General features: G+C 55.8%; 58 protein-coding genes (2 of these 58 running past the window's edge). 31 read left to right on the top strand and 27 right to left on the bottom strand.

From position 1 onward, the window contains the following. Positions 1–400 carry the 3' portion of an intradiol ring-cleavage dioxygenase gene (locus IT893_RS11620; RefSeq protein WP_197145269.1) on the top strand. 215 nt of this gene lie to the left of the window's left edge, so only the last 400 of its 615 coding nucleotides appear in the window; its start codon lies off the left edge, out of view; the stop codon is at positions 398–400. A gap of 30 nt (positions 401–430) precedes the next feature. Here IT893_RS11620 and IT893_RS11625 read toward each other — a convergent pair whose 3' ends face one another. Further along, complete coding sequence (locus IT893_RS11625; protein WP_197145270.1) at positions 431–1096, bottom strand: hypothetical protein; 666 nt, start codon at positions 1094–1096, stop codon at positions 431–433. A 116-nt stretch (positions 1097–1212) separates the two neighbouring features. Between IT893_RS11625 and IT893_RS11630 the strand changes: the two genes are divergently transcribed. From IT893_RS11630 to IT893_RS11640, 3 genes are all read left to right on the top strand, one after another. After that, a complete protein-coding gene (locus tag IT893_RS11630) occupies positions 1213–1830 on the top strand; it encodes a TetR/AcrR family transcriptional regulator (RefSeq protein ID WP_197145271.1) in 618 nt (205 codons plus the stop codon). Between the two features lie 40 nt (positions 1831–1870). Further along, complete coding sequence (locus tag IT893_RS11635) at positions 1871–2347, top strand: DUF2269 family protein (protein ID WP_197145272.1); 477 nt, start codon at positions 1871–1873, stop codon at positions 2345–2347. A gap of 129 nt (positions 2348–2476) precedes the next feature. Then, entirely contained in the window at positions 2477–2905 is a 429-nt protein-coding gene (locus IT893_RS11640; protein ID WP_008891292.1) for a heme-binding protein, read from the top strand. 34 nt (positions 2906–2939) lie between these two features. Here the strand turns inward: IT893_RS11640 and IT893_RS11645 are convergent, their stop codons facing one another. Together IT893_RS11645 and IT893_RS11650 are read right to left on the bottom strand one after the other, a co-directional pair. After that, complete coding sequence (locus IT893_RS11645; protein ID WP_197145273.1) at positions 2940–3680, bottom strand: TlyA family RNA methyltransferase; 741 nt, start codon at positions 3678–3680, stop codon at positions 2940–2942. Positions 3681–3742: 62 nt separating this feature from the next. After that, positions 3743–4420 (bottom strand): GntR family transcriptional regulator, encoded by a 678-nt coding sequence (locus IT893_RS11650; RefSeq protein WP_008891290.1) that lies wholly within the window; start codon positions 4418–4420, stop codon positions 3743–3745. 318 nt (positions 4421–4738) lie between these two features. On the opposite strand from IT893_RS11650, the gene dctP reads away from it, so the two are divergent. The 7 genes from dctP (at position 4739) to IT893_RS11685 (ending at position 12593) form a co-directional block, all read left to right on the top strand. Then, positions 4739–5746, top strand: coding sequence for a TRAP transporter substrate-binding protein DctP (dctP, locus tag IT893_RS11655; protein ID WP_063087123.1), 1008 nt, complete (start codon positions 4739–4741; stop codon positions 5744–5746). A 106-nt stretch (positions 5747–5852) separates the two neighbouring features. Continuing rightward, entirely contained in the window at positions 5853–6542 is a 690-nt protein-coding gene (locus tag IT893_RS11660) for a TRAP transporter small permease (protein ID WP_008891288.1), read from the top strand. 12 nt (positions 6543–6554) lie between these two features. Further along, positions 6555–7871 (top strand): TRAP transporter large permease, encoded by a 1317-nt coding sequence (locus IT893_RS11665; protein ID WP_008891287.1) that lies wholly within the window; start codon positions 6555–6557, stop codon positions 7869–7871. Further along, positions 7871–9187, top strand: a complete 1317-nt coding sequence (locus IT893_RS11670) for a malonyl-CoA decarboxylase (protein ID WP_008891286.1) — start codon at positions 7871–7873, stop codon at positions 9185–9187. Before IT893_RS11665 ends, IT893_RS11670 begins: the two co-directional genes overlap by 1 nt. 12 nt (positions 9188–9199) lie before the next feature. Then, entirely contained in the window at positions 9200–10726 is a 1527-nt protein-coding gene (locus IT893_RS11675) for a malonyl-CoA synthase (RefSeq protein ID WP_197145274.1), read from the top strand. Between the two features lie 268 nt (positions 10727–10994). Further along, positions 10995–11702 carry a YkgJ family cysteine cluster protein gene (locus IT893_RS11680; protein WP_197145275.1) on the top strand — a complete coding sequence of 236 codons (708 nt, stop codon included), beginning with the start codon at positions 10995–10997 and terminating at the stop codon, positions 11700–11702. Positions 11703–11804: 102 nt separating this feature from the next. Beyond that, positions 11805–12593, top strand: coding sequence for an SDR family oxidoreductase (locus IT893_RS11685; protein WP_197145276.1), 789 nt, complete (start codon positions 11805–11807; stop codon positions 12591–12593). Between the two features lie 78 nt (positions 12594–12671). Here the strand turns inward: IT893_RS11685 and dxs are convergent, their stop codons facing one another. The 6 genes from dxs to IT893_RS11715 form a co-directional block, all read right to left on the bottom strand. After that, complete coding sequence (dxs, locus tag IT893_RS11690; RefSeq protein WP_120225082.1) at positions 12672–14591, bottom strand: 1-deoxy-D-xylulose-5-phosphate synthase; 1920 nt, start codon at positions 14589–14591, stop codon at positions 12672–12674. Between the two features lie 114 nt (positions 14592–14705). After that, positions 14706–15674 (bottom strand): prolyl oligopeptidase family serine peptidase, encoded by a 969-nt coding sequence (locus IT893_RS11695; protein WP_197145277.1) that lies wholly within the window; start codon positions 15672–15674, stop codon positions 14706–14708. 25 nt (positions 15675–15699) lie between these two features. Continuing rightward, complete coding sequence (locus IT893_RS11700; RefSeq protein WP_008891280.1) at positions 15700–16581, bottom strand: polyprenyl synthetase family protein; 882 nt, start codon at positions 16579–16581, stop codon at positions 15700–15702. A gap of 24 nt (positions 16582–16605) precedes the next feature. Then, on the bottom strand, positions 16606–16869 hold the full coding sequence (locus tag IT893_RS11705) for an exodeoxyribonuclease VII small subunit (RefSeq protein WP_008891279.1): 264 nt from the start codon (positions 16867–16869) through the stop codon (positions 16606–16608). 127 nt (positions 16870–16996) lie between these two features. After that, a complete protein-coding gene (locus tag IT893_RS11710; RefSeq protein ID WP_064790060.1) occupies positions 16997–17929 on the bottom strand; it encodes a histone deacetylase family protein in 933 nt (310 codons plus the stop codon). Positions 17930–18236: 307 nt separating this feature from the next. Beyond that, positions 18237–18485, bottom strand: coding sequence for a hypothetical protein (locus tag IT893_RS11715; RefSeq protein ID WP_197145278.1), 249 nt, complete (start codon positions 18483–18485; stop codon positions 18237–18239). Positions 18486–18618: 133 nt separating this feature from the next. Between IT893_RS11715 and IT893_RS11720 the strand changes: the two genes are divergently transcribed. Next, positions 18619–18936, top strand: coding sequence for a helix-turn-helix transcriptional regulator (locus IT893_RS11720; RefSeq protein WP_008891276.1), 318 nt, complete (start codon positions 18619–18621; stop codon positions 18934–18936). A 76-nt stretch (positions 18937–19012) separates the two neighbouring features. Here the strand turns inward: IT893_RS11720 and IT893_RS11725 are convergent, their stop codons facing one another. From IT893_RS11725 to IT893_RS11740, 4 genes are all read right to left on the bottom strand, one after another. Further along, the gene (locus IT893_RS11725; RefSeq protein WP_008891275.1) at positions 19013–19867 is read right to left on the bottom strand and encodes an EipB family protein; all 855 of its coding nucleotides are present in this window, start codon (positions 19865–19867) and stop codon (positions 19013–19015) included. Next, positions 19867–20799, bottom strand: coding sequence for an SPOR domain-containing protein (locus tag IT893_RS11730; protein WP_252723933.1), 933 nt, complete (start codon positions 20797–20799; stop codon positions 19867–19869). Before IT893_RS11730 ends, IT893_RS11725 begins: the two co-directional genes overlap by 1 nt. A 163-nt stretch (positions 20800–20962) precedes the next feature. After that, a complete protein-coding gene (aspS, locus tag IT893_RS11735) occupies positions 20963–22750 on the bottom strand; it encodes an aspartate--tRNA ligase (protein WP_064790209.1) in 1788 nt (595 codons plus the stop codon). 242 nt (positions 22751–22992) lie between these two features. Continuing rightward, on the bottom strand, positions 22993–23541 hold the full coding sequence (locus IT893_RS11740; RefSeq protein ID WP_197145279.1) for a histidine phosphatase family protein: 549 nt from the start codon (positions 23539–23541) through the stop codon (positions 22993–22995). 190 nt (positions 23542–23731) lie between these two features. Between IT893_RS11740 and IT893_RS11745 the strand changes: the two genes are divergently transcribed. The 4 genes from IT893_RS11745 (at position 23732) to IT893_RS11760 (ending at position 28788) form a co-directional block, all read left to right on the top strand. Then, positions 23732–25879, top strand: coding sequence for an RNA degradosome polyphosphate kinase (locus IT893_RS11745; RefSeq protein ID WP_008891271.1), 2148 nt, complete (start codon positions 23732–23734; stop codon positions 25877–25879). Positions 25880–25905: 26 nt separating this feature from the next. Continuing rightward, a complete protein-coding gene (gene ppx, locus IT893_RS11750) occupies positions 25906–27387 on the top strand; it encodes an exopolyphosphatase (RefSeq protein ID WP_197145280.1) in 1482 nt (493 codons plus the stop codon). A 97-nt stretch (positions 27388–27484) separates the two neighbouring features. Continuing rightward, a complete protein-coding gene (locus tag IT893_RS11755; RefSeq protein WP_197145281.1) occupies positions 27485–27826 on the top strand; it encodes a hypothetical protein in 342 nt (113 codons plus the stop codon). Beyond that, a complete protein-coding gene (locus tag IT893_RS11760) occupies positions 27826–28788 on the top strand; it encodes a DUF1835 domain-containing protein (protein WP_197145282.1) in 963 nt (320 codons plus the stop codon). The genes IT893_RS11755 and IT893_RS11760 overlap by 1 nt, the downstream gene beginning before the upstream one ends. Positions 28789–28814: 26 nt before the next feature. Here IT893_RS11760 and IT893_RS11765 read toward each other — a convergent pair whose 3' ends face one another. After that, positions 28815–29843, bottom strand: coding sequence for an NAD(P)-dependent oxidoreductase (locus IT893_RS11765; protein ID WP_197145283.1), 1029 nt, complete (start codon positions 29841–29843; stop codon positions 28815–28817). A gap of 295 nt (positions 29844–30138) precedes the next feature. On the opposite strand from IT893_RS11765, the gene IT893_RS11770 reads away from it, so the two are divergent. From IT893_RS11770 to IT893_RS11790, 5 genes are all read left to right on the top strand, one after another. Further along, entirely contained in the window at positions 30139–31032 is an 894-nt protein-coding gene (locus IT893_RS11770) for a glycosyltransferase family 2 protein (RefSeq protein WP_197145284.1), read from the top strand. A gap of 42 nt (positions 31033–31074) precedes the next feature. Next, the gene (rfbF, locus tag IT893_RS11775) at positions 31075–31845 is read left to right on the top strand and encodes a glucose-1-phosphate cytidylyltransferase (RefSeq protein ID WP_197145285.1); all 771 of its coding nucleotides are present in this window, start codon (positions 31075–31077) and stop codon (positions 31843–31845) included. 78 nt (positions 31846–31923) lie between these two features. Then, on the top strand, positions 31924–33156 hold the full coding sequence (locus IT893_RS11780; protein ID WP_197145286.1) for a class I SAM-dependent methyltransferase: 1233 nt from the start codon (positions 31924–31926) through the stop codon (positions 33154–33156). Then, on the top strand, positions 33153–33689 hold the full coding sequence (gene rfbC / locus IT893_RS11785) for a dTDP-4-dehydrorhamnose 3,5-epimerase (RefSeq protein ID WP_197145287.1): 537 nt from the start codon (positions 33153–33155) through the stop codon (positions 33687–33689). Before IT893_RS11780 ends, rfbC begins: the two co-directional genes overlap by 4 nt. Then, positions 33686–34591, top strand: a complete 906-nt coding sequence (locus IT893_RS11790; protein ID WP_197145288.1) for an NAD(P)-dependent oxidoreductase — start codon at positions 33686–33688, stop codon at positions 34589–34591. The genes rfbC and IT893_RS11790 overlap by 4 nt, the downstream gene beginning before the upstream one ends. A gap of 23 nt (positions 34592–34614) precedes the next feature. On the opposite strand, the gene IT893_RS11795 is transcribed toward IT893_RS11790, so the two are convergent. Next, positions 34615–35532, bottom strand: coding sequence for a LysR family transcriptional regulator (locus tag IT893_RS11795; protein WP_197145289.1), 918 nt, complete (start codon positions 35530–35532; stop codon positions 34615–34617). A gap of 101 nt (positions 35533–35633) precedes the next feature. Between IT893_RS11795 and IT893_RS11800 the strand changes: the two genes are divergently transcribed. Then, a complete protein-coding gene (locus IT893_RS11800) occupies positions 35634–36500 on the top strand; it encodes an SDR family oxidoreductase (RefSeq protein WP_197145290.1) in 867 nt (288 codons plus the stop codon). A 333-nt stretch (positions 36501–36833) separates the two neighbouring features. Here IT893_RS11800 and IT893_RS11805 read toward each other — a convergent pair whose 3' ends face one another. After that, positions 36834–37298, bottom strand: coding sequence for a DUF1348 family protein (locus IT893_RS11805; RefSeq protein ID WP_197145291.1), 465 nt, complete (start codon positions 37296–37298; stop codon positions 36834–36836). 106 nt (positions 37299–37404) lie between these two features. Then, entirely contained in the window at positions 37405–37953 is a 549-nt protein-coding gene (locus IT893_RS11810; protein WP_197145292.1) for a carboxymuconolactone decarboxylase family protein, read from the bottom strand. Between the two features lie 175 nt (positions 37954–38128). Between IT893_RS11810 and IT893_RS11815 the strand changes: the two genes are divergently transcribed. After that, positions 38129–38707 carry a TetR/AcrR family transcriptional regulator gene (locus IT893_RS11815; RefSeq protein ID WP_197145293.1) on the top strand — a complete coding sequence of 193 codons (579 nt, stop codon included), beginning with the start codon at positions 38129–38131 and terminating at the stop codon, positions 38705–38707. Positions 38708–38784: 77 nt separating this feature from the next. Here IT893_RS11815 and rnd read toward each other — a convergent pair whose 3' ends face one another. The 7 genes from rnd to IT893_RS11850 form a co-directional block, all read right to left on the bottom strand. Further along, positions 38785–39948, bottom strand: a complete 1164-nt coding sequence (gene rnd, locus IT893_RS11820) for a ribonuclease D (RefSeq protein WP_197145294.1) — start codon at positions 39946–39948, stop codon at positions 38785–38787. Positions 39949–40063: 115 nt separating this feature from the next. Next, positions 40064–41152, bottom strand: a complete 1089-nt coding sequence (locus tag IT893_RS11825) for a succinylglutamate desuccinylase/aspartoacylase family protein (protein WP_082923579.1) — start codon at positions 41150–41152, stop codon at positions 40064–40066. A 17-nt stretch (positions 41153–41169) separates the two neighbouring features. After that, positions 41170–42075 (bottom strand): 30S ribosomal protein S6--L-glutamate ligase, encoded by a 906-nt coding sequence (gene rimK / locus IT893_RS11830; RefSeq protein ID WP_064780554.1) that lies wholly within the window; start codon positions 42073–42075, stop codon positions 41170–41172. Positions 42076–42207: 132 nt separating this feature from the next. Further along, positions 42208–42708: a RimK/LysX family protein gene (locus IT893_RS11835; protein WP_197145295.1), complete on the bottom strand. Its 501-nt coding sequence runs from the start codon at positions 42706–42708 to the stop codon at positions 42208–42210. Positions 42709–42798: 90 nt separating this feature from the next. Then, positions 42799–43521, bottom strand: coding sequence for a DnaA ATPase domain-containing protein (locus IT893_RS11840; protein ID WP_120225096.1), 723 nt, complete (start codon positions 43519–43521; stop codon positions 42799–42801). Between the two features lie 35 nt (positions 43522–43556). Beyond that, positions 43557–44651: an AI-2E family transporter gene (locus IT893_RS11845; RefSeq protein ID WP_064780553.1), complete on the bottom strand. Its 1095-nt coding sequence runs from the start codon at positions 44649–44651 to the stop codon at positions 43557–43559. A gap of 40 nt (positions 44652–44691) precedes the next feature. Continuing rightward, positions 44692–45816 (bottom strand): DUF2066 domain-containing protein, encoded by a 1125-nt coding sequence (locus tag IT893_RS11850; RefSeq protein ID WP_252723934.1) that lies wholly within the window; start codon positions 45814–45816, stop codon positions 44692–44694. Between the two features lie 634 nt (positions 45817–46450). On the opposite strand from IT893_RS11850, the gene purM reads away from it, so the two are divergent. The 4 genes from purM (at position 46451) to IT893_RS11870 (ending at position 49035) form a co-directional block, all read left to right on the top strand. Then, entirely contained in the window at positions 46451–47524 is a 1074-nt protein-coding gene (gene purM / locus IT893_RS11855; protein WP_197145296.1) for a phosphoribosylformylglycinamidine cyclo-ligase, read from the top strand. After that, complete coding sequence (gene purN, locus IT893_RS11860; protein WP_197145297.1) at positions 47512–48186, top strand: phosphoribosylglycinamide formyltransferase; 675 nt, start codon at positions 47512–47514, stop codon at positions 48184–48186. Before purM ends, purN begins: the two co-directional genes overlap by 13 nt. Before the next feature lie 178 nt (positions 48187–48364). Next, positions 48365–48763 carry a hypothetical protein gene (locus tag IT893_RS11865; RefSeq protein WP_197145298.1) on the top strand — a complete coding sequence of 133 codons (399 nt, stop codon included), beginning with the start codon at positions 48365–48367 and terminating at the stop codon, positions 48761–48763. Positions 48764–48906: 143 nt separating this feature from the next. Then, on the top strand, positions 48907–49035 hold the full coding sequence (locus IT893_RS11870) for an aa3-type cytochrome c oxidase subunit IV (RefSeq protein ID WP_197145299.1): 129 nt from the start codon (positions 48907–48909) through the stop codon (positions 49033–49035). 54 nt (positions 49036–49089) lie between these two features. Here IT893_RS11870 and IT893_RS11875 read toward each other — a convergent pair whose 3' ends face one another. Further along, positions 49090–49644, bottom strand: a complete 555-nt coding sequence (locus IT893_RS11875; RefSeq protein WP_252723935.1) for an ATP-binding protein — start codon at positions 49642–49644, stop codon at positions 49090–49092. Between the two features lie 332 nt (positions 49645–49976). On the opposite strand from IT893_RS11875, the gene IT893_RS11880 reads away from it, so the two are divergent. After that, positions 49977–50114, top strand: a complete 138-nt coding sequence (locus tag IT893_RS11880) for an aa3-type cytochrome c oxidase subunit IV (RefSeq protein ID WP_114129841.1) — start codon at positions 49977–49979, stop codon at positions 50112–50114. Between the two features lie 91 nt (positions 50115–50205). Here the strand turns inward: IT893_RS11880 and ndk are convergent, their stop codons facing one another. Continuing rightward, entirely contained in the window at positions 50206–50628 is a 423-nt protein-coding gene (gene ndk, locus IT893_RS11885) for a nucleoside-diphosphate kinase (protein ID WP_008891250.1), read from the bottom strand. 427 nt (positions 50629–51055) lie between these two features. On the opposite strand from ndk, the gene IT893_RS11890 reads away from it, so the two are divergent. Continuing rightward, positions 51056–52963 (top strand): ABC-F family ATP-binding cassette domain-containing protein, encoded by a 1908-nt coding sequence (locus IT893_RS11890; RefSeq protein ID WP_197145300.1) that lies wholly within the window; start codon positions 51056–51058, stop codon positions 52961–52963. Positions 52964–53218: 255 nt separating this feature from the next. Beyond that, the gene (locus IT893_RS11895; protein WP_197145301.1) at positions 53219–54256 is read left to right on the top strand and encodes a helix-turn-helix domain-containing protein; all 1038 of its coding nucleotides are present in this window, start codon (positions 53219–53221) and stop codon (positions 54254–54256) included. A gap of 83 nt (positions 54257–54339) precedes the next feature. Here the strand turns inward: IT893_RS11895 and IT893_RS11900 are convergent, their stop codons facing one another. Beyond that, entirely contained in the window at positions 54340–56580 is a 2241-nt protein-coding gene (locus IT893_RS11900; RefSeq protein WP_197145302.1) for an autotransporter domain-containing protein, read from the bottom strand. 225 nt (positions 56581–56805) lie between these two features. Here IT893_RS11900 and IT893_RS11905 point away from each other — a divergent pair, with 225 nt between their 5' ends. Continuing rightward, positions 56806–57406, top strand: partial view of a calcium-binding protein gene (locus IT893_RS11905; protein WP_197145303.1) — the start only. The gene runs 701 nt beyond the window's last position; only the first 601 of its 1302 coding nucleotides appear in the window; it begins with the start codon at positions 56806–56808; its stop codon lies off the right edge, out of view.

The raw sequence follows: 57406 nt of genomic DNA on the forward strand, positions 1-57406 counted from the left end.
ACGCAACTTCCGAACGCTTGGCAACGGCACGCCGGTGACCCTGCTAGGCTATGTGCTGAACTCGGCCTGCACGCCGATTGCCAATGCGATTGTCGATCTGTGGCATGCGGACTCAGATGGCCGTTATGACAATCAGGGCTTTAACATGCGCGGCTATCAGCGCACTGACGGCCAGGGACGCTATTACTTCGATACCATCCGCCCGGCCGAATATGCCGGACGCACCCCGCACTACCACGTCAAGATCACCCCGCCCAATGGCCGAACCCTGACCACCCAGCTTTATTTCCCGGATGAACCGCTTAACGAGCTTGATCACCTGTTTGACAGCGCGCTTCTGATGAACATGCATCCGGCAAGTGACGGCGAAATCGGCCGGTTTGATTTCGTTCTGGGCTGATGCCTGGTCACGGGTATCCCTAACCGAGATTTATGGTTTTACAATCGGGTAATCATCCAAACTGCTGCCATCAGGGAGGCGATTATTTTCTGGTTTGATCAAAGCGATACCAAATTCCAAATCCTCATGGCCTGTTGGGCCGACAATTACTAGCGCACGCCGAATAGCGCCCGATTCATCAAACAATATGTACGAAACCATACCTGGTCTGTCGGGTGGAAGATCGATCTGTTTAGTTCTTCCAACAAGCGTGCTCGCCAAAGCTGATTTCGTTACATCTAAGCTTTGGTCGGTCATTGAAACCACGCAAGTTTTGTTTTCCACCAAGGTCAACAATACGTCCACACTATTGTAATCCTTGTGCTCATACTGCCAAATACTGGCTTCGCTCTCTGGAAACGCTGCGTCTATTCGCTCCTGAGAAACAAGGTAAGGCGCAATCTGGGGATCAGTAACAAGTACAGAAAGGTCGTCTAGGTTAGCAATACAACGCTTGTTGAATTCATCCGAAGCAAGGCCTTGTGGCACTTCATAAGTTGCAAGCTTCCATAGCTTTCCTCCCGCCACGGTAATTACCAATGCAACGAAGAAGAAAATCCAGAACCTTCGCTTTTCTTTGCGAGTCTCACCAATCACCTTACTAACACCTTTTTTAGATTCTCGTGTCGCGAGCATATATAAACCTGATGCACGCAAAACCGTATCTCCGAATTCAGTCTTCGTCGATCTGAAAGATCGAAATGGGGTTGCACAAACTTGGCGCGACGGATAATGTTAACAAAGTTAACATAAGAAAAACGAGTTACGTGCAAATGGGAAAGTATCACCACGGTGATGTCCGGAATGTCCTCCTGCAACAAGCTGAAAACATCCTGACGAACGAAGGCCCGGCTGGTTTGTCGCTACGCCGTCTGGCGCGGCTGACCGGTGTGTCGGAAGCCGCCCCCTATCGCCATTTTGACGGCAAGGATGGCATTTTGGCGGCAGTTGCGATTGCTGCCTTTGAAAGGTTCGCCGAACAACTTGAAAGCGCTGCGGAAAGTCACCCCAATCACGAAGAACGCATCATGGCGCTGGGGGCTGCCTATGTGCAGTTCGCGGTCGAAAACCCGCAGCATTTCCGTCTGATCTTTGGCCGCGAACGCCCGCCACTCGATCAATATCCAGAACTGCGCGATGCCGCCGATAACGCCTTTGACGTCTTGCAACGCGCCGTCACATCGGTTGATCGCAAGGCCGAAATGACCCTGGCCGAGGCCGCCAGTGCCTATAACCGGGCACTCGCCGCTTGGAGCCGCGCCCACGGCATCGCCATGCTGGTGATTGATGGCATGATCGTGCCGCCCGCTGATCAGGATCTTTCAAGTTTTGTCCTGGGCCTTCTGGCCGAAGATTTGACCATGCCGGTCAACACCGACAAAGCCCCTTAAACCTTAACGGGCAGCCGCCTGTTACCAACCGGAAAATCAGATGGAATACGCAACCGTCAAACTCATACACGTCATTGGCGCCATCCTGTTTTTGGGCAACATCATCGTATCCGCCGTCTGGAAAATACAGGCAGACCGGACCAATAACCCGGTCGTCATCGCCTTTGCCTGTCGCCTGATCAACGTCACCGATCTTGCCTTTACCGCGCTTGGTTCGGCCCTGATCGTGATTGGTGGCATCGGGCTTTTTCATGCGACCGGCATCGCGCTTTCAGAGGCACCCTATCTGATCTATGGCATTGGTCTGTTTGGCATGGCAGCAATGCTGTGGTTGGTGGGCTTGCTCCCGCTTCAGATCTATATGTCAAAGATCGCGGCCCAGACCGTGGCAAACGGTGAAACCGAAATGCCCGCAAGCTATGAGAAGTGCCGCCGGCTTTGGAACATGGTCGGGCGGATTGCCATCCTGTTTCCGCTGGGCGCCCTTTACCTGATGATCATGCGCCCCGACTTCTAAGTGGTGGGCGCAACATGCTGCGCCTTCCACCATACGGAAAGCCGTTTTATCTGATTGATCGCCTTTTGGCGCAGGCCCTAAGATGCCGCCAGTTAATTGCATCAAAGAAAACGTCCCGGGAGAAGTCCAATGCTGACCATCAAACGCCTGTCCATTGAGGATGCCTATATCCTGATCGAAGGCGCGCGCAACCGTGCCAATGAAATCGGGGTGCCGATGTGCATCGCGATTACCGACGAATCCGGTGTGCTGATCGCGTTTGAGCGCATGGATGGCGGCAAGGTCACCAGCACCACCATCGCACAGGACAAATCCTTTACCGCATCGGGCGCACGCAAGGGTACGCATGAATATGCCGCCGCTGCCCAGCCAGGCAAACCGGCCTATGGTATTGATTCGGAAATCGGCGGCCGTCTGTCGATTGTTGCGGGTGGCCTGCCAGTGTTCGTTGATGGTGAATGCGTCGGTGGTATCGGCGTCAGTTCCGGCACCCCGCCGCAGGATCAGGACTGCGCCCAGGCCGGTATTGATTTCTTCATGAAGAAAATCGGCAAGTAATCTGATGAGGACGGGTGGAAATCGGGCCTGTTGATCAGGCCGTTTTCCGCCCGCAAATCAGGAATTCAACATTGCCTTCGGGGCCAGTGATCGGGCTTTTGGTGATGCCAAGCACTTCCCAGCCCGGAAGATTTGCCAGCCAGTCGGAAATGGTATCGCAGACTTCCTGATGCAGTTCAGGTTCGCGAACGACCCCCTTTTTGCCAACTCGTTCCTTGCCGACTTCAAATTGCGGCTTGATCAGCGCAATCAGATAACCGCCCGCCTTGACCCGCTCCATACTGGCCGGAAGCACGGTACGAAGCCCGATAAAGCTGGCATCGCAAACAACGATATCAATGGCATCAGGGATCTGTTCTTCGGTCAGGTGGCGCGCATTGGTCTTTTCCATGACCACAACGCGCTCATCATTGCGCAGCTTCCAGTCCAGCTGCCCCTGCCCGACATCGACGGCATAAACCTTGACCGCCCCGTTCTGAAGCAGAACATCGGTAAAGCCGCCGGTGGAGGCGCCGACATCAACCGCGATAAACCCGGTCACGTCGATCTCGAACTCGGCCAACCCTTTTTCAAGCTTGAGCCCGCCGCGTGACACCCACGGATGGGGCTGCCCGCGCAGCGTAATGGAAATGTCTTCCTTGCACGGCATGCCCGGCTTATCAAGCCGTTGCTCGCCACTAAAGACATTGCCTGCCATGATGAAAGCCTGCGCCTTGGACCGGCTTTCCACCAATCCACGTTCCACAAGCAACTGATCCAAACGTTTCTTTGCCATGAGCGCGTTTTAACGCACCCGCCCAAAAAGGTCACGCATTTGGTGTCGCTTTTAAACCGGAATCAGCTGGCCAGCGGTTCGAGGTATCCGCGCGGCACAATCGCCAGCAGATCATTAAGCGACTCACCCTGAACCGCCACATGCTGCTGCATCAGTTTGCCGGCAGTCTCGGCCTCGCCATTGGAAATGGCACTGAGGATATCGGCATGTTCATTGTTGGATTTCTTGACACGCCCCGGACGGTGCAATTGCAGGCGACGATAAGGTGCCAGTCGGTTGCGCACATTCTTGGTCTGACGTTCAAGGAAACTGTTGCGGCATCCGGCATAGATCGCCTCGTGGAAGCGCACATTGGCCTCGTAATAGGCGTCCGCATCAGCATGGTCCTTAAGCCCGTTGCACTCTTCGGACAGCGCAATCAGGTTTTCGATATCGACACGCGGCATGCGTCGTGCGGCGAGGCGTGCGCACATGGCTTCAAGTTCGGCCATGACTTCGAACATTTCAATCAGTTCGGCAACCGTGATCGAGGCAACAATAGTGCCGCGGCGTGGCATGGTCGCAACCAGTCCCGAACCGGCAAGCGTCTGAAGCGCTTCACGCACCGGCGTACGTGAAACACCGAACCGTTCGCTTAACGAACGCTCGTCAAGTTTGTCGCCAGGCTTGAGCACACCGGTCACGATATCGCGTTCAAGTTTCTGGACCAGATCGGTGGCAAGCTTTCCGTTTTGCGACATGTGGGACCTCGTTTTTCGTCACTTACTGGTATACCAGAACACATATTCTGGTACCAATCAAAGCCTTTTCGATGCTGCTTTGCGATGATTTCCTGCTGCATCGCAAAAGTTCAGGCCCGGTTTTCCTAAATCCCCCGGCAAATACTAGGGCGCGGATTTGTGGCACTGCAAAATGACGTTCTGGTATACAAAATTGCGTGGACAGCATGCCAGAAATCTGTAACGCTTTCTTCCAATGCGAAAACCGCATCAATAATAAGACGCGCAAAAAGCCGTCAAAATGCATTCAAAACGCATGCTTCATCCGGGAGGATAAAGATGAAGATTTTCAAGAAGACTCTTACGGCGTCTGTTGCCGCCATCTCCATGTCTGTTGCTGCCTTTGGCATGTCCGCATCTGCTGGTGCCGAGACGCTCAAGCTGTCTCACCAGTGGTCGACCAGCGACATCCGTCACAAGGTTGCACAGATCGTCGCCGATGAAGTCAAAGCCGCAAACGTTGATCTGGAAATCCAGATCTTCCCGTCCGGCTCCCTGTTCAAGGCAAAAGAACAGTGGACCCCGATGACACGCGGGCAGCTCGACATGATCGTTTATCCGCTGGCCTATGCCGGTGGTCGTGTTCCGGCAACCAACCTGACCCTGATGCCGGCACTGGTCAAAAACCACGATCATGCCAACCGCATCAACGAATCCCCGTTCATGGCTAAAATCGAAGAACTCCTGAACGAAGATGGTGTTGTAACCGTTGCCAAGGGTTGGCTGGCCGGTGGCTTTGCCTCGACCAAGGGCTGCATCCGTAAGCCGGAAGACGTCAAAGGACTTCAGATTCGTGCCGCCGGCAAATCGTTCGAGCAGATGCTTGAAGGTGCCGGTGCATCCATCGCCGCCATGCCGAGCTCGGAAATCTATCCGGCCATGCAGACCGGCGTTCTTGATGCCACCAACACCAGCTCCTCAAGCTTCGTTTCCTATCGTATCTACGAGCAGGTCAGCTGCTACACCCCGGCCGCAGGCAACGCACTGTGGTTCATGTATCAGCCGGTCCTGATGTCGAAGAAAAGCTACGACAACCTCAATGATGCGCAGAAAGAAGCCCTGGCTGCTGCTGCGAAAAAGGCTGAGGAATACTACACCACCGAAGGCCGCAAGCAGGACTCTGACAGCATCGACGTCTTCAAGGAAAACGGCGTTGAAATCGCCGAGTTGACCGACGAAGACTTCGCTGCATGGCAGGCTCTGGCCAAGGAAACCTCCTACAAGAAGTTCGTTGAAGAGACCCCGAACGGTCAGGAACTTCTTGATATGGCACTTGCAGTCGAGTGATCGGTTCTTGACGTGAAGTGATGGTGGTGCCGGTCCGTCCGGCACCACCCCATTCCTCAAAATACAAAAATATAGACCAATACGGTTCCGTCAGAGGAGAACGCGCGTGTCGAACGCCATGTCCCCGCACCCACTTCCGATTGATCTGCCAGACGATTTCACGCAGACACCAAGTGCGTCGCATTCCGTTAAATCAGATATGCCTCCCCCGCCTGATGTCGAGCCGATCGACCATCAAAACGCCATGGCCGCAAACCGGTCCCAGGCGCCAAAGGGCCCGCTTGATGGCGTCATTTCTGCCATCCATTTCCTATCGCGCATTTGCGGGATCGCATCGGCAAGCATGTTTGCCATTGCGATGCTGATCATCTGCCAGCTGGTCTTCATGCGCTATGTGCTCAATGAATCCACCGTCTGGCAGACCGAGGCCGTCATCTTCCTGATGATCGGCGCAACACTGGTCGGCCTGCCCTATGTTCAATTGCTGCGCGGTCACGTCAATGTTGACCTGTTCCCGATGTACCTCAAACGCGGCGCCCGCATGACCCTTGCCATCCTGACCCTGTCATGTGGCATGGCGATCAGCGCCCTGTTTGGCTTCTATGGTCTGGAACTGGTGATCGAGGCATATGAAGGCGGCTGGTTGTCTGAAACCATCTGGGCCGTCGCACTCTGGAAACCATACACCGCGCTGCCAATCGGCTTTGGCTTGCTGTTCTTGCAATTCTTTGCCGATTTCCTGTCGCTCATCACCCGCAGATCGACACCGTTCGATATTCGCGACGACATTTCCTAAGGAGGCCGCATCATGGATCCCTTGCTTCTTGCGGCCGTTGTCGGCATCGCAACCACTCTTGTTCTTTTCTCCGGCATTCCGGTCGGTATCGGCCTGCTTCTGGTCAGTGTTGGCTTCATCATCACCTTTGATGGCACCGGATCACTGCCGCTGTTGCCGGAAATCCTGTTCGGCAAACTCGAAAGTTTCGAAGTTCTCGCCATCCCGATGTTCATCCTGATGGGCGCGGTTGTTGCCTCGTCTCGGGCCGGTGGTGACTTATATTCGGTTCTTGACCGCTGGCTGACCCGTATTCCGGGCGGGCTTGTGATTTCAAACCTTGGCGCCTGCGCGATCTTTTCCGCGCTTTCGGGTTCGTCGCCTGCCACCTGTGCCGCAATCGGCAAGATGGGCATCCCGGCGATGCGCGAACGCGGCTTCCCCGATACGGTTGCGGCCGGCTCGATTGCCGCTGGCGGTACGCTGGGCATCCTGATCCCGCCAAGTGTGACCATGATTGTTTACGGCATCTCGACCGAAACCTCGATCGGGCGCCTGTTCCTTGCCGGCCTTCTGCCGGGTCTTCTGGTCACCGCCCTGTTCATGGCCTGGTCGCTCTATTCGACCTGGCGTCAGGGTAACGCCCAGGCCGCCCTTGGTGTAGTCAAATACACCTGGAAGGAAAAGTTTGAAATCCTTCCGCGTGTTCTGCCCTTCCTTGTCATCATCGGTGCGGTTCTGTTCGCCCTTTATGGCGGTGTTGCGACACCTTCGGAAACGGCCGGTGTGGGTGCACTGTTCTGCCTGATCACCGCGATGATCGTTTATCGCATGTGGAAACCGGGTCAGCTTTGGAATGTCATGCGTGACACCACCAAGGAATCCGTAATGATCCTTTTGATCATCGGGGCTGCCGGCCTGTTTAGCTACATGCTGTCATCGCTGTTCATCACCCAGTCGATTGCACAGTGGATTTCCGCCCTTGAGGTCAACCGTTGGGTTCTGATGGGCTTCATCAACGTGTTCCTGCTGATCAGTGGCTTCTTCCTGCCGCCGGTCGCAGTCATCCTGATGAGCGCACCGATCCTGCTGCCGGTGATCATCAATGCCGGTTTCGATCCTTACTGGTTTGCCGTGATCCTGACGATCAACATGGAAATCGGTCTTATCACCCCGCCGGTTGGTTTGAACCTGTATGTCATCAATGGCATTGCACCCGATATCCGTCTGCAGAGCATCCTTAAGGGCGCCTTCCCTTACGTGATGTGCATGATCGCAGCGATCATCATTCTGTGCTTCTTCCCGCAGATCGCCACCTGGCTTCCGGAAACCATCATCGGAGGACGCTAATGTCAGGCATGTCTGTCAAAAGCTGGCTTTCAAGCATTGCCGACCGTGGTCGTGAACTGCTTGATCTGCCACTCTCGACCCCACAGGACCCGCTCAAGCAGCTTGGCGCCATGTGCAAGGACCTTGTTTCGCAAAAGGGCGAGGCACGTGGCACCGCGGCTGCACGCGAAGTGGTGCGGCTTTGGGAAAACCTGCCCGAAGAAGACCATCTGGCCTTCTTCCGGATGATGCAAAATGACTTTAGTGCTGATCGCGCCAAGGTCACCAAGGCCGCCGAGGCCTTTGCCAAGGACCCGTCCGAGGCAAACCTCGCCGTCCTGACCCAAACGTCCGAGCCGATCCGTCAGGAACTGCTGCGCAAGATCAACATGGCACCGGGGGGCACGCGGGCCATTGTCGATATGCGTGAAACCCTGATCGCGCTTCTGAAAAACAACCGCGATCTTGAACCGCTCAATGCCGACATGCAGCACCTGCTGACCAGCTGGTTCAACCGTGGCTTCCTTGAGTTGCGCCACATTGATTGGGATACCTCGGCGGCCATCCTTGAAAAACTGATCCGCTATGAGGCGGTCCATGAAATTCAGGGCTGGGAAGATTTGCGTCGTCGTCTGGCGACCGACCGGAAATGCTTTGCCTTCTTCCATCCGGCCATCCCCGACGATCCGCTGATCTTTGTTGAAGTCGCCCTCGTGCACGGTTTGGCCGATAGCGTTCAGGCGCTTCTGGCCCCGGAAATCGATGAAAAGGCCCCGGAAACTGCCAACACGGCGATCTTCTATTCGATCAGCAACTGTCAGGCGGGCCTTAAGGGGATTTCGTTTGGCAACTTCCTGATCAAGCAAGTGGTCGAGGAACTCAAACGCGAATTCCCGCAGCTCAAACAATTCGCCACCCTGTCGCCCATTCCGGGCTTCATGGGTTGGCTGCGCACCCGCCAGAAAAGCAAGGCCGACGACGCCGAGCTTGCCGGTCAGGTGCTGGACGGGCTTAGCGAAGACGACTGGATCAACGATCCGATCAAGGTCGCCAAGCTGCAAAAACCGACTTTGGCGCTGTGTGCCACCTATCTTGCCACCTGCAAACGTGGCAAGTCCCCGCTTGATCCCACTGCCCGCTTCCATCTGGGTAATGGTGCACAGCTTGAACGCCTGAACTGGCTTGGCGATACCTCCGAAAAGGGTTTGCGTCAGGCGGGCGGCATGATGGTGAACTACGCCTATCACCTCAATGATATCGAGAAAAACCACGAAGCACTGATGAATGACGGAAAGATCGCCACATCGAAATCCGTCGCACAGCTTGCCGGAATTTAAACAGGTATGACCATGTCAGATAATCTTCTTCAAACATTTCTGGACCGTTTTCCGGCCGACAAATCCCGCACGTTTCTGATTGAACGCGACGGCACCGAACGCAGTTTTTCGTGGCTGCTTGATCGCACCGGTCGTTATGCCGCCGTGCTGGCATCCCATGGTGTGGTCAAGGGTGATCGCGTTGCCGCACAGGTCGACAAGTCATCCGATGTGATCGCGCTCTATCTGGCTTGCCTGCAACTTGGCGCCATTCACCTGCCGCTCAACACCGCCTATACCGGTGATGAAATCGCCTATTTCCTCGGTGATGCCGCACCGCGTGTCTTCGTCTGCCGTCCGGCCCATATCGACGCGGCCAAGGAACTTGGTGACAAGAATGATGTCGCGGCTGTCCTGTCGCTCGGTTCAAACGGCGATGGCAGCCTCAATGACGAAGCCGCAAACGCCACCGCCATGACCGACATCGTCGCCGCCGACAAGGATGATGTTGCGGCCATCCTTTACACATCGGGCACAACCGGCCGGTCCAAGGGCGCGATGCTGACCCATAACAATCTGGGCTCGAACGCCAAAACCCTGCATCAGGCATGGGGCTTCAAGCCGGGTGATACTTTGCTGCATGCCCTGCCGCTGTTCCACACCCACGGGCTGTTTGTTGCGATCAACATCATGCTGATGAATGGCGGCAAGGTGATCCTGCTTCCGAAATTCGATGCCGATGACGTGATCGAACGCCTGCCGCAATCAACCGTCCTGATGGGCGTTCCGACCTTCTATACCCGCCTGCTGGCCCATCCGAAATTCACCAAGGATGTGACCGCCAACATGCGCCTGTTCGTCTCGGGTTCGGCCCCGCTTCTGGCCGAAACCCATGACGCGTTCTTTGAACGCACCGGTCACAAGATCCTTGAACGCTATGGCATGACCGAAACCTGCATGAACACGTCCAACCCGCTCGATGGCGAACGCCGTCCGGGTGCGGTTGGCCCGACCCTTCCGGGGATCGAGGCCCGCGTTTGTGACAAGGATGGCAATGTTCTGGGGGCTGGCGAAATCGGCGTGCTCGAAGTCCGTGGTCCGAACGTTTTCAAAGGTTACTGGCAGATGCCGGAAAAAACCGCGTCCGAGTTCCGGTCTGACGGCTTCTTTATCACCGGCGATCTCGCCACCATCGGTGAGGACGGCTATGTCACCATCGTTGGCCGCGACAAGGACCTGATCATTTCCGGTGGCTTTAACGTCTATCCCAAGGAAGTCGAAGAAGTCATCGCCGAATATGACGAGGTCGACGAAGTCGCGATCTTTGGCCTGCCGCATCCGGACTTCGGCGAAGCCGTTGCCGGTGTGATTGTGGCCGCCAATGGCGATAAAGCCGATCCCGAAGCCATCATCAAACGCACCCAGGACAAGCTGGCGAAATTCAAGGTGCCCAAGCGCATATGGGTGATCAAGGAACTGCCGCGCAACACCATGGGCAAAATTCAGAAGGCCCAGTTGCGCAAACAATACGAAGACACCTTTACCTCCCCTGCAGCATAAGCGTTGCAGTCTTATACTCCCGCTGCCCGGAGCCTTTCCTGCTAACAGAAAGCTCTTTCCCGCAGCACCCATCGGGTCTCTGACCCTACCTCCCCGGCCGGATTTATCTGGCCGGTTTTTTTTGCCTGCACGCCCAAAACCCGAACGTCACCAAGTCCGCCGTTATGCAATTTTTAGGGAATAACGCCAAACAATGCTAAATTAGACAACGACCAACAACCAATCTGAAGGCCTGTCGTAGGGACCAGCACGAAAGTAACTGGGATTGATGACCAAGCTTGATGACGCAATAGACCGGGTTTCGCGCAACATCGCCCAGACCGGCGCCCTGACGACCGAGGCATCGCGGCGCTACGAACAGATGTTTGCCGATTTCCGCACCGAACTGGACCGCGCCCTTGATGCAGCCGATACGCTTGCCGATGCTGCCGGGGCGACCATGGCGATACTCGAACAGGCATCAAACCTTTTGCGCCAAAGCTTCCCCAACCCGCACCCGCGCGCCTGTCGCGATCAATGCAGCGCCTGCTGCCACCTGTTTGTCAGTGTCCCGCCCGGCGTGACCGACCTGATCGCCGCCCACATCACGGCAAATTTCACCACGCCACAGATCGATGCCCTGAAAGATCGCCTGCGCAGTGCCGCAACCGACATCGAACAGTTTACAAAAACCGCCGACGTCCGGGTACGTTGCCCGTTGCTTGATGAACAGGATCGTTGCAGCATTTACGCCATCCGCCCGCTGACCTGTCGTGCCTTCACCTCGGCCAATGCCGGTCTGTGCCATGCCATGGTCTTTGGCGACAGTACGCAGCAATCAACCCGCATTGATCAGGATCCCGGCCATTACCGCCTGCATATCGCAGCGACCGAGGCGCTTCAAAATCTCGCAACCCGTCGCGGCCTTAACGGGCGTCAGGAAGGCTTCGTTCACGCCCTGCTTGATCGGCTTGAAAACGGGTCAGCATCCGCCTGATACAAACGCCTTGCAATTTCGCACAAACAAGACCATTTCCCCAGAGTTCCTCAAGGGCTGCGCATCCGCCCGGCCTTGCCATCGAAACCAAATGGGGCAGACATGGATAACCCGTCCGCAAAATCACCACGCGTGGCCTTTGTCACCGGTGGCGCCCAGGGCTTGGGCCTTGGCATCTCAAAGCATCTTCTGGGCCTTGGCTGGAAGGTCGCGATGTTTGATCTTGATGCCGATGCGGGCGAGGACGCACTTGATAGCCTGACGGACGCTGAACGCGACCGCACATTGTTTCTGCAGGGCGACGTCGCCAATGAGCCCGACATCAAACTTTGCATCCAGCAATGCGTTGACCGGTTTGGCCGCATCGATGGCCTGATCAACAATGCCGGGATTGCCAATCCCCATGTTCCCAACATCGAAGACCTTGAATGGGATCAGTGGCAACGCGTGATCAATGTCAATCTGGGCGGTGCGTTTCTGGCGACCAAACACGCGACACAGCATCTGCGCGACACCAAGGGCGCAATTGTCAATATCGCCTCCACCCGCGCCTTCCAGTCAGAGGCTAATACCGAACCCTACGCCGCATCCAAGGGCGGGATCGTTGCCCTGACCCATGCGCTGGCCGTCAGTCTTGCCGGTGACATTCGCGTCAACGCCATCGCACCGGGCTGGATCGAAGTTGGCGACTGGCAGAAAAACGCCAACAAAACCAAACCTGACCACAGCGAAGCCGACAAGGCCCAGCACCCGGTTGGCCGTGTCGGTAAACCTGAAGACATCGCTCAGGCCGTCTCCTTCCTGCTGGATGGCGATAAATCCGGCTTCATGACCGGCGAAACCATCCGCATTGACGGCGGCATGACGCACAAGATGATTTACGTTGACTGACGAACGCCAGGAACGAAAAAGGCCGGTCTGTCATTTCCGACAACCGGCCTTTTTTTATTCTCGAAATCTTTGATCTGATCAGGCGCGCGCCTTGCTTTCGCTCATGCCAAGCGCGCCAAGGGCGGTCTTGACGATGGCCTTGGCATCAAGCCCGGCCTTCTCGTACTGGATTTCCGGCTTGTCATGATCAATCAGCGCATCTGGCAACGCCATGGTGCGGATCTTAAGGCCGTTATCAAGCAACCCGTGGCCTGCCATATGTTGCAGGACCATCGCGCCAAAGCCGTTGATCGATCCTTCTTCGATGGTAATCAGGACTTCGTGGTTGCGCGCCAGATCAGCAATCAGTTCATGATCAAGCGGCTTGGCAAAGCGCGCATCAGCAACCGTCGCAGGAAGCCCGCGTGCGGCAAGATCTTCGGCGGCAATAAGCGCCTCGGCCAGTCGCGTGCCATAAGACAGGATGGCAATCTTGCCCCCCTCGCGCAGGATACGGCCCTTGCCGATTTCAAGGACTTTGCCCTCGGTCGGCATTTCAACGCCAACACCCTCGCCACGCGGATAACGGAACGCAGATGGTCGATCATCAATCGCCCAGGCGGTTGTGGTCATATGCACCAGTTCGGCTTCATCAGCCGCCGCCATCAAAACAAAGTTCGGCAGGCACCCAAGATAGGCAATGTCATAGGCACCGGCATGGGTCGCCCCATCAGCCCCGACCAAACCGGCACGGTCCATGGCAAAGCGCACCGGCAGGTTCTGGATCGCAACATCATGCACGACCTGATCATAACCGCGCTGCAGGAAGGTCGAATACAGCGTGCAGAACGGCTTGTATCCTTCGCACGCCATCCCGGCGGCAAAGGTCACGGCGTGCTGTTCGGCAATCCCGACGTCAAAGGCTCGATCAGGGAAATGATCGGCAAAGATATTCACCCCGGTGCCCGACGGCATCGCGGCGGTGATTGCGGTAACTTTCTCGTCCTTCTCGGCAAGCTTGACCAGCGTTTCGCCATACACCTTGGTGTAACTCGGCGCATTCGGGGTCGGCTTGGCCTGTTTGCCGGTGACGACGTCAAACTTGGCAACGCCATGATATTTGTCGGCGGCATTTTCCGCCGGGCCATAACCCTTGCCCTTTTGCGTAACGGCATGGATCAGGATCGGGCCATCAACATCGGCATCGCGGACGTTTTTCAAAACCGGCAACAGATGATCCATGTTGTGACCATCAATCGGCCCGACATAGAAGAAACCCATTTCTTCAAACAGGGTGCCGCCCGTGACCATGCCACGGGTATATTCTTCAAGCTTGCGCGCGGCCTCTTCGATCTGGCGCGGCAGATGCTTGGTCAGGCCCTTGGCCGCATTGCGCAGCCCCTGATATCCCTTGCCCGAAATCAGGCGCGACAGATAACCCGACATCGACCCCACCGGCGGTGCAATCGACATGTCGTTATCGTTCAGAATCACGATCAAGCGCTGATCGGTGGCGGCGGCATTGTTCATCGCCTCATAGGCCATGCCCGCACTCATCGACCCGTCGCCGATGACGGCAATCACGTTCTTGCGCTTGTCGTCCGATAGCTGGTTGGCGACTGCCATGCCAAGCCCGGCCGAGATCGAGGTGGAGCTATGCCCCGCCCCGAACGGATCATATTCGGATTCGGATCGTTTGGTGAAACCGGACAAACCGCCACCCTGACGGATGGTACGGATACGATCACGCCGCCCGGTCAGGATTTTATGCGGATAGCACTGATGACCCACATCCCAGATCAAACGATCATAAGGCGTATCAAACAGGTAATGGATCGCAACCGTCAGCTCGACCACACCAAGTCCAGCGCCCAGATGCCCGCCGGTCACCGATACCGCATCAATCACCTCGGCGCGCAACTCGTCGGCAACCTGCTTCATCTGGGCAGGCTGCAACTTGCGCAGCTCTTCGGGGGTGTTGATGGTATCCAGCAGCGGGGTCTTGGAGGTCGTGCTCATTCCGATCTCGATTTCAATTTTTTATATGGCGTTGGTTCGGGTCAGGACCCAGCAACAGGGTGACTGTTATGGCGCCATGTTGCAAGCTGCGTAAAATAGCGAGGTTCGACCGAATTAGCGACCCTGAATTTCACCGGTTTTTACCTTATCGAGGAAACGGTGGATCACTTGCTCGACAGTGCGGTGAATGGTGTCGCGATCCTGACCAAAATCGCGGCATAAATAGCCAAAATTCTCTGCAATATATGGGGTGCATTTTGGCAAGAAGGAATAGTGCCCCGCCCCCTTGACCTTCACAAACTTTGCCCGCCCGCGCAACAGCTTGCGAAAGTGTGCGGCGTTAACATGGTCATGCAGGATTTCGTCCGTATCGGCCTCGACAAACAGCATCGGGATATCGATATCACTCAATCCCGCATCGGTCGCCGCCACGCCAAAGGCTGGTGCAATCGCGATGATGGCAGCAATCCGCTCATCACGCTCGGACACTACCGGCCCGCCATACACATTGTGCAACCGATCAAGGTGATCATCGCTTGGCGCGTGCTGGCAAATCACGTGATCCGTATCAGCGTTGATTTCGCAGTAATCCTGCCAGGCCTTGGCATCAAAATCCCACCCCGCCAGCTTCAGGACCGTCGCCCCGCCTGCCGAATGGCCAAGGGCATAGATTTTATCTTGGTCAATCTGCGGCCCGATTTCGTCATGCGCCAGTAACAGATCAAGCGCCAGACGCATTTCCTGGGGGCGGCGCTCGATAATCGCCAATTGCCGCGCTTCGGACGCATCAAGGTAATTGTCGCCATGATGCTGTGGGGCCGCAACGATATAGCCCCGCCGTGCGAGATATTCCGCCAACCAGAACTGATTGAACCGATGCCCTTCCGACCCATGCGAAAACAGCACGATGGGAAACGGGCCATCATCGGCAAAGGCGGCCCCGCGCGAAGCACTGGAAACCACGCCCATATGGCGCACCGAACTTTCCGGTGCTGTTGCCGGATACCAGATCGCTAACGGAAACGGGTCCTTGTCAAACAGCCGGTCGCGAAAACCGGCTGTATATGGCGCATGATCGGTCATGGTTATGATCTAGGGCCACGGCCGCTTAACGGCCGCGTTCAACCACAAAACGTGCCACCGCACGCAGCGGTTCGGCCTCATCGTCAAAGCAGTTCAGATGATTGATCGCCTGATCGCACAGCATTCTGGCCTGTTCGCGGGCCTGATCAAGACCCAGCAATTTCACGAAGGTTGATTTTTCCTGATCAACATCCTTGCCGGCCGTCTTGCCCAGTTCTTCCGAACTTGCCTCGACATCAAGGATGTCATCCTTGATCTGGAACGCCAGCCCCATGTCGTGCGCGTAGGATCGCAGCGCCAAACGAATGCTTTTCGGTGCCTTGCCAAGGATCGCCCCGGCTTCGCAGGCAAAGGCAAACATCCGCCCGGTCTTAAGCAAATGCAGGTGTGTGACCTGCGCCTGATCAAAGCTCTGTCCTTCGCCGGCCAGATCGATCATCTGCCCGCCGACCATGCCATACGGTCCCGCCGCACGGGCAAGGGCACGGACAAGATCGGTGCAAACGCGCGGATCAGGATGGGTGTCCTCGTCGGCCAGCACTTCAAACGCCTGGGTCAGCAACGCATCACCGGCCAAAATCGCCGTCGCCTCGTCAAACTGCTTGTGGCAGCTGGGCTTGCCGCGACGCAGATCGTCGTCATCCATTGCCGGCAGATCATCATGGATCAGCGAATAGCTGTGCACCATCTCGACCGCGGCGGCCACACGAAGGGCCGAGCGGCGCGATACCTTGAACAACCCAGCAGAGCTCAGCACCAGAAACGGCCGCAGGCGTTTGCCATCGCCCAGCGTCGAATAGCGCATCGCCTGATACAGGCGCTGCTCGATCTGGCCATTGGCGCGGGGCAGGATCCCGTCAAGCGTCTCGCCCAGATCAGCAGACGCCGCACTCAGTTCGGCAATCATGTCGTAACTCACGACGGTCTCCGATTATTCAATTTCGGTCGGGGTTGCCGACGGGCGGCCATCCGCATTCAGGGTGATTTTTTCGATGCGCTCTTCAGCCGCGCGCAGTTTGTCCGCGCAATGGCGTTTCAGCGCCGCACCGCGTTCATAAGACGCAATGGCGTCATCAAGCCCGACCTGACCCTGTTCAAGCTGACGCACAAGGGTTTCAAGCTGCCCAAGCGCCTCTTCGAAACTCAGTTTCGCGATATCTTCAGGAAGTGCGGGAGATGCAGTAGCCTCGGACATGTAAGCTCCATTTCTTAGATCGGCGCGGAGTTTACGCGCAAGTCACGATCAGGGCAACCGAACAGAACGCAATTTCGTCGTACTGAAACGCTTTTGTCAGGCAACAGCTGGATGAAATCGGCTGCCCTTAATGGGCCCCCATCAATGTGCGGACATGTTGCACGGCACTGGTCGCAAGCGACGGCAAATCATAGCCCCCTTCAAGCAAGGACACCACACGCCCACCGCACTGCTCGTCGGCAAGATCCATTAACTGCTTGGTCATCCAGACAAAATCATCCGCCACATAGCAAAGCCCCGCCAGCGGATCATTCTTGTGCCCGTCAAAGCCTGCCGAAATGATCAGAAGTTCCGGCTTGAACGCGGCAATACCCGGCAAGACCGTCGAATTGAACGCTTCCTGTACTTCGGCAGTGCCCGATCCGGCAACCATACCGACATTAAGGATATTGTTGGCACATCCGCGTTCGCTTTCGGCCCCGGTGCCGGGATAAAGCGGCCATTGGTGGGTGGAGCAATAAAACAGGTCCGCATCATTATAAAACAGGTCCTGAGTGCCGTTGCCGTGATGGACATCGAAATCCATCACCGCCACCCGCTTGATGCCGAATTTGTTGCGCGCATGGTGGGCCGCAATGGCGGCATTGTTAAACAGGCAAAATCCCATCGCGCGGTCATATTCGGCGTGATGGCCCGGCGGTCTGGTGGCGACAAAGGCATTCTTTTCATGCCCCTCCATCACCGCATCGACCGCGACACAGGCCCCGCCAACTGATCGCAATGCCGCCCTGCCCGACCCCGGCGAGACGTATGTATCACCATCAAGCGGCTCGATGCCGTGGTCGGGGATGCTTGCCATCACCTTGTCGACATAGGCCGGGTCATGCACTTTCTTGATCAGGTCGATATCGCCCAGCGGCGCTTCTTCGCGGTGAAGAAACATGAATTCCTCGGCCTCGAAAACGCGCTGGATCACGCGCAGACGATCGGCACATTCCGGGTGTCCCGGGCCGGTATCATGTTCAATACAATCGTGATGGGTCACGAACAAAGTCGCCATTTTTCTGCGTCGCCTTCCTGAATGGTCCGATATGGTGCGGTGCTGGGACCGGGCCCGGGTCACGGGATCGCGTTGACCGCGTCCGTTGTTTTTATCCTGCTTTGCTTGTTCTAGCGCAAAACCGGATGCTTCTCTTTGTTCTAAATCAGCACATCACCGAACGATAAGGCAAGCTCTTTGGCCTTCGATCTTCGCATCATCTGGCGCGTGTCACGTCTGCTACTAATACTTTCACAGTTTTGCCGTTTTCTCGGGTTTGTATATGCTGGTATCGATTATGTTTCAAACCGAGCAAACGGGAACATAATCAAATAAAAACAGGTCCTGTCGGAATCGGTGCAAAGGTTTCATTCGCCCGCACACCGCCCAAGGGATCAAATTCGCGATCGCCAGAGGAAAATCTGGTGCATGGAAGGAAGTTCGACAGGCCGGATTCCGGCACAAACACCATCAGCAGCAGGTCAGATACGAGTAAACACTCTCTTGACAGATTTGTAATATACTTGAGAATAAGTTTACCGATGAATTCCTGTAATTTGTTGGTGGCAGAAGTCACTATCCTTTAGGTATTATTACCGCAGTGACTTCGCGCCAGTCGGATCAGAAGCCACCCGATGGCTCCGTCTGGTGATTTGTCGAATTTTCATTGGGACAATGGCCGCTTGCGGTCAGGCTCATAAGGAAGCCAAATGGAACTTAACAACTTAGAAGAAAAGGCCGAACAGGCTAGCACCCTGTTAAAGGCCATGAGCAATCAGAGCAGACTGCTTATCCTTTGCCAACTCAACGAAGGCGAAAAGTCGGTTGGCGAACTCGAACGCATTGTCGGGCTAAGCCAGTCCGCCCTCTCGCAGCATCTTGCACGCCTGCGTCGCGACAAGCTCGTCCAGACTCGTCGCGAAGCACAGACCATCTACTATTCGCTGAATGGTAACGATGCTCTGCGCGTGATCGAGACCCTCTACGGGCTTTATTGCAACGCCTCACGCAATTCTGCTGCTGCGTAAAACACCCGGGCACTCCCCACTAAAAAAGCCTGCCTTTTTTGGGCAGGCTTTTTTACGTCTGGATTTTAAAATCTGTCTATTGCGATCCGCATTCCGGCAGCGGCAGCTTGGTGACCTTGTCAAGCGTGCCAAGCACTTCAAACTCGCCATAGTCAAAGCGCATACCATGCGCGACACCGTTATCGCCAAAATCAACCGCCATCTCGGTTGACGGGCCATTTTCCGCAGCCCCGATCGGATAAAATGCCAGGTTCATGCGATGAAACGCACCGCGCGCAATCGCGTCGGGATCGTTGGCGGTGTTATCGGCATCCTTGCTGCCTGAGATCACCACAGCAACCCGGTTGGTCGGGGTATCGCCGCTGCCATCAAACACCAGATCATTGGCAAACCGCACCCCGTCTTTCGCACGTTTCAGCAACACCAGCGAATGCTGGGTCGGGAACATGGCATCGGCCGGCAGTTCTTCCTCGACCTCGACCGGGATTTCGTAACTGACCTTGACCATGTCGTCCTTGCGGACCGCCTTGCCGACGATCTCGTCGACCTTGGTGCCATCAAGATAATCACGCATGCGGAACCGATATTCCGTTCCGTCGAAATCTTCCCACTGGGTCATGGAATAGGCCGAATTGATCGGCGTGCCTTCGCTGCCCTGAAGGATCATGATCTGCTGCATTTCCGTGACCCAGCCATCGCACATCTTCTCAAAGCGATAGCCAAGCACACCGGACGCATCAACAATCGAGCTGCCCTGCTCTGCATGGCTCAGCTTGAAGTGATATTCCGCCACATGCGGCACGATGGCATCTTCGATGCCCGTCACATTCCCAGCCTGCGCGGCACAGCCACCAAGACCCAAACAAAAGATCAGCGTTCCTTTAAGGGAACGCTGACGTTGCTTAATCTCTGAAAAAAATCCAGACAACATCACTCTCCGGTGGCGCCAACTCCGACAATCCAGGGATCTTTAACCCCCTTTTTGGCAGCAAGAAGGCGCAAATCATGTGCGTGTTCTGCCGAAAGCGGCCCGACCGCAACACGAAGATACGGCTTGCCCTTCACCTCGGCATTCAAAAGGCGCGGCTGGTATTCGTTATAAAGGCCCAGCGCCCTGTTGGCACGCGCTTCATCTGCAAAGCTTGCCAATACCACATAATCACCGGGCAGTGGCGCGGCAAGGTCATCCCCTGCAAGCGCGTCCCCATCAAGCGCGGCATCCACCGGTTTGACCATCACATCATCCCCGTCACCCATAACCGCCGGATCGACCAGTGCGGCGGTAACGGTTTCTTTCGGGGTGGCAGTTTCGGTTACCGGTTCGTCACTGACATAACCTGCAACCGCGGCATCCGCCTCGACCTGCGGGTCGATCGGACCAAGGTCACTGCGATCAACGGCAACGTCTTCGACTTCGATCTGATCGCGTGCAGAGGCAACCTCAACCGCATCATCGGGCGTCTTTTTCGGGGTCAGTGGCGGCAGGTTGGTGGTGACAATCGCGTTGGATTTAAGCGCCGTCGCACTTGGGCGTGACCAATCCTCTGCCGGGGCATTCACCGCATAGATTTCCGGGCGGGCAACGCGCAGTTCCTGTTTAATCTCAGGCTCGCCCATCACGGCAAGGGCTGCGGCCTCTTCGGCCAGAATGGTTTCGTCGTCCTTGCAGATGGTCTGTTCCAAAAGCGGGCGATGCAGCGCGCAATCACGCTCGGCAACGAAAGAAACCGCATGGTCGGTTGTGCTTTTGCCAGTCGACACATAGCTGATCAAATCACCGGCAAGCTTTGCCACCGTCAACTCAATCGGACCACCGCACGCGCCAAGCGCCAAAGGTGCCGCCACCACAAGAATTTTTCTCAACAGGCCATCCCCCGAAGGATCGAATTTTCTTTTCCTCCGCTACAGTGGCCCAATGGCGGTTAATATTAGGTAACGATTGCCAATAGATTTCCCCAAAAGAAAACGGCCCGGAAAGCTCCGGGCCGCTTGTATCTTCAGCATTTCGGGCAAGGCCCCAAACACATCAGTCTTTTTTCGCTTTCGGCGGCAGCTGCACACGCAGGTGCAATTCTTTAAGCTGCCTGTCATCGACTTCTGCCGGCGCATTCATCATCAGATCCTGCGCCTGCTGGTTCAGCGGGAAAGCAATGACTTCGCGAATGTTCGGCTCATCGGCCAGCAACATGACGATACGGTCAACACCCGGGGCCGAACCACCGTGCGGCGGTGCGCCGAATTTGAACGCGTTGATCATGCCGCCAAAGCGGTCATCGACAACGTCCTTGCCATAACCGGCAATCTCGAACGCCTTGTACATGATGTCCGGGCGATGGTTACGAATGGCACCCGATGACAGCTCGATACCGTTACAAACGATGTCATACTGCCACGCCTTGATATCAAGCGGGTTCATGTTTTCAAGCGCGTCCAGACCACCTTGGGGCATCGAGAACGGGTTGTGGCTGAATTCGATCTTGCCGTCGTCGTCTTCCTCATACATCGGGAAGTCAACAATCCAGCAGAACTTGAACATGCCCTCTTCGCGCAGTTCCAGCTCGTCACAAACCTTGTCACGAACCTTACCGGCAAACTTGGCAGCGGCCAGTTCCTTGTCACAGGCAAAGAATACCGCATCGCCATTGGCAACGCCGGTGATTTCCTTGATCTGTGCGATACGATCGGCATCAAGGTTCTTGGCAATCGGGCCTTTTGCTTCGCCGTCTTCGCCGTAAACGATGTAGCCAAGACCAGCCGCGCCTTCATCACGTGCCCAGTTGTTGAGCTTGTCAAAGAAGCTGCGCGGGCGCGATGCAGCACCGGTTGCCGGGATCGCACGCACAACCGAACCTTTTTCAATGTTCGATGCAAAGATGCCAAAGCTCGACCCACGGAACGGCTCGGTGACATCTGAAATGATCAGCGGGTTACGCAGGTCCGGCTTGTCGGATCCGTATTTCGCCATCGATTCATCGAACGGAATGCGCGGGAACGGATACGGGGTCACATCACGACCACCGCCGAACTCGACAAAGATGTCATGCAGAACCGGCTCGATTGCGGCAAACACGTCGTCCTGGGTGGCAAAGGCCATCTCGAAGTCGAGCTGGTAAAACTCACCCGGCGAACGGTCGGCACGTGCATCTTCATCGCGGAAGCACGGTGCAATCTGGAAATATTTGTCAAAGCCCGAAACCATCAGCAGCTGCTTGAACTGCTGCGGTGCTTGCGGCAGGGCATAAAACTTGCCCGGATGCATACGCGACGGCACCAGGAAGTCACGTGCGCCCTCCGGCGAGCTCGCGGTCAGGATCGGCGTCTGGATTTCAAGGAAGCCCTGCGCAGTCATTTTCTGACGCATGGCCGAAATCACCTGCGAACGCAGAACGATGTTCTTGTGCACGCTCTCGCGACGCAGATCGAGATAACGGTGACGCAGGCGAACCTCTTCGCCGTATTCGACATCGCCAAACACCGGCATCGGCAGAACTTCGGCCGAAGACTGAACTTCGATGTTCGATGCATAAACTTCGATCTCGCCGGTCGGCAAGTTGGGGTTGATGGTCTCGGCGGTACGTTTGACAACCTTGCCATCGACCGTGATCACGCTTTCAGCACGCGCTTTATCAAGCGTCTCGAACAGCGGGCTCGAAATATCGATCACGACCTGGGTGATGCCGTAATGGTCGCGCAGGTCAACGAACAGAAGGTTGCCGTGGTCACGTTTACGGTGAATCCAGCCAGACAGGCGAACTTCCGCATCGGCGTCAGTCGCGCGCAGCGCATTACAGTTATGAGAGCGAAAAGGATGCATTGTCATTCCAGGTTGCTTTATATTTTGGGCCGCAAATTTGGCCGCAAAGGTGCATGCCAGACCCGCGCTGTCAAACAAAAAACGCACCACAACACGTGCGCCACGGTAATATCCACAGCGCTTATGTGTGATGTTTCCCTGCCCGATTGGCACGGCATCTCAAAATTTCAGCGGTATAAAACGCGGACAGGCCGCCTTCGTCAAGTGCCAGTAATGCAGATCAGTCAACGCAGATCAGCAAATCATTGGGTGATTGGTTCTGCGCTGATCTTGATCGCCTGAAGATCCTTGACCTTGATAAAGTCGATCAGCCGTCCGCTGCCCGGTGTGATTTCGCCCCAGTGATCAACATCGAACTCGAAATGCGCAAGCCCGCAGGTCGGGTATTTGCGCGCCATGATCTCTCGGGCCTCATTATTGCCACCGCCATAAAGCGACTGGGCAAAAATCTCGATCCCTGGATTATGGCCGATGAACATCACATGCTTGGCGTCTTCATGGGTGTGGTGCAGGCTTTCAAGCAGCACCCGCTCGTTCGCCATATACAGGTCTTCGTTATAGATCACGTCGGCATCGGTTGCGAAATCCCGCCCCAAAAGGCCAAGCGTCTGCACCGCACGCGCCGCCGTCGAACACCAGATCAGGTCCGGCACCAGTTCATGCTGACGCAGATAGCGGCCCATAAAGGGGGCTGCCTTTTCACCGCGACGGTTCAGTTCGCGGTCATGGTCGGCCCGACCCGGATCCGCCCAGCTTGATTTGGCATGCCGAAGCAGCAGCAACGTCTTCATATCTTCGTTTCGCGAATGATGATCAACGGTATACCTGCATGCCATATCAAAGGCTTTGATGCCATCAGAAAAACTGACACATAAATTTAAGAAAATTGCACCCACCCAAGCAGTTATCCTATACTCCATTTGCAACCGGGAACTGTCGCATAAGTTCAAGGACGTTCCCTCAATCCGCAGGAGGCATAGCGTGACACACGCCGCTGCAGTTCAGTCAAGCGCGATCACCATTGATTCGGAAAGCCGCTTCATTAACCGCGAATTATCGTGGCTGGCATTCAACAATCGCGTTCTTGAAGAGGCCCAGAATACCGGCCACCCGCTGCTTGAAAGACTGCGTTTCCTGTCGATTTCGGCCAGCAACCTTGATGAATTCTATATGGTCCGCGTCGCCGGCCTCGTTGGTCAGGTCCGCGCCGGCATGACCAAGGTCAGTCAGGATGGCATGAGCCCGTCCGAACAGCTGCGCGCCATTACCTTTGATGCCAACCAGTTGATGCAGGATCAGCAACGCGTCTGGCGCCAGCTCAGCAGCGAGATGGAAAAACAGGGCATCTCTGTCATTGATCAGGGCGACCTGACCCAGACCGACCGCAAATGGCTGGATGGCTATTTCACGCGCGAAATCTTCCCGACGCTAACCCCGCTTGCCATTGATCCGTCGCACCCCTTCCCGTTTATTCCCAACCTTGGCTTTGCCATCGTCATGCAGCTGTTTGATCCAGCAGACGGGCACAATATGCGCGGGCTTATTCCGGTACCGCAAAAAATCGGCCGCTTCCTGCGCCTGCCGGGCCGCAATGAACGTTATCTTCCGGTCGAACAGGCGATCTTGCTCTATCTCGGCAAGCTGTTCCCGGGCTTTGATATGATCGAACACGGTTTCTTCCGCGTCATCCGGGACTCGGACGTTGAAATCGAAGAAGAAGCCGAAGATCTGGTGCGCGTTTTCAAAACCGCGCTGAAACGTCGTCGTCGCGGCAGCATCATCCGCCTCAAGGTCAACGCGGCAATGCCCGAAGACCTGCTTGATTTCGTCATTGATGAACTGGATGTCGCGCTTGAAGAAGTCGTCAAGGTCGATGGCCTGCTCGGCGTTGTTGATGTCAAACAGCTGATCGATTCCGATCTGCATCACGACTTGCTGTTCTCACCCTATGCCGCCCGCTATCCGGAACGGGTGCGTGACTTTGGCGGCGATTGCTTTGCTGCGATCAGCAAAAAGGATCTGGTGGTTCATCACCCGTTCGAAGATTTCGACGTGGTGGTGCAGTTCCTGTTGCAAGCCGCCCGTGACCCCGATGTGGTCACCATCAAACAGACGCTGTATCGCACCTCGGAAAACAGCCCGATCGTCAAGGCCCTGATCGCCGCGGCCGAGGCTGGCAAATCCGTTACCGCCATGGTCGAACTCAAGGCCCGCTTTGACGAAGAAGCCAACCTGCGCTGGGCGGCTGACCTTGAACGTGCGGGCTGTCAGGTGGTTTACGGCTTCCTTGATTGGAAAACGCACGCCAAGGTATCGCTGGTGGTCCGACGTGAAACCCACGGCCTTAAGACCTATACCCACTTCGGGACCGGCAACTATCACCCGATCACTGCCAAGTTCTATACCGATATCTCGTTCTTCTCGTGCGATCCAGCACTGGGGCGTGATGCGGCCAGCATCTTTAATTTCATGACCGGGTACGCCACCCCGCGCTCGCTTGAAAAAATCGCGATTGCGCCGCATACCCTGCGCCCGACGCTTCTGACCCACATCGATCAGGAGATCGAGAACTGCAAGGCTGGCAAGCCATCTGGCATCTGGGCCAAGATGAACAGTCTGGTCGACCCGGTGGTGATTGATGCGCTTTATCGCGCAAGTCAGGTTGGCGTTCATATCGAATTGATCGTGCGCGGTATTTGCTGCCTGCGTCCGGGGGTTCCGGGTCTTTCGGAAAATATCCGCGTCAAATCGATTGTCGGCCGGTTCCTTGAACATTCGCGCATCGTTGTCTTTGCCAACGGGGCAAAGCTCCCGTCGCGCAAGGCCAAGGCGTTTATTTCGTCCGCCGACTGGATGCCGCGTAACCTGAACCGCCGGGTTGAAACCCTGGTTCCGGTTGAAAATCCGACCTGTCAGCAACAGATTGTTGAACAGATCATGATTGCCAACCTGAAAGACACTGCACAGGCATGGCATCTGCAGCCGGACGGCTCTTATGAACGCTGCGAGGCAGGTGAAAATGCATTCTCGTCGCACAAATATTTCATGACCAACCCGTCACTTTCGGGCCGCGGAAGTGCGCTGGATCAAGCCGACCCGAATGTTCCCGTGCTACAGCTTGACGACTAAAGACGACCAACAGGTGCCAACATCTTATGCTGACTGACCAACGGGCTTCCAACCGCATCGCGATCATAGATGTTGGCTCCAACTCTGTGCGGCTTGTCATTTTTGACGGCATGACCCGCGCACCGATGCCGATCTTCAATGAAAAGGTCATGTGCGGCCTTGGCCGTGACCCGGAAAACACCGGTCGCCTCAACCCCGAGGGGGTGGAGCTCGCCGTGGTCGCCATGCACCGCTTTGCGAAGCTGTTGCGTGCGATGAAGGTCACCCATGTCGATGTGCTGGCCACCGCTGCTGTGCGCGCTGCCAGCGACGGCAAGGAATTCTGTGATCGCGTGGCATCGGAAACCGGCCTGACGGTCAAGGTGATTGACGGTCTTGAAGAAGCCCGCCTGTCGGCTCTTGGCATAATTTCCGGTGATCCGATGGCATCGGGCATCATGGGCGATATCGGCGGCGGGTCACTCGAACTGGTTTTGCTTGATCAGGGCGAGATCAAAAAACGTGTCAGCCTGCCTTTGGGTGCGATGCGCCTGCATACGGTGTTTGGTTCTGACCGGGCCCGTCTGACGGCTGAAATCAATCAGCACCTTGATACGGTCGATTGGCTGGCTGAGGGCAAAGGCCAGCAGCTTTATGCCGTTGGCGGTTCTTGGCGTTCAATTGCCAAGCTGTTTATTGCCCAGGAAAACTATCCGATTTCGGTGGTGCATAATCTTGCCATGCCGCAATCGGAAATGGCCGAACTGACCCACATCATTTCCCAGCAAAGCCGGGTATCGCTTGAAAAGATTGGCGGTGTGTCCAAACGCCGTATCGACAGCCTGCCGCATGCATCACTTGTCATGAACATGCTGATGACCCGCATGCAGCCAAAGGAAGTTGTCTTTTCCGGCCACGGCCTTCGCGAAGGCTGGATGTATGAAGTCCTGCCCGAAGATCTGCGTCAACGCGACCCGGTGCTTGAAGCCTGCTTTAGCTTTGCCGAAGACGGCGAACGGTTCCATCAGCACGGCGAAGAAGTTGCGCAATGGTGTGCGCCGATCTTCTCGGAACTGCCGGTCAATATCGAACGGCTGCGTTTGGCGGCCTGCATCATCGGGGATATCGGCTGGAACGAACATCCCGATTACCGTGCAGAACAAAGCTATAACCGCATTCTGCGCCATCCCTATATCGACCTTAATCACCATGACCGGGTGTTCCTCGCCTACACCATCGGTTCGCGCTATACCGGCAATTTCAAGGGTGATGAGGCCAGCGACCGCATCCTCAGCGACGATGACCGCCTGACAGGCCGTTTGTTTGGTCATGTCATTCGCCTGGGCCATACGCTCTCTGGCGGGGTCGAAGGCATCCTGCCGCAAACGCAATTGCTGCTCGAAGAAGGCAAGCTGATCCTGCAATTCGAAAAGCAGGCATCGGCCCTTTATGGCGAAGTCGTCGAACAGCGTCTGTCGAAACTGGCCAAACTGATGAACCGCGAAAGTGTTGTCCGCCTCGCCGAATAGGGCTCAGACGCGCACAATCAGACCGCGCATTTTATTGACGCCCCACACCAAAACCGGCACGATCATCAATCTCTTTTCTGATCAGGAGTGCCGTGTCATGACCGACACCAAACAGCCATCCGATCACACCGCGCGTGATATCGTGGGCGCACTGGCACAGATGTCCTTTCAAACGCTTTGTCAGGAAATAGCCGTTCTGCCAGATACCGACGACGACATTGAAAAGCTTCGCGCTGCCGCCCGCGATGAGGAGAAATCACTGATTGACCTTCTGATTGCACTGCGGTCTGCCCGACTTGGCGATATTGCCCCATTGTTTGCCAATCCGGACGAAGATCCGGCCAATGCCAAAATCGCCGCATCCGATGTGCCCGACACCATGCTCTCATTGCTGAGTGCCCTTCGGGCGAGCACGGACGTCCCGGTCCCAGGCGAATAATGAAACCGCTCGACACCCAAGCCACGCTGCATGTCCGTTGCGGCTCCGATATCCGCGATGGCCTTAGGCAGGCAGGCTTCATCGGCGATTTTCTGGAATTCTCCGATCCTTTTTGTCAGGGCCCGGTGCCCGATCTGCCGCGCGATGCCTTCATCGAAACCCGTGCGGCCTTTATTGCCGGCGCTTACGACCTGCCCGGTGATGCAGCACTTGAACGTCTCAGGCGCGAATATGATGCGCTGGGTCGCCTTGGGCAGTATGACCATGTCGTGCTCTGGTTCGAACATGACAGCTACGATCAGCTGATTCTGGCCTTCCTGATGGATGCCATCGCCAGCATCCAGCCCGAAACCAATATCGACGTCATCTCCGTCAATCACGCGCCCGCGTCCGAAGCCATCGACCGCTTCATCGGCCTTGGTCAACTCTCCCTCGATGGTCTGATCTGGTGCTGGAACACTCAACGCCAGCCGCTTAACAGCGACATGCTGACATTTGGCAGCAAAGTCTGGAAGGCCGTCCGCCAAGACACCTCAAACGACCTTAAAACGCTTGCGGCAACCGGCAATGCTCCCCTGCCACATATGATCGGCGCCCTCAAACGCCATCTCGCCGAACTGCCCGACCCGCAAACCGGCCTAAGCCTGCCCCAAAAACTCACCCTGCAAATCATCAAGGACCACGGCCCGCTCCCCGTCGGCAAGGTCTTCGGCCACCTGATGCGAACCTACGATCCGCTGCCCTATCTCGGCGATCTGATGTTCTGGTCAGAAATCCAATGGATGATGGACTGCCAGGACCCGCTCTTCATCCTCACGCCCGCCACCCCCAAAACCAACTGGGCCGAACGCACCATCACCCTCACCAACACCGGCCACGAAACCTTGTCTGGCACGCGTAATTTCCTTGATAACTTTACCGGCACCCGTTGGGTTGGCGGTATAAGAATCAGCCCGCTATAAGCGGACTGATTCGTCGACTCTTAGGTTTAAGCGTTCCAGAAAAGATCCGCGTTCACGTTCTGGTTTTCCACCAGATACTTAAGCTGCTCAAGACGAATGTGCTTTCTGCCAAACAGGTCTTCTGCTTTCGCTTTTTCCGCTTTCAGGCGCTCAGCAACCTGCGCAGCCCCCTTTTCCGCATTCCATTTAAAACCGATATTCGGAAGCACACTATGAAGCTTGTCAAATGACACACGGTAGCTGCGCGCATCCGCCTGCGCGTCATCGGAATAAGTCAGATCACAGCCCGGAACGACTTTCTGAACAGTTCTGGCAATATCAATAACCTGATAATTCTGCTCGTTGGTGCCGACGTTAAAGGCTTCCCCACTCACAAGGTTGGCCGGTGCGGTCAGAACGGCTTCAAAACTCGCGCTCATGTCTTCGACATGCAAAAGCGGGCGCCAGGCAGATCCATCAGACAGAAGCTTCACCTCCCCAGAAACAATCGCACGGGCTGTCAGGTTATTCAGGACAACATCAATACGAATACGCGGGGAGTCACCATAACACGTCGCATTGCGCATGAAGACTGGCTCGAAGTTCTCGTCTTTCATCGCAAGCAAGGCGTTTTCACAATCAATTTTGCTTTTCGCATATGGCGTCAGTGGAAGCGTTGGCGATGTTTCATCGACCGGCTTTGAAACATCAGCAGCACCGTAAAGCGAACAAGAAGACGCAAACACAAAACGTTTGATGCCACGCTTCTTGGCTATCTCGGCCAATTTCATGGTTGCCTTGAAATTGATATCGTCAGTCAACTCCGGCGCAAAATCACCCAGCGGGTCATTGCTGAGCGCAGCCAGATGAATGATGGCTTCAACGCCTTCGATATCCTTTTCCTGCACATTTCGCATATCAACGGTTCTGACTTCATCCACGGATGGCGGCGTCCAAAGGTCGAGACCATTGAAATAGCCTGTATCAAGACCGATGACAGAATGGCCGCGGGACTTGAGATACCCGGACATGACACTTCCGACATAGCCCTGATAACCGGTCAATAATACTTTCATAAAAAGTCTTTCTGTTGATATGCGTGTTAAGGAGTTCGTTTTGCGGCACAACCACCCGCATCCGCAAAGCGAACAAGCAATACTTTTCCTGCCGCATTTTCTAAATCCTCGCGGAAATGCTTTCAACAGCAAAACAGCAAACACCCTTATAAGCGCACTAAAACCTCTGAGCTTTTTAAGGCGCTGGAATGCCCACGATTATTTTCAACTTGGCCGGAATCTGTCGTTGGACATTATGTTCGGATTGAGTATGTTCAGCCCCACAAGGGACATGGATTTTCTGCAGGAAAAATAAATGACGGCGAGAACAACAGTTATCACGATCACCCATAACGGGGGGCTCGTTATTGGCGGGCTGTTGAAATCGCTTCCTGCCGACCTGCCACTGATTGTCATCGATAACGCCTCCGAGGACGATACGCTTGATATCGTCACCAATTTGCGCCCGGATGCCAAAATGATCCGCAATCGCGTTGGCCTTGGCTATGGAACCGCTGCGAGTCAGGGTCTTGAGATTGTCGAAACCGAATTTGCCCTGCTGGCCAATCCGGACTCTTTGATGACCGGTGATGCCATTGACGCACTTGTCGCCGCCGCGGACCAATACCCAGATGCTGCGATGTTCGGCCCACTACATAAGGATGGCAATGGCGATATCGAACCCAGCCATGATGTCGAACTCTGGAAACGTCGCGATTATGGCCGACTTGCCTATGATTGCGTGCCCGAAGGGCCGCTCTGCGTCGAATTCCTATCCGGCGCGGTCAATCTGGTCCGCATGGACGTCATGCGTCAGGTTGGTTTCTATGATCCGGAAATTTTTCTTTATTTCGACGATGACGACATGTGCGCACGCATGCTCCGTGCCGGGCATGGCATGATCCTTGTTGCTGATTCAGTTGTCATGCATCTCAATGGGGGGTCCGTTCGCCCCAACCGTGCTTATTACTGGGAAAAGTTCTGGCACCTAGCATGGTCACGCATATACTTTGAACGCAAATATAAGGGCCGTTTGGCGGCGATATGTCTTGGTCTGAAACACACTGTGCGATACGGCTGGAAGGCGCTCTTGTATGGGATCACCATGCAACGCAAAAAGGGCTGGCGTGATCTTGCAAGATTTTTTGGCTCGCTTGGCGCGTTGATCGGTGTGCGGGCCTCAAAACAGCCGCGCGCGACACAGCGTTAAGGCCTCTGAAAGCAAACCCTGAGTGAGTGGAATTCTTTTCAAATGAAGGCAGTAATTCTTGCGGGCGGATATGGCAGCCGACTGAGTGAAGAAACATCGGTCAGACCAAAGCCGATGGTCGAAATTGGTGGCAAGCCGATCCTGTGGCACCTGATGAAGATATACGCGGCACACGGGGTGAATGAATTCGTGATCTGCCTTGGCTACAAGGGCTATGTGATCAAGGAATATTTCGCCAACTACTTCCTGCATCATGCCGATGTAACCATCGATATGGCGACCAATCAGCTCGAATATCACAATGCCAATGCAGAGCCCTGGAAAATAACGCTGGTCGATACCGGCCTGAACAGCATGACAGGCGGCCGTATCAAGCGTGTCGCTGACCATCTTGATGATAATGCCCCCTTCTGCCTGACCTACGGCGACGGGCTTGGCAATGTCGATATCACCGCCAGTATCGACTTCCACAAAAAACAGGGCCGCAAGGCAACCATGACGGTGGTATCACCTCCGGGCCGCTTCGGTGCGACGGTCCTTGATGGCGATCGCGTCACCACGTTTCAGGAGAAGCCGCTTGGCGATGGTGCGCGCATCAATGCCGGCTTCTTTGTCTGCGAAAAATCCGTACTCAACGAAATTGCAGAAGACAAAACCGTCTGGGAAGCAGAACCGCTGCGCAACCTGTCTGATCAGGGTGAACTTTCTGCGTGGCGTCACGATGGTTTCTGGCAACCGATGGATACACTCCGCGAAAAGCATATGCTTGAAAACTTGTGGTCAGAAGGCAAAGCACCGTGGAAAATTTGGTAAGCCAAGCTCGATGACGGCTGAAATGCGCTAAATCCTGGGGCGCCAGATCGCCCCGCCTGATGTGATGATGGATACGAAATGACAACGCCAACCTGCCGCGCCTGCGGAACCGACCTGAAACACACACTCGTTGATCTTGGCCTGAGTGCGCTTGCCAACTCCTTTGTGCCGCTTGATCAGGCAGACCAGACGGACCCGCGCTATCCGTTGCATGCGCGTGTGTGCGAGAATTGCTTCCTTGTTCAGGTCGATGACGTTGTCCCGCCGTCTGACATTTTCAGTCACTATGCCTATTTCTCAAGCTACTCCTCAAGCTGGGTCGAGCATGCCCGCAAATACTGCGAAGCAGCAGCAGAACGGCTTGATCTTGGCAAAGACTCATTCGTGGTCGAAGTGGCGTCCAACGATGGCTATTTGCTGCAGCATTTTGTTGCCAAATCAATCCCGGTTCTGGGCGTTGAACCGGCTGCCAACATTGCCAAGGAAGCCGAGAAAAAAGGCGTTAAAAGCCTCGTTGCCTTCTTTGGCAAGGAAACGGCCGAAAAGGTCGTCGCCAAACACGGCCACGCAAGCCTGACCGCAGCCAACAATGTTCTTGCCCACGTGCCCGACATCAACGATTTCGTCTCGGGTTTTGCCACGATTTTGGCCGATGACGGGGTATCAACCTTTGAATTCCCGCATCTTCTGAACCTTTTGGAAAAGACCCAGTTCGACACCATTTACCACGAACATTTCTCCTACCTGTCGCTTTACGCGGTCGAGAAATGTTTTGAGCAAAATGGCCTTAAGGTCTTTGATGTCGAAGAACTCCCAACCCATGGCGGCAGCCTGCGCGTCTGGGCCCAGAAAACCATCGGCACCCGGCCCGAAACTGATCGGCTAAAGGCACTCCGTACCAAGGAAGCCAATGCTGGCATCGCAACCCTTGACTGCTACGAAGGCTTTGACGCGAAATGCCGCAAGATCCGGGACGATCTGCTGGCTTTCCTCAAATCCGCCAAGACAGAGGGCAAAACCGTTGCCGGCTATGGTGCAGCCGCCAAGGGCAATACGCTGTTGAACTACTGCGACATTGGTACCGACCTGATTGATTTTGTGGTTGATGCCAACCCGCACAAGCAAAACACGCTCCTGCCCGGCAGCCATATTCCGGTCCACGCACCCGACCACCTCAAGGTCGCGAAACCGGACTATGTCCTGATCCTGCCATGGAACCTGTCGGCCGAGATCATGAAAGACATGGCACATGTTAAGGATTGGGGCGGACAGTTCATGGTTGCCATCCCCAGGGTCGAAGTGATCGGATGAAATTTATTGCGACAGATATCATTGGCGTCGACCTGATCGAGCTTGAAAAGCACAGCGATGATCGCGGCTTTTTCGCACGCTCCTTCTGCACAGAAGAACTGGCTGCAAATGGCCATGACTTCGAGGTCGTTCAGGCAAATCTGTCCTTTAATCACCATGCGGGCACACTGCGCGGTATGCATTATCAGGCAGCCCCGGTTGGCGACCCCAAAATCGTGCGCTGCACTTCCGGCGCGATCTATGATGTGGTCATTGATTTGCGACCAGATTCAGCAAGCTACTGCAAATGGGTGGGCGCCGAATTGTCAGCAGCCAACCGCAATTCCCTGATCATTCCGGCGGGCTGCGCACATGGCTTCCTGACGCTTGAACCCGATACTGAGGTTCTCTATCTGATGGGCGCGCCCTTCGTGCCCGATCTCGCATCGGGCGTGCGCTGGAACGACCCGACTTTCGGTATTTCATGGCCCGAAAAGCCAGCGATCATCAACGATCGTGATGCCAACTACCCTGATTACGAGCCATCAAAATGAAGGTCCTCGTTACCGGTGCCAACGGCCTGATCGGCCCCTATGCCTGCCAAAAGCTGATCTCGGCTGGCCATGATGTCATCACCTGCGGACGAACTGTGCCAGAAGATGGCGAGCTCCCCGGACGACATGTGACGGGTGACCTGCTGGATGCCAGTTTTCGCAAACACCTGATCGCATCCGAACGCCCCGACGGGCTGATCCATCTGGCCTGGCAGACCAAGCACGGTCATTTTTGGAACGCGCCGGATAATCCAGATTGGCGCGAAGCCAGTATCGATCTTCTTGATCGTTTCCATGAACAGGGCGGCAAACGTGCCGTGCTTGCCGGAAGCTGTGCCGAATATGACTGGCAGGGTATTGCGCCGGGTCAGAAACTGACTGAGGATGCAACCTGCAATCCGCACACAATCTATGGTCAGGAGAAGCTGAAGCTTGCCCGGCATTGTCTGGACCTGAACGCCAAGGGTGCCGCCATCGCCTGGGGACGCCTGTTCCTGCTGTGCGGCCCGAAAGAGGCCCCCGCACGGTTTGTTCCGGCCATCACACGCGCCCTGCTGGCCGGTGAAACTGCCAAAATGAGTTCTGGCAAACAGATCCGCGATTTCATGCATGTCGCTGATGCCAGTGCCGCCTTTGCCAAGCTGATCGATCATCCCTTCACGGGCCTGATCAATATCGCATCCGGCGAGGGCCACAGCCTGCTTGACGTCGCCGAAACCATCAAAAGCCTCATTGGCCGTGGCACCATCGCCGCGGGCAGCATACCCGACCGCCCGGATGATCCGCCCTATCTGGTCCCAGACACCTCAACGCTTACCCAAACAGTTGGATTCAGGCGCGAATTTGATCTCCAAGCGGCACTTGAAAACTGCATTGAATGGTGGCAATCCCACCCGGCTTGATTCGGGCTTGTTCAAGCGCCTCCCTACCCCAACCCACGCGACGCCCGGAAAATCTCGCCTCGAAGCCATTTATGCGCGGCGTTGGCGGCGTTGCGGACGTGCCAGTATTGGGCGAAGCCATATTCGCGGAACGTGAGCGGCAGATCGAACTGGCCAAAATCCTGCATCATGGAGCCTGACAGGCGCGACGGCAGGGTGGCGATGATGTCGGTGTCTCGGATGAGGTTGGCGACACTGGCAAAGGTCGGCACCTGAAGCACTGTGCGCCTTGATCGGCCAAGGCCACGCAGGATGACATCGATTTCCGAACTGTCATTGGCCCCGATCATCACGCGCGCATGGCTGGCCGCGCAATACCGGTCCAGCGTATCGGGCGGCCCGTCGTCGTGAAATGCCGGATCATAAAAACACCGCATCCGTTCGCGAAACAGGCCCTGGCGGGCGATATCGCCATGCTTGCCCGATTGATCAATCGTGATCGCATGATCAATCGTGCCATCGCGCAGCCATTTGACCATGCGGTCTACGCCCGGCACCGATACGACCTGAAGCCGCACATCAGCAGAACAGTTTTGCAACCGCTTCATCAGGGCCGGCAGGATCACCGCCACCTCGTAATCATTGGCACCAAGCACAAAGCGCGCAGAATGATCGGCATTACCGGGATCAAACGCCACCACACGGGTCAGGCCGCGCATCCCCTGCAATAACCCACGCACCTGTGGCGCAATTTCGTCGGCATGGGCGGTCGGTGCAACTGATCTGCCTGACCGGACAAATAGCGGATCGCCAATAATCTGGCGCAACCGATCCAGCCCGTGACTGACCGTCGGCTGCCCGACATCAAGACGGTGTGCGGCGGCTGTCACCGATCCCTCGTCATAAATCGTCAGGAACAGCCGAAGCAGGCGGTAATCAAGATCCAATTCATCGATTTTCATGCATAAGTATTATCATACCCATCGAATTGATCATATGCATTATTGGGTCCAGATTTCTCACATGAACAGGCGATGCCTGACCCCTTATCGGAGAAACTGACATGACCATCCTCATCACCGGTGCGACCGGCCAACTCGGAAGCCTTGTTGTCAAACATCTGCTTGATCGCATCCCGGCAAGCGACATCGCCATCAGTGTCCGCAAGCCTGAAAAGGCCGCAGACCTGAGCGCCAAGGGCATTGATGTCCGCGCGGGCGATTTCAATGACCTTGCCCTGATGACCAAGGCGTTCGCCGGCATTGACACCGCCCTCATCATCTCGGCCGAGGACGACAACGCAACCCGCATCCAACAACACCGCACCGCTGTCGATGCCGCCAAGGCCGCAGGTGTCAAACACATCGTCTATACCGGCATTGTCGATCCCAAGGCGGATGCCGATTTCACCTATTCGGCCATTCACCTTGATACCGAAAACTACATCCGCCAAAGCGGCCTCGCCTTCACCATTTTGCGCAACAGCTTCTATGCCGATCTTCTGCTGGCCGGTGTGCCGCATGCGCTTGAAACCGGCGACTATGGCGCCCCGGCGGGTGATGCCAAAATCACCTATATCCCGCGCAATGACCTGGCAGAAGCCGCCGCCGTGGTCCTTGCCAAGCCCGCTGATCACGGAAACAAAACCTATGACCTGACCGGAACCAAGGGTGTGTCGCACGCCGAAATCGCGGGCTACATTTCTGACGCCACCGGTAAGCCCGTGAAGTTTGTAGACCTGCCCGCAGAGGTCCATACCGGTATCCTCAAAAGCCTCGGCCTGCCCGATCATCTGATCGAAGCCCTTGCCGGTCTCTATGTCGGGGCGAAGAAAGGCGACTACGAAACCGTGAGCAACGATTTCGAAAAACTCGTCGGACGCAAGCCACAATCGGTTGAGGATTTCATCAAATCCGCCCTGGCAAGCTGACCCAACCCCATTACCAACACACAAAAACGGGCCCCGAAAGGGGCCCGGCAAGTTTTCAGGGAGGCATCAGAAACGGACCAAATGGTCCCTGACCTTCATGGGGTAAAGGTCAGCAGAGAAGAGACAAAAAGCACGGCGGTCGAGGTAATCGAAAAAGCGATATATTTGATAATCATGTTCAGGCTCCTATGCGGGGGGCGGGGGACAGGCAAGACAGCACCGGGGACGCACCATCTTGCCTGCCTGGGGTCAGGCCCCAAGTAGAACGCGTTTCCGCCGAACTTTCCTGTCCGCCAAAGGACCCGGAACATGGCGGGGTGATCTAAATCGGGACTAAAGCCCCAGGTCTGACAGCCCCGGATGATCATCCGGACGGCGGCCAAGCGGCCAATGAAACAGCCGGTCTTCAGCCGAAATCGGCTTGTCATTGATCGATGCCACGCGATGGCGCATCAGGCCGTCTTCATCAAATTCCCAGTTTTCGTTGCCATAGGCCCGAAACCAGTTGCCGCTGTCGTCGCGATACTCATAGGCAAAGCGCACAGCGATGCGGTTTTCGTGAAACGCCCAGAGTTCCTTGATCAAACGGTACTCCATCTCCTTGGCCCATTTGCGGGTCAGGAATTCAACGATGTTTTCCCGGCCCTCGAAAATCTCGGCACGGTTCCGCCAACGGCTGTCTGGCGTATAGGCCAGCGACACCTTCTCGGGATCGCGGCCGTTCCAGCCATCCTCGGCCATACGGACCTTCTGTTTGGCGGTTTCGACGTTAAAAGGTGGAAAAGGTGGCCGTGACATCATCTGATCCTTTGGTGTTTGGTCGATAAAGGAACCCCGGTCGGCGCGCAGCAACATGCGGAGGGGGGAATGCCGACCGGGGGAGTTGCCGGAAGTGGACCCTGCCTTAGGCAGCAGAGGCATTCACCACCGGGAAATCAATCGGGGTATCAAAGGCTTCGTTGAGGTAATTGGTCAGGGTATTAAGCGCGACATGCGCCACGATCTCGACCAGTTCGGCCTCGCTGTAACCGGCAAGCTTGGCAGCACTGACCTCACCTTCACTTACCTGGCCACGGTTTTTGACCAAAGCGACGGCAAAGCGCACAGCCGCATCGGCCTTCTGATCGCTCGACGTGCCATTGCGGTTTGCCGCGATCTCGGCGTCATCAAGTTTGGCGATGTTTTTGCCCAAATAGGTATGCGCCGACAGGCAATAGTCACAGCCATTAAGCTGTGCGACCGCAAGGGCAATGCGTTCGCGGGTCTGGGGATCAAGCGCCCCTTTGGCAAGCGCCCCATTCAAACCAAGATAGCCCTCAAGGGCGGCCGGGCTGTTTGCCGTCAAGCGAAACAGGTTTGGAACCGAACCAAGCATCTTGTTCACACCTTCAAGAAGCGGCTGGGAAGCTTCCGGTGCAGCATCGATCGAAGCAGGCAGGGAAATACGGGTCATTGAAACTCTCCTAAACAAGTTCGGGTTGATCAGTGTTGAAAACATATATACAGACAGGTCTGTCTACTTGTCAAATATATTTTTGGAATGACCGTTCTTGCATCTGAAACGCTTGCAATTCTGCGGCTTTCCCGCCACAAGAATACAGACCGGTCTGACTATTGGAGTAAGTAAATTGAAGTCTAAACGCGACGTTCTCGTCGATACGGCCCTGCGTCTTTTCTATACACAGGGCTTCAACGCCACCGGAATCGACAAGATTCTGGCCGAGTCCGGCGTCGCCAAAATGACGATGTACAAACACTTCAAGTCCAAGGATGAATTGATCCTGGCCGCCCTTATGCGCCGCGATGAACAATTCCGCGACTGGCTGACAACCGAAATGCAAAAGGCCGCATCCGATCCGCGCGGACAGCTTCTTGCGATGTTTGACGCACTCGAAGAATGGTTTCATGGCCGCGCCTTCAAGGGCATGGGCTTTTCCGGCTGCGCGTTTATCAACGCCTCAAGCGAGTTTGCCAAACTTGATCACCCGGCCCACCAGATCGCCGCCGAACACAAACGCTGCGTGCTCGAACATATTGCCGATCTGTGCACCAAGGCCGGCGCGTCCGATCCCAAACAACTTGCCGAACAACTCGCCCTGCTCAAGGAAGGGGCAATTGTCACAGCCCAGGTGCGCGGCATGCCCGAATCGGCCCGGATCGCCAAAACCATGGCAACCGCATTGCTGGATGCCGCCCTGCCCGTCTGATCGTTTGGTCAAACCGGTTCAAAAACAAAAACGGGGCCAGAAGGCCCCGTTTTTTGTTCTTCACGGCAATATGCAACCTAGCCGTCAAGCTCGACAAACACCACTTCGCCGTCTTTAAGCTTAAGGCCAAGCTGCCCGTGCTTGAGACGCAGCGCGTATTGCCCGAAAAGATCACGCCGCCAGCCACGCATGGCCGGAACATCGGCATTGTCGTCGGCGGCAATATTCTGAAGATCATCGCTTGATGCCACCAGACGCTGGGCAACGCCCTTTTCCTCGGCGCAAAGTTTAAGCAACACCTTCAGAAGCTCGACCGTCGGGCCGATCCCGGCTGGCAGTTCGATGCGTTCCTTTGGCTTCGGCCACTGATCCTGCGGGCTATCAAGGGCTGCCTTGATCGCCTCGATAATCGCCTGTCCGGGTTTAGAGGTGCCAAAGTTCCGGCCAACGCCACGGGTTTTATCAAGGTCCTTGTCGGTCATCGGCTGACGGGCAGCGATATCAAGCAAGGTATCATCGCGCAAAACCCGGTTGCGCGGCAGGTTCTTGCGCTGTGCTTCGGTTTCCCGCCATTCGCCAAGCGCACGTGCCACGGCCAGGAATTTCGGGCTGTTGGATCGGGTTTTAAGCCGCTTCCATGCCTCGGCCGGATCAATCGAATAGATCGACGGATCGGTCAGGCGTTCCATTTCCTCAAACAGCCAGACCGCACGGCCATTGGCCTCAAGGCGCTCGTGAAACGCTTCATAGATCACGCGCAGATGGGTGACATCCGAAAGCGCGTAACTGATCTGTTTGGTCGAAAGCGGACGGCGCGACCAGTCGGTAAAGCGCATCGATTTATCAATGCTTTTACGCGCCACCTTGTTGACCAGCGTCTCATAGCCGACCTGATCGCCGTAGCCCAGCACCATCGCCGCCACCTGGGTGTCAAACACCGGATGGGGGACCTTGCCCGACAGATGGACGAAAATCTCGATATCCTGGCGGGCGGCGTGAAACACCTTGACCACCGCCTCGTCCTGCATCAGCTCGAACAGCGGCGTCAGATCAATGCCCTCGGCAAGCGGATCGACCGCAGCCCCGTTATCGGACGGCTCCGGACTTGCCAGCTGCACCAGACACAGTTGCGGCCAATAGGTCGAGTCCCGCATGAATTCGGTATCGACAGTGACATATTCGAACTTGCGCAATCTTTCACAGAGACTGCGAAGTTCTTCTGTAGTTGTAATTGGTTCCATGCCGACTGCTATAGCATTGCCTGCCACAATTCGCCAGTGGCTTCGATGCAGGGCTGATCTTCGCCGTATTCGGGCAACGTATGCCCCAAGGCTCTCCAGAGAATAGGTCCTGACCCTAGATAATCTCGTCCTCATCCAGAAGCGGATCGGATTGCAGATGGGTTTCGATGGCGTCCATGCGTTCCTGGACTTCCGACGGCCGCTTGATCGACGCGATATGAAACAGCGCGTCCCCCTGATTGACAATCGGGTGGTTGGTCCGCCCGATGATCAAGCCTTCCTCGCGCACGATGACTTCTTCGTCACGTTGCCCGAACGGATCGGATACCGCCGCGGCCACGTCCCCGGCCCGGACAAACTCCCCGGCCAGTTTGAAGGTCCGCAAAATGCCGCCCGCCGGTGCGCGCAGCCAATGGCTGTTGGAGGACTTGAATGACGGCACGCGCGGTTCGCGCACGGTGCGTTGCGATGTCATGCCCAGTTTGCGCATCACGCGCAGAACGCCCGACACCCCGGCACGGATCGACATTTCATCAAAACGAAGCCCCTCACCCGCCTCAAACAGCAGGATCGGCACGCCAAGCTCGCGCGCGGCCTCGCGCAGTGATCCGTCGCGCAGCGGACTGGTCAGGATGATCGGCGCGCCAAACGCCTCGGCATATTCCATGATATTCGGGTCATCTTCATTGACCCGGATCTGCGGCAAGTTAACCCGGTGAACCGCCGCCGAATGCAGGTCGATACCGAAATCGGATCTTTCGACAATTTCATGCAAAAACAAATGCGCCAGCTGTGCGGCCAGGGATCCACGCGAATGCCCAGGGAAGCAGCGGTTCAAATCGCGCCGGTCGGGAAGATAGCGGGTGTTGTTCAGAAACCCGAACGCATTGACCACGGGCACGGCCAGCAACGTACCACGCATGCCGCGCAATGCGGTTGATTTCAAAACGCGGCGGATGACCTCCACCCCGACAATCTCGTCGCCATGGACAGCGCCACTGACGAAAATCACCGGACCCGGTCGTTTGCCATGCACGACATTGACCGTCAGATTGACCGGCGTGTGGTTGGACAAAAGCGAGATCGGGATATCAACAATCTGGCGCGTGCCCGGAGCAACCTTTTTCCCAGCGATTTCAAAATCAGGGTTCTTGGGGGTTCTGGGCGCTTTGCCTTTCCCCTTGGGTGATCCGGTTTCGCTCATTGTGGTATCCCTTGTTCTTATCCCTTGCCTTTGGTCCGCACCTTACCGGGTTTGAAATCTTTTTCCATGAATTCAATGATCATGCCGGCAATGTCCTTGCCCGTCGCATTCTCAATGCCTTCCAGTCCCGGTGAAGAATTTACTTCCATCACCACCGGCCCGTGATTGGATCGCAGGATATCAACACCACAAACATTAAGCCCCATCGCCTTGGCGGCTTCAACGGCGGTTGAGCGTTCCTGCGGCGTGATGCGGATCGCACGCGACGAACCACCACGATGGATGTTGGACCGGAAATCGCCCTCAGCCCCTTTGCGTTCCATGCTGGCAACCACCTTGCCGCCAATCACAAAGCAACGAATATCGCTGTTGCCGGCTTCCTTGATGAATTCCTGCACCATGATCGCAACATTGGCACCACGAAACGCCTCGATCACGGATTTGGCGGATTTTTCGGTTTCGCCCAAAACCACACCGATGCCCTGTGTGCCCTCCAGAAGCTTGATCACTACCGGTGCACCACCCACAATCGACAGAACTTCATCGGTCTTTTTCGGGTCATGGGCAAAGGCGGTAACAGGCAGGCCAATGCCACGGCGTGCGAGGATCTGCAGCGAACGCAACTTGTCGCGCGATCGGCCAATGGCAACGGACTCGTTTAACGGATAAACGCCCATCATTTCAAACTGGCGCAAAACCGCCAGACCGAACTGGGTCACCGACACACCGATACGCGGGATCACAGCGTCATAACCGGTAAGCTTGTCACCGCCGTAATAGATTTCCGGTTTCAGCGACGTGATGTTCATCGACACCCTGAGCGTGTTGATGATGTCCAACTCATGCCCGCGTGCTTCGGCCGCCTCGACCAACCGTTTGTGGGAGTAAAGGTTTGGATTGCGTGCAAGCATCGCGATTTTCATAAGATGTCCCCCAAGGTCGGCAAAACGAATTGCGACCGGTATAATACCGGTGGCTGGCGAATGCGGAATTGTCAGAAAGTAAAACGACCCTGTCGGGATCTTGTTCCGGCAATGGGTCGTTCTTCTGCGCGTCTATCTCTGTTCCGGCTTCCCTGCAAGATAAGATTTCGATGGCAGCACCAAAAATCTTCCTGCTTTCATCGCTGTGCGGCCCAAAAGCATGGGAAAGCCCATGATTGACCGGTTTGCCAGCGATACTTCAACTTTCAATTTGTGATGCCCAACCTGGATATGGGTGGCAATCACAAACCGTTCTTCGGCATTTCCGTTCGAAGAGCGAATCTCGCGCATTTCAATCAGTGGCGCCAGACAATCGATCCGCCCATGCCCGTCCCCGCGATAATGCGGCAGGGTAAATGATACAAAATCCTGCCCGTCACGCACCACCTTCTTTGGACTAAGCGCATGCAGCGACGATGTTCGGGCCCCGGTATCAACCTTGGCCTTGATCAAGGGCACGCCAAGATCAGGAAGGCCGATCCATTCCCGCCACCCCAAAACATGTCCATCGGAAATCAGGGTATCGGTCTGGCTCTTAAGCGACGGTTTTGCTTTTACGCGTTGCGGGCTCACATGCAGCTTCCGGTTATTAAATGCAATCTGTTAGGTGGTGGTGATGATAACCTGTAACAACCTGATCGGCTTACGAAATTCGTTTCGATGTTACGATTCCGTGGTCATGTCATCCATAACACTGCGTACCAGTGGCAAGGTCACCGCCCGCTTTTCGGCCAGTGCCCGGCGATCAATCGCTGCCACCAATTGACTTAACGCCGCAAAGGACCGTTCGATCCGTGGCAAAACATAACTGATGATTTGCGGGCTGGCCGGGATCTGCCGGTCAGCAAACAGCTTGATCAGAAGTCCAACAATCAAATCATCATCCGGCGGCGAAATCTCGCACACCAGGGCTGCGCCCAGCCTTGATTTCAGATCGGGCAAATCAATCTGCCAGCGCGATGGCGGCTGGCTTGCGGTCAACAACAAATGCCCACCGCGTTCCTTCAGCATATTGTAAATATGGAAACAGACCGTCTCATCAAGACCCGCGCCAGCCACAAGGTCCGCATCCTCGATCACAAGACCGGTGGCATCGCCGAGAAGCTCATCGGGATTGATCCCGTTCAAATCCGATGCCGCGACCTGTAGCGCACCGGATCGCGCCCGCCAGACTTCCGCCAGATGACTTTTTCCGCATCCCTTTGGCCCATACAGGCACAAGGCCGGGGCGGGCCATTTCGGCCACTGGTCGATCCACGCCACCGCTTCGCTATTGCAATCGGCCACCATGAAATCATCACGGCCAAGTGCCGGACGCATTTCAAGCGCCAGCGGCAATTGCTGCGGGTCGTTATCTTTGTCCGGCTTGGATGTCACCCGGGTCACAGTAAACTCAATTTGCTGATCTCGATCTCTGGGGTCTATTTCTCGGTCTCGGTCGTGGCATTGTTGCCAGCGTCCGGTCCGTGATCATAAAGCCTGCTATCGAGATACTGCCTTAAGCCATAACGTACAAGCACGCCGATCACAGCCGCCACCGGCACGGCCAGCATCACGCCAAGAAGTCCGAACACCGCCCCCCCGGCAAGCAAGGCAAACATCACCCAAACGGCATGAAGCCCGACCTTGTCGCCCACAAGCTTGGGTGTCAGGAAATTGCCCTCAAGCACCTGACCGATCAAAAACACCAGCGCCACCAGCCCAAGATCAAGGCCAAAACCAAACTGTGCCAGCGCCACACCCATGCCAACCGCAAAGCCGGCAATCATCCCGAAATAGGGCACAAACGACACAAGCCCGGTCATCAAGCCAATGACAAAGCCAAACTCAAGCCCCGCCAGCGTCAGGCCAAGCCCGTAAAACAGGCCAAGCAGAATACACACCGTCGCCTGCCCGCGCACAAAGCCCGCAAGGGTTTCGTCAATCTCGCTAACACACTGGCGAATATCCTTGGCCGAACGCCTCGGCAGGTAACTGTCGACCTTGGCAACGATTTTGTCCCAGTCACGCAACAGATAAAACGACACCACCGGCGTAATGAACAGCAAGCTCAGGAAGTTCAAAAGTGCGAGACCGCCCGAAAGCACATTGGTCAGAACATTACCGACCCACTTAAGGGCATTGGCACTCTGTCCCTTGATCGCATCCGATACACTTTGCAGCGTTTCTGGCGCCACACGATCGAGCACATTTTGCAAATACGGCGCGACATTGGTGCGCAACGTATCGACATAGCCCGGAAACCGTTCAAGAAATCCTGCCAACTGGCTGCCGATCATTGGCACGACAATCAACATCACCAGAATGAACACAAGGAAGAAAAGAAACGTGATGATGCTGGTCGCAATCACCCGGCTGGCGCCGCGTTCCTCAAGCCGGTCGGCAAGCGGATCCAGGAAATAGGCAATCGCCATCCCGGCCACAAACGGCAACAGGATGCCCGAAAACAGCCAGATCAGGAAAAAGAATCCAACAACAAAGATCAGCCAGAAACGTGCTTGCTGTCGTAATGTCATTCCCCGGCCCCTGTTAAACTGTCCCTGTCATGCAAAAGGCTTATCCGCCTAACGACAGCCCCTGCAAACGATCCGCACCGCTCGGCTGAATGAACCAAAGTTCTCCCATCCGCGACAGGCTAAGGTTCTGCTGATTAAGCGCTGTCTGCAACTGATTGGCCGACCCGACATATTCAATCGATACCTGCACTTCGCGCTTCGACATGGCAATCACCCGCGAATTGCGCACCACCGGCAGCCCGATCAGCTTGTTCTCGATCCCCGCCCAGTCTGCAAGACCGGTAATCGGGATAAACACCATCAGGTTACCACCCGTGCTGTAATTGATCAGGTTGGCGCGTTTCCAGCCATCAGCCAATTGCTCCTGCACCGATTTGGCGGCCCGCACCAGCGTTTCATTAAGCGTCTCGCCCGCTTGCGTCTTTTCCTGCACACCAAAAATCTGCGGCGCGCCATTGGGCTCATAGCGGGTAACGGATACATCAACCGTCTCGCCACCTTCTGGCCCGCTGACCTCGGCACTGGCCACCACGGCGACATCCGCGCCATAACGCTTGGCAAGCTGGGACAGACGTTTCATAGATCCGCTTTCGGCCTGCTCGGCCGAGACGGTGCTGATATCGGTCAAATCGCCAATCGGCGCCTTGATCGGCACCAGTCCCGATGTCGCGATATTACGCGCCCAGACATCGCGCCACGGATTGGGATCGTCCCACAGATTGACGAAATTATTCGTGCGATACACCGGCACGATCATCACCGGTTTGGACTGCAATTCGGCAAATGAAATATCGCGGAACCGAAGGAACCGGCGAAGCTCGTCATCCTTGAAGCGCACGGTCATGTCGGCGATATAGCGCACCGACGATGTCTTTTCGTCCGACACCCCGAAATCGCGCACCATGTTCGTGATCACCGATGTTTCCGGTGTCGCAAGTCCGGCGCGATCTTCGGGCAGGGTCAAGCGGGCAACCACTTCTTCAAACGCCTTGCGCTGACCGATTTCAAGTGCACGCTCGCGCGCAGCAGCCGCGGTTTCGGCGCGCTCGTCAACATGAACACCGCTGACGGTGAAAATGTCCTGTGCCGCTGCCGGAAAGGCCATAATGGCTGCTACCGTGGCGGCACCCGCCCACATCTTGATGTTTTTCAATGAAGTAAGCACGTATGCCTCTTTGCCCAAGGGTCCAAACTCATTCAAATAATCGTCCCGGTCTCCCGGATTTGTGCGGATACGCGAAGCAAAACCGCAGGAAGATAAGTATCTTTCAAGGTTTTGCGACAAAGTAGCCCGTGCAAATCCGGGAGATCCAACGGACAATTGATATGAGAGAAAGCCTCTGTGTCAAAGCCCTTAACCGGGGGGACACCCCGATCTGCGGGCTTTTCCTTGCCATTTCTCTCATATCAATTGCCGGGTCGGTCATTTGAATGGGTTTGGACCCTAGTCTTATTTTAAGTCGTGTCTTGTTGTATTCTTCTATAACGCTCTTTGTGGCATGTTGAACGCATTCTGCAAAGAAAACTCTGTCATGCGCAGGTGATCATTGCATATTGCCCGCGTTTGAGTATTTTCGGCCCAGCGGAAATTATCAAGCCCGCGTTTTTTATCAGCAGGATCGCTTTGTCCTCTATATCTGATTAAAGGCGTCAGTATGGCGGATTGGTCAAACAGCAGGTTCCCTGCGACCCGGACCGCAATACGACAGTTGCCCGTCGATTGGACGTCGATACGTGCTGATGAAAAACGCGGTTTTGCCGCCTTTTATTCATGCATGTTTGATGCCAGGGACCCCGAAATGACCACCTCTAACGGCCTTACCTATAAGGACTCCGGTGTCGATATCGATGCCGGGAATGACCTTGTCGAACGAATCAAACCGCTTGCAAAAGCAACAACCCGTTCCGGTGTTGCCGGTGGTCTTGGCGGCTTTGGCGCCCTTTTTGATCTGAAGGCTGCCGGATATAACGACCCGGTTCTGGTATCCTGCACCGATGGTGTCGGCACCAAGCTCAAAGTCGCCTTTTTGGCCGACAAACATGACACGGTCGGCATCGACCTTGTCGCCATGAGTGTCAATGACCTCGTCGTTCAGGGCGCAGAACCCCTTCTGTTCCTTGATTACTTTGCAACCGGCAAGCTGTCGGTCGATAACGCCGCAAGTGTCGTTGGCGGCATTGCCGAGGGCTGCAAACAGGCTGGCTGTGCGTTGATCGGTGGCGAAACCGCTGAAATGCCGGGCATGTATGCCGACGGCGAATATGATCTGGCCGGTTTCGCGGTCGGTGCGGCCGAACGCGGCGAACTGCTTGATGGTTCCAACGTTGCCGAGGGCGACGTTATCCTTGGCCTGGCATCCAGTGGCGTTCATTCCAACGGCTATTCGCTGGTGCGCAAGGTTGTCGATATGGCAGGCCTTGGCTACGCCGATGAAGCCCCGTTCGCACCGGGCAAAACCGTTGGCGAAGCCCTGCTTGAACCGACCAAGGTTTATGTCAAAAGCTGCCTGGCGGCCCACAAGGCTGGTCTGGTCAAGGCACTTGCCCACATCACCGGTGGTGGCCTGACCGAAAACGTCCCGCGCGTTCTGCCCGAAAACCTGACCGCTGTGTTTGATGCCAGCACCTGGGAATACCTTCCGGTGTTTAAATGGCTCGCCAAACAGGGCGGCATTCCGGCCACCGAAATGGCACGCACCTTTAACTGCGGCATTGGCATGTGCGTCGTTGTTCCGGCCGATAAAGCCGATGAAGCCGAAGCCATCCTGCGCGAGCACGGCGAAACCGTCAGCCAGATCGGTGTCATCGGCCCGCGCGCTGGCGATGGCCCGCAGGTCGTGATCAAAAACATGGCCCGTTCATGGGAAAAGTAACCAAGTTGAAGCTCGCCGTTCTGATTTCAGGCGGCGGGTCCAACCTGCAAGCCATCATCGATGCCTGCAAAACGCCCGACTACCCGGCCGAAATCGTGCTGGTCTTTTCCAACCAGCTTGATGCGGGCGGGCTCGAACGTGGCCGCAAGGCTGGCATCCGGTCTGAAGCCATCTCGCACAAGGGTTATCCCGGCGGGCGCGAGGCCTATGATAACGCCGTAAGCACCCTGATCGAAGAAAGCGGTGCCGACCTTGTCGTTTTGGCCGGTTACCTGCGTCTGGTCAGTGAAAGCTTTGTCACCCGCTGGAAAGACAAACTGATCAATATCCACCCGTCGCTTCTGCCAAGCTTCAAGGGTCTTGGTGTGCATCAGGCCGCCCTTGATGCCGGTGTGAAGTTTGCTGGCTGCACGGTGCATTACGTCGTCCCCGAAGTCGATAGCGGCCCGATCATCGCGCAGGCTGTGGTTCCGGTCCTGCCGGGCGATGATGCTGACAAACTGGCCCAGCGTATCCTCAAACAGGAACACCGCATCTATCCGCAGGTCATCCGCTGGATCGCCGAAGGCCGTGTTTCGGTCGATGCCAAGGGCATCGTAACGGTGGCCGACGCCCCCAAGGCCGATTTTGCTGAAATCAACCCGGCACTCGAGCCCGGATGAAAGAACCTTTGGCGCTGGCTGCGCAAGTTTCTCAACGCATAAAAGGCGGGGCATAATCATGTGCCCCGCCTTTTTCGTGGCCTGCTGCCAGATCCGCAAACCGGGGTCATAATCTTTGCGCATTCTGATGCTGTTATGGGATCAATGAATGCCACCACCGCCACGGAAAACCGATATCATGATGCGCAAGCTCTTAGGACTGATCATCCCCCTCGCCCTATTGGCCACGCTCGCCAGTCCTGCACTCACCAGTCCTGCGCTGGCGGATTCCGATCCAGAACTGGAGTCTTACAAGGCCGATATGCAAACCGGTGAAAAATCCTGGCGGGCGCAAAAATGCGCTGTCTATCAGGAAACCCGGGACGAAATGCTTGAAGAAATTCCGCGCGGCGCACTCAGCCCCGAATTTGCCAAGGCCGAAGAAGACTATATCGAAAATGGCTGTGCCGGGCGCGCCTATGCCTGCCCGAAATCCAAGACGGAACTCGACTATGCCAACAAGATGTCGTTTGCGATGATGAGCCACGGGCTATCGGGCACCTTCCTGCCCTATGGCTGCAAATCAAGCATCCAGTAACCCCTTGGCATCAAACACAAAGCCGCACCGATGTGAAGTCGGTCAAATGTCTAACATCTATGGTTAATCTGCATCTTGCACTGCATCAACTTCGTGGATATACATTTGAACAATCCCAAAATATCCAATCCAAGGAGGCAAATTTGCAGGGTAACGATTACGAACTGACTGAAACCCATGTCAGCATCTATCACGGCTACACCAACTTCGTGAAATGGGGCACCATCTCGATCATTGCCCTTCTGGTGTTGATGGCAATTTTCCTTCTGTGATTTGCCTGTTGCGAAAAACTAAAAGCTGCCGTTTTCCGGCAGCTTTTTTTATGCTCAAAGCGTATCTGTCTCATAGCGCACGATATTAAACCCCTCGTCAACGCTTGGCGGAACAAAGGCCGCATTGATCTGATGGAACTGCGCGTCACTGGCGGCGAACTGATGGCTTCCGGCCCGGTTGCGCACCCGAAGGCGGTTGATGCACACATCATCGTCCATATCAAGATAATGCAAAACATGATCGGCCCCGGCATCGTCAAGGGTGCCGCGCATCCAGCGCCTGAGGCCAACTGTATTGGCCGGAAAATCCAGCACCACCGAAATACCCGCGCGCAACACCATCGCCACATGCGGCCCCATCACACTGCGCAATTTGTCCGATAGCCGGACATAATCCGCAACCGAGCACATCTGATCACCAAAAAGCGTCGAGAGCCATTCATCCTCGGCAATCAGAACCGTGCCGGGCTTGCGCGCCAGTTCAGCGGCAAGGGTTGATTTGCCCGCGGCAATCTTGCCACACAGCAAATGAAGGGTTCCGACCTTGGCACCGTCTTGCGGCATCAAGGATCGATCACTTGGTTGTAACGCTGATAAGGGCTTGGTCATTGTCATCTCCCGGATTGCACATCGCTGGTCTGGCCGGGAGACAGCCACAAAAAAACCCGCCTCGCCGGCGGGTGGGTCTCATTTGGTCAAAACGTCGCTACCCCGCCACTCTATGAGAGGCGGTAAAAATTCGTACCGATTTCTGGGTCAAAACGTTTTCCATGCGCAAATACTGCCACACGCGACACCACCTTGTCCATCCGGTTGAACAGATGAAAACAGTCAACAACATCAAAGCAATTCACCCCTGAGTTGATTTGCGCTACCATCGCCTTGTTGTCTTGCGTGATAACAGCAAACCAAACAATGGTCCCAACAACAGGGAGGAAACAATGCAAGGAAGCGATTACGACGAAGGCCTGGTGCACCACCACGAGGAAGGCTGGCACCACTGGACAAAATTCATGCTCTGGAGCGTGATCTCGATCGGGGTTCTCCTGCTGCTGATGGCCGCATTCCTGATCGACTGACGCAATAGATTTCCAAATTTTCCAACAAAAAACGCCCCGCAACTTGCGGGGCGTTTCATGCCGGAAGAACCGGTAATTCGGTATTCTTGGCTTAGCCGACGATTTCGGTCTGAGCGAAGAAATATGCAATTTCGATTGCAGCGTTTTCGAGCGAGTCCGAACCGTGGACCGAGTTCGCTTCGATGGATTCTGCAAACTGTTTGCGGATGGTGCCTTCCTCGGCATTTGCCGGGTTGGTTGCGCCCATTACTTCGCGGTACTTAACGACGGCATCTTCGCCTTCGAGAACCTGGACAACAACCGGGCCAGAGACCATGAAGTCTACCAGCTCGCCAAAGAACGAACGTTCTTTGTGAACTGCATAGAAACCTTCAGCCTGAGCGCGGGTCAAAGCGACGCGCTTCTGTGCGACAATGCGCAGGCCAGCTTCTTCGATGACGGCATTGATTTTGCCAGTCAGGTTGCGGCGCGTTGCGTCCGGCTTGATGATCGAAAGAGTGCGTTCGACAGCCATTGGTTTCACCTAAGCTTTGTAAAAATTCGTTACCCCCAAAGAGGGCCCCCAAGAAGCCCCCCGAGTACAAAGGGCCTGCGGAAGATAAAGGCGGCACCAAAGACCGCCCTTATCATCCACAGACCCGAAGGTTGGCGCTATATAAACGGGGTTGGATCGCAACGCAACACATAGTTCTACCGCTGCAAACCAGACCTGCAGCCGTTGCATTCACCCGTTTCGCCTGCAAAACGCCCCCAAAAGGCATGAAACTGCGATTTAGCGCCGGTTTTGCCCGGATCTGTCATCGAAATCACACCGGCCATGACAATTTGAAGAATCCTTGCGTCAAACACGCTCCTGCCCTATTGAAAGCACAGAAATCCTTGCGATTCCCCCTAAACTGCGCCCAAAGCGCCCGCAAACCAGTTCAAGAGACCAACCGAAAATGCTGCAAATTACCGACCTCACCTATCGCATTGGCGGACGTGTCATTCTTGACCGGGTATCGCTGACCATCCCTGATGGCCACAAGGTCGGCCTGATCGGGCGCAACGGTGCGGGTAAATCGACCCTTCTTAAACTGATCTCGGGCGACCTGCCCGGCGATGGCGGCGATATTGTCCTCTCCAAGCGGGCCCGCATGGGTGTCGTATCGCAAGAAGCCCCGGCAGGTTCGCGATCCCTGCTTGAAACCGTTTTGGCAGCCGATACCGAACGCGCCGATTTGCTGGCAGAGGCCGAAACCACCACCGACCCGCACCGCATTGCCGAGGTCCATACACGCCTGGCCGACATCGAAGCCCATACCGCCGAGGCACGCGCTGCCGCCATTTTGTCCGGCCTTGGTTTTGACGGCGATGCGCAACAACGCCCCTGTGATGATTTCTCGGGTGGCTGGCGCATGCGTGTGGCCTTGGCGGCCACCCTTTTCCTACGCCCCGATCTGCTGCTGCTTGACGAGCCGACCAACCACCTTGATCTCGAAGCCACCATCTGGCTTGAAAACTATCTGATCAACTATCCCGGCACGATCATCCTGATCAGTCACGATCGCGATCTCTTGAACCGGGTGGTCAAATCGATTGCCCATCTGCATGACGGCACCGTGACACTTTATGGCGGCAACTACGATAAATTCGCCAAGACACGCCGCGAACAGATGGAACTGGCCTCCAAGCATTACGAAAAGCAGATTGCCCAGCAAAAGCATCTGCAATCCTTCATCGACCGCTTCCGTGCCAAGGCCAGCAAGGCCAAGCAGGCACAAAGCCGTGTCAAAATGCTTGAAAAAATGGGCCCGGCCATCCCGGTGGTCGAGGATCGCGGCATTTCCTTTGACTTCCCAAGCCCAAAGGAACTGCCACCGCCCCTGATCAACATCCATGATGGTGATGTCGGCTACGAAGAAGGCAAACCGATCCTGCGCAATATTAGCCTGCGCATTGATATGGATGACCGCATTGCCCTTCTGGGTGCCAATGGTAACGGTAAATCGACCCTGGCAAAGCTTCTGGCCGATCGCTTGCAGCTGATGTCAGGTGAAAAGCACGCGTCGAACAAGTTGCGCATCGGGTATTTTGCCCAGCACCAGACCGACGAACTGCGCGGTGATGAAACGCCCTATCAGCATATGGCATCCCTGATGCCTGATGTGATCGAACACAAGGTCCGCGCCCAGCTCGGCCGCTTTGCCTTCGAAGGGGCCAAGGGCGACACCAAGGTCAAGGACCTCTCGGGTGGGGAAAAGGCGCGTCTGCTTTTTGCCCTGATGACGCTTGATGCCCCGCATATGCTCATCCTCGACGAGCCGACCAACCACCTTGATATCGACAGCCGCGATGCGCTTAACCACGCGCTCAATGCCTATGAGGGTGCGGTCATCATCATCAGCCACGATCCCTATCTGATCGAAGCTTGTGCGGATCGTCTGGTTCTGGTGGCGGATGGCACGGTCACATCGTTTGACGGCGACGTTGCCGAATACCGCCAGTATCTTCTCGATCGTGCGCGCATGGAACGCCGTGCCAACAAGAACGGCGGCGAAGACGGAAACGGCAATGGCAAACCCGCCAAACGCGACCGCAAGGCCGAACGCCAGCAGGCGGCTGAAAAACGCAAAGTCGCCGCCCCGATAAAGCGCGAAGTCGAAAAGCTTGAAAAGCAGATGGAAAAGCTTTCCGAACGCAAAGCCGCAATCGAAGAAAAAATGGCCGACCCGACCCTTTACGAAGACGCCAACGCCCAAAAACTCTCCGACATCCAAAAGGAACTCGGCCAGATCGAAAACGACCTTGCCATGGTCGAACAGAAATGGCTCGACAAGCAGGAAGAATACGACGCGATGGTGGCGTGATCCGCCATCCCTCGCCTATTCCCCGCACCTTGAAAGCCCGTCATTCCCGCGCAAGCGGGAATCCATCAAAGCCATACGCGCCCGCCTGATACCAAGCACCAACGCGTCGGCATCGGCCATAAGCGCTTGTGAACACCACCTTTTTCATTTAAAAAATTACGGATTACATCAACCGATGATTTAGTCCGGTTTCAAAGGGCGGGCGATTTCTTGTCATCATTTCTGGTTCTGCCTTTGACATGAAAGAACCCCGAATTGACAACCCCGACACCGGTTCCGGTATCAAATTTCGATACAAGGGATATTGATCCGCGCCACCGCTTTGATGCCTGGCAGGAAAATATCGGGGTATTTTTCGATCTTTCGATGCCCGATGACGCAATACAACCTGCAAATGTCTATGCCGGGATTGATGTTTGCGATCTCGGAGACGCCGTTTTTGGTGTAACCCGGTCACAAACCCAGCGTTTCACACGCGACAGCAACCGGGTTATCCATGACAATATGGACCACATTCTGGTCCAGCTCTTTTGCAAGGGCGGCGGCGTTACCAGCGACAACCAGCACATTGTTGCGGGCGATATGCTGATCATTGACCTTGATCAGCCCCACGACATGATCAACACCGACTTTGAAAACCTCACACTTGTTCTGCCACGGGAACTGCGCCCGGAATTATCCGATATGCTTGCCCCGCTGCATGGTTTGAAATTATCTGGCGATAACCCGATGATCCGCTTTATGGCGACCGGTTTCCTGAACTTGTGGGACAGCATCCCGGATATGACCACCCATCAGGCAGGCAGTGCGATGCACGGAACCCTCAACCTGATGCAAGGATGCCTCCGGCGCGAAAGCATGATGCCCGATGCCGTCGACACGCCAACATCAATTGCCCTTGCAAAAGTCATATCACGCTATGTCGACGCCAATCTTTCCGAAAACCTGACTCCGGCAAGCCTTGCGCAAACTTTCCGCATGTCCCGATCTCAGATATACCGCATTTTCGCACCCCATGGCGGGGTGGCCAACTATCTGTGGGATCGCCGGCTGCAGCGCAGCCTGCAATTACTGTCCCAGCATCGTTACAGCCACAAAAACATCAGCACCATCGCCTTTGATTGCGGCTTTAACAGTGAATCCCATTTCAGCCGCGCTTTTCGCGCCAAGTTTAAAATTACGCCAAGTCAGGTCCGCGCCGATGCGCTGGCTGCCCGCAACCGGTATCAAGCCACCGAAGCTTCATCCGCCGCCTACGCTGCCGGTTTGCCAAACTGGGTCCGACAGCTCTGACGGCCAGGGCACAAGGCCACGCCGCCCATGCCGCCATTCCTGAGCCCAGAGCAATTTCCGTTTAGATCGAAACGGAAATTGCTCTAGAATCGGTATTCCAGACCCACAAAACCCGATGCCGTGCGCTCATCGCTGGTGGCAAGGCCCAGTTCGATATCGGCAACAAATGTCATCTGTCGATCAAGGTCATAGCGCAAATTCCCGCCAACAAAGCCACCATGCGATGATGTCTCCCCGCTTCCCTGATACCGGACAAGCGGGCCATCAATCAGGCCAACATCAACGCTGTCACGCCCGAAATAGCTGTATTTCATCCCGCCGCGCAGTTCCATCTCGCCCGCGCCATCCTCAAGATCCTGACGAACAGCCAGTTGCAAACGGCCATTGATCACATCCACAGCATGGGCATCGATGCTCAGGTTCGACGATGTCGTGCCGGTTTCGCGATATGCATCATAATAGCCATAGGTGTAATTCACCTCTGCGGACGGGCGCAGCTCTATGCCCCTGCCAAGATCAATCGACCGGATCACCGCCAGTGACGGACTGATATAGACGCTGTTGTAATCTGATTGCGCGGTTTCCTCGCCCTGAAGGTTATCGACCACAAGACGTTCATCCTGATGGCGCTGATACCCGACAACCATGGCCCCATCAATCGCCCAGTCGCCAACCACATATTCACCATACCCGCCAACAAAAAACCCGCTACTGTCACTTTCAAGTGATGCCTCGTCGGTTTTCATCCCGGCAACAGACACACCGCCAAACACACCGATGCTGTGGTCATCAATCGGCTTTTCATATCCGCCAACCGCACCGCCAACCCGGCTGCGATACCCCAAATTCGCCCCGTCATCCCCGTGCGACAAATAACTGCCAAAAACCTGTCCCCAGACAAACGGCTTTTTCGGCGCATATAACATACCCGGTTCAAGGTCACTGGCCGCGACCACAACCGGTTGTGGTTTGTTTGATCGTGCCAGTTGCCGGCTGACCGCCTGATGAATGCCGACCGTCGTCGTTCCCAGTGCCGCCCGGTTGGCCGCAATCCCGGTGGGGTCGACAATCACCACCGTCGATCCGCTTTGCAGGACAATCCCGTCACCGCCCGCCGCTGTATTCACCGTACCGGCATTGGCGATGGTCAGGGTCGATGACCGCGCCCCGGCAGATGTATCGATATTGACCGCATTGGTGCCGCCGCCAAGATCAATCGTCCCGACAATCGTCGCGCCCGGCTTGATGTTTAACGTCTGGTTGCTCCCCCCCAAAATCGCCTGGGTCGCACCACCGGTCGCAATCACCGTCCCGCTGACATTGATCGTCCCGTTGGCCCCAGAGGATCTGATCCCGATCCTTCCCGTGCCCGATACGGTAACGGATCCGCTACCGGTAACCGTAATGGTGCTGCTGCTGCCTGATACTGCAATTCCATCACCATCCTGGGTGGTTATCGAGCCGCTATTGACCAGTGTGGCGTTATTGCCAGTTAAATGCCTCATGCCAGCCGCAGCAGTTCCGCTGGTCGTGATCACCCCGCTATTGACAAGTGTCGCATTACTGCCTGTGCTGTTGATACCATGTGCCGTATTTCCGCTGGTCGTGATCGTGCCGTTATTGACAGATGTCGCATTTGCCCCACTACTGGACAGGCCGCTTGTATTTCCTCCGCTTGTCGTGATCGTCCCGCTATTTAACAGCGTCGAATTGCTCCCGCCGCTCAGGATCCCAATTCCACCGTTTCCGCTGGTCGTGATCGTACCGCTATTGACAAATGTTACATCTCCCGCGCTACTGGTCAGGCCGCTTGCATTGTTTCCGCTTGTCGTGATCGTCCCGCTATTTAACAGCGTCGAATTGCTCCCGCCGCTCAGGATCCCGACTCCAGTGGTTCCGCTTGTCGTGATCGTGCCGCGATTGATTAGGGTGGAGTTGGCACCTTGGCCGTAAATCCCCCTGTCGATAAGTCCGTCTGTTGATATTGTTCCATTATTGACAAGCCGGGCATTGGTCGCGGTGGCATCACCAAGCATGCCGCTTCCCCCGCCCCCTGCGGTCGAAATCGTGCCGTTGTTGGTCGCTTTCACCGCGTCACCACTGGCAGTGATAGCACTGCCAGTCGTCACATTAAGAACTCCGCCCTGCTCCACCAATCCGGTTTCCCCGGCGGTCAGGGTTTTGGCAACCGTATCGGTGACACCGCTGGCTACGGTGAATTCTGCGGCCTGCGCCCGTGTCCCAATGACCGCCGCAAATAGCACGATGATCACAACCACCCCAAAGGCGGGTCCGAAACCCAGCCACCCAAACCCCTTCGACATTGATATCCCCTACCGACACTTAATTGGTTGGGGGAACAATACACGCCGCCCTGTCTTCCGTTTTGACTGACCATCCCAAATCATTGGCACCAGCGTCCCGGCCCGCCAAAAGCAGATTTGGTGATCATGATCTGACACCACCGTCGGCAACCAGTCATCAAGTCGCCAAAATTCCGCCGCAACCTTGGATTGCCGGGGTAAAGGTATTCCACGCAGGAGATGGTCATGGTTGACAACATCTATGGAACCGACGGCAACGACACGATTATCGGAACAGAACAGGACGACAGGATATATGGACGCGAGGGCGACGATTATGTCCGCGCGCTGGGCGGCAACGATCACCTGTTTGAGCTGGGGTTTGGTGATGACACGATTGATGGCGGTGCCGGACATGACGACATCAATGGCAGTGCCGGAAACGATACGCTGTTTGGCGGGGCGGGCAATGACGAACTCAATGGCGGATCGGGTGCTGATGTGATTGATGGAGGCCCCGGTCGCGATGAAATCACCTTCGGCTTCACGCAAGCCCCCTCGGGTCAGGGGGTTTACGTCAATCTCACGACCGGTATCGGGTTGGGCGGCGATGCAGAGGGCGACCGATACAGCAATATCGAAGATATCCGCGATACGACCTATGGCGATGTGCTGATCGGCGATGACGGCAAAAACGCCTTTTATCAGGTCTACAACCGCACCGATGACGGTGACGTCTTTCAGGGCCAGGGCGGCGATGACACCTTCTATGCCGCGGCCAGCACCGACTTTTCCGAGGACCGCACCAATATCTTTGATGGCGGTGACGGGATCGACACCATCAGCT

It is taken from the genome of Thalassospira sp. A40-3 (assembly GCF_015871485.1).
Taxonomy (GTDB): Bacteria; Pseudomonadota; Alphaproteobacteria; order Rhodospirillales; family Thalassospiraceae; genus Thalassospira; species Thalassospira tepidiphila.

Bases quoted from the DNA above. Each gene is read 5' to 3' on its own strand.
- IT893_RS11630 (WP_197145271.1), top strand. From the start codon at position 1,213: ATGGGAAAGTATCACCACGGTGATGTCCGGAATGTCCTCCTGCAACAA.
- IT893_RS11635 (WP_197145272.1), top strand. From the start codon at position 1,871: ATGGAATACGCAACCGTCAAACTCATACACGTCATTGGCGCCATCCTG.
- IT893_RS11640 (WP_008891292.1), top strand. From the start codon at position 2,477: ATGCTGACCATCAAACGCCTGTCCATTGAGGATGCCTATATCCTGATC.
- IT893_RS11645 (WP_197145273.1), bottom strand. From the start codon at position 3,680: ATGGCAAAGAAACGTTTGGATCAGTTGCTTGTGGAACGTGGATTGGTG.
- IT893_RS11650 (WP_008891290.1), bottom strand. From the start codon at position 4,420: ATGTCGCAAAACGGAAAGCTTGCCACCGATCTGGTCCAGAAACTTGAA.
- dctP (WP_063087123.1), top strand. From the start codon at position 4,739: ATGAAGATTTTCAAGAAGACTCTTACGGCGTCTGTTGCCGCCATCTCC.
- IT893_RS11665 (WP_008891287.1), top strand. From the start codon at position 6,555: ATGGATCCCTTGCTTCTTGCGGCCGTTGTCGGCATCGCAACCACTCTT.
- IT893_RS11670 (WP_008891286.1), top strand. From the start codon at position 7,871: ATGTCAGGCATGTCTGTCAAAAGCTGGCTTTCAAGCATTGCCGACCGT.
- IT893_RS11675 (WP_197145274.1), top strand. From the start codon at position 9,200: ATGTCAGATAATCTTCTTCAAACATTTCTGGACCGTTTTCCGGCCGAC.
- IT893_RS11680 (WP_197145275.1), top strand. From the start codon at position 10,995: ATGACCAAGCTTGATGACGCAATAGACCGGGTTTCGCGCAACATCGCC.
- IT893_RS11685 (WP_197145276.1), top strand. From the start codon at position 11,805: ATGGATAACCCGTCCGCAAAATCACCACGCGTGGCCTTTGTCACCGGT.
- dxs (WP_120225082.1), bottom strand. From the start codon at position 14,591: ATGAGCACGACCTCCAAGACCCCGCTGCTGGATACCATCAACACCCCC.
- IT893_RS11695 (WP_197145277.1), bottom strand. From the start codon at position 15,674: ATGACCGATCATGCGCCATATACAGCCGGTTTTCGCGACCGGCTGTTT.
- IT893_RS11700 (WP_008891280.1), bottom strand. From the start codon at position 16,581: ATGATTGCCGAACTGAGTGCGGCGTCTGCTGATCTGGGCGAGACGCTT.
- IT893_RS11705 (WP_008891279.1), bottom strand. From the start codon at position 16,869: ATGTCCGAGGCTACTGCATCTCCCGCACTTCCTGAAGATATCGCGAAA.
- IT893_RS11710 (WP_064790060.1), bottom strand. From the start codon at position 17,929: ATGGCGACTTTGTTCGTGACCCATCACGATTGTATTGAACATGATACC.
- IT893_RS11720 (WP_008891276.1), top strand. From the start codon at position 18,619: ATGGAACTTAACAACTTAGAAGAAAAGGCCGAACAGGCTAGCACCCTG.
- IT893_RS11725 (WP_008891275.1), bottom strand. From the start codon at position 19,867: ATGTTGTCTGGATTTTTTTCAGAGATTAAGCAACGTCAGCGTTCCCTT.
- aspS (WP_064790209.1), bottom strand. From the start codon at position 22,750: ATGCATCCTTTTCGCTCTCATAACTGTAATGCGCTGCGCGCGACTGAC.
- IT893_RS11740 (WP_197145279.1), bottom strand. From the start codon at position 23,541: ATGAAGACGTTGCTGCTGCTTCGGCATGCCAAATCAAGCTGGGCGGAT.
- ppx (WP_197145280.1), top strand. From the start codon at position 25,906: ATGCTGACTGACCAACGGGCTTCCAACCGCATCGCGATCATAGATGTT.
- IT893_RS11755 (WP_197145281.1), top strand. From the start codon at position 27,485: ATGACCGACACCAAACAGCCATCCGATCACACCGCGCGTGATATCGTG.
- IT893_RS11760 (WP_197145282.1), top strand. From the start codon at position 27,826: ATGAAACCGCTCGACACCCAAGCCACGCTGCATGTCCGTTGCGGCTCC.
- IT893_RS11765 (WP_197145283.1), bottom strand. From the start codon at position 29,843: ATGAAAGTATTATTGACCGGTTATCAGGGCTATGTCGGAAGTGTCATG.
- IT893_RS11770 (WP_197145284.1), top strand. From the start codon at position 30,139: ATGACGGCGAGAACAACAGTTATCACGATCACCCATAACGGGGGGCTC.
- rfbF (WP_197145285.1), top strand. From the start codon at position 31,075: ATGAAGGCAGTAATTCTTGCGGGCGGATATGGCAGCCGACTGAGTGAA.
- IT893_RS11780 (WP_197145286.1), top strand. From the start codon at position 31,924: ATGACAACGCCAACCTGCCGCGCCTGCGGAACCGACCTGAAACACACA.
- rfbC (WP_197145287.1), top strand. From the start codon at position 33,153: ATGAAATTTATTGCGACAGATATCATTGGCGTCGACCTGATCGAGCTT.
- IT893_RS11790 (WP_197145288.1), top strand. From the start codon at position 33,686: ATGAAGGTCCTCGTTACCGGTGCCAACGGCCTGATCGGCCCCTATGCC.
- IT893_RS11795 (WP_197145289.1), bottom strand. From the start codon at position 35,532: ATGAAAATCGATGAATTGGATCTTGATTACCGCCTGCTTCGGCTGTTC.
- IT893_RS11800 (WP_197145290.1), top strand. From the start codon at position 35,634: ATGACCATCCTCATCACCGGTGCGACCGGCCAACTCGGAAGCCTTGTT.
- IT893_RS11805 (WP_197145291.1), bottom strand. From the start codon at position 37,298: ATGTCACGGCCACCTTTTCCACCTTTTAACGTCGAAACCGCCAAACAG.
- IT893_RS11810 (WP_197145292.1), bottom strand. From the start codon at position 37,953: ATGACCCGTATTTCCCTGCCTGCTTCGATCGATGCTGCACCGGAAGCT.
- rnd (WP_197145294.1), bottom strand. From the start codon at position 39,948: ATGGAACCAATTACAACTACAGAAGAACTTCGCAGTCTCTGTGAAAGA.
- IT893_RS11825 (WP_082923579.1), bottom strand. From the start codon at position 41,152: ATGAGCGAAACCGGATCACCCAAGGGGAAAGGCAAAGCGCCCAGAACC.
- rimK (WP_064780554.1), bottom strand. From the start codon at position 42,075: ATGAAAATCGCGATGCTTGCACGCAATCCAAACCTTTACTCCCACAAA.
- IT893_RS11845 (WP_064780553.1), bottom strand. From the start codon at position 44,651: ATGACATTACGACAGCAAGCACGTTTCTGGCTGATCTTTGTTGTTGGA.
- purM (WP_197145296.1), top strand. From the start codon at position 46,451: ATGACCACCTCTAACGGCCTTACCTATAAGGACTCCGGTGTCGATATC.
- purN (WP_197145297.1), top strand. From the start codon at position 47,512: ATGGGAAAAGTAACCAAGTTGAAGCTCGCCGTTCTGATTTCAGGCGGC.
- IT893_RS11865 (WP_197145298.1), top strand. From the start codon at position 48,365: ATGATGCGCAAGCTCTTAGGACTGATCATCCCCCTCGCCCTATTGGCC.
- IT893_RS11875 (WP_252723935.1), bottom strand. From the start codon at position 49,644: ATGACCAAGCCCTTATCAGCGTTACAACCAAGTGATCGATCCTTGATG.
- IT893_RS11880 (WP_114129841.1), top strand. From the start codon at position 49,977: ATGCAAGGAAGCGATTACGACGAAGGCCTGGTGCACCACCACGAGGAA.
- ndk (WP_008891250.1), bottom strand. From the start codon at position 50,628: ATGGCTGTCGAACGCACTCTTTCGATCATCAAGCCGGACGCAACGCGC.
- IT893_RS11890 (WP_197145300.1), top strand. From the start codon at position 51,056: ATGCTGCAAATTACCGACCTCACCTATCGCATTGGCGGACGTGTCATT.
- IT893_RS11900 (WP_197145302.1), bottom strand. From the start codon at position 56,580: ATGTCGAAGGGGTTTGGGTGGCTGGGTTTCGGACCCGCCTTTGGGGTG.